This window comes from Kribbella sp. VKM Ac-2568 (assembly GCF_004345365.1).
Lineage (GTDB): Bacteria > Actinomycetota > Actinomycetes > Propionibacteriales > Kribbellaceae > Kribbella > Kribbella orskensis.
The window spans coordinates 1-57,671 of the sequence record NZ_SLVF01000003.1 but is presented as its reverse complement, the minus strand read 5'-3'; the positions used below and the strand labels follow the sequence as shown (position 1 = coordinate 57,671).

At 67.4% G+C, this 57,671-nt stretch carries 48 protein-coding genes and 3 pseudogenes (1 of these 51 running past the window's edge); 23 read left to right on the top strand and 28 right to left on the bottom strand.

Going from position 1 to position 57,671, the window contains the following annotated elements:
- The 5 genes from EV648_RS07670 to EV648_RS07650 form a co-directional block, all read left to right on the top strand.
- Positions 1–687: the 3' portion of a TetR/AcrR family transcriptional regulator gene (locus EV648_RS07670; protein WP_132286893.1), read on the top strand. The gene continues 126 nt to the left of window position 1, outside the view; only the last 687 of its 813 coding nucleotides appear in the window; its start codon lies off the left edge, out of view; it ends in the stop codon at positions 685–687.
- A complete protein-coding gene (nhaA, locus tag EV648_RS07665) occupies positions 680–2,614 on the top strand; it encodes a Na+/H+ antiporter NhaA (RefSeq protein ID WP_132286890.1) in 1,935 nt (644 codons plus the stop codon). The genes EV648_RS07670 and nhaA overlap by 8 nt, the downstream gene beginning before the upstream one ends.
- Positions 2,611–3,258 (top strand): DNA-3-methyladenine glycosylase, encoded by a 648-nt coding sequence (locus EV648_RS07660; protein ID WP_132286887.1) that lies wholly within the window; start codon positions 2,611–2,613, stop codon positions 3,256–3,258. The genes nhaA and EV648_RS07660 overlap by 4 nt, the downstream gene beginning before the upstream one ends.
- Before the next feature lie 93 nt (positions 3,259–3,351).
- Entirely contained in the window at positions 3,352–3,807 is a 456-nt protein-coding gene (locus EV648_RS07655; RefSeq protein ID WP_132286884.1) for a rhodanese-like domain-containing protein, read from the top strand.
- A 102-nt stretch (positions 3,808–3,909) separates the two neighbouring features.
- Positions 3,910–4,614 carry a dihydrofolate reductase family protein gene (locus tag EV648_RS07650; protein WP_199234486.1) on the top strand — a complete coding sequence of 235 codons (705 nt, stop codon included), beginning with the start codon at positions 3,910–3,912 and terminating at the stop codon, positions 4,612–4,614.
- Between the two features lie 410 nt (positions 4,615–5,024).
- On the opposite strand, the gene EV648_RS07645 is transcribed toward EV648_RS07650, so the two are convergent.
- Positions 5,025–5,531 (bottom strand): tetratricopeptide repeat protein, encoded by a 507-nt coding sequence (locus tag EV648_RS07645; protein ID WP_199234485.1) that lies wholly within the window; start codon positions 5,529–5,531, stop codon positions 5,025–5,027.
- Positions 5,532–5,633: 102 nt separating this feature from the next.
- Here EV648_RS07645 and EV648_RS07640 point away from each other — a divergent pair, with 102 nt between their 5' ends.
- Positions 5,634–6,026 (top strand): VOC family protein, encoded by a 393-nt coding sequence (locus EV648_RS07640; protein ID WP_132286881.1) that lies wholly within the window; start codon positions 5,634–5,636, stop codon positions 6,024–6,026.
- A 15-nt stretch (positions 6,027–6,041) separates the two neighbouring features.
- Here the strand turns inward: EV648_RS07640 and EV648_RS07635 are convergent, their stop codons facing one another.
- Genes EV648_RS07635 through EV648_RS07625 form a run of 3 tightly spaced genes read right to left on the bottom strand, consistent with a single transcriptional unit; the run spans position 6,042 to position 9,207 of the window.
- Positions 6,042–7,799: an MOSC and FAD-binding oxidoreductase domain-containing protein gene (locus EV648_RS07635; protein WP_241994957.1), complete on the bottom strand. Its 1,758-nt coding sequence runs from the start codon at positions 7,797–7,799 to the stop codon at positions 6,042–6,044.
- Positions 7,799–8,626: a pyridoxamine 5'-phosphate oxidase family protein gene (locus tag EV648_RS07630; RefSeq protein WP_241994956.1), complete on the bottom strand. Its 828-nt coding sequence runs from the start codon at positions 8,624–8,626 to the stop codon at positions 7,799–7,801. The genes EV648_RS07635 and EV648_RS07630 overlap by 1 nt, the downstream gene beginning before the upstream one ends.
- Positions 8,626–9,207 carry an ABATE domain-containing protein gene (locus tag EV648_RS07625; protein ID WP_199234484.1) on the bottom strand — a complete coding sequence of 194 codons (582 nt, stop codon included), beginning with the start codon at positions 9,205–9,207 and terminating at the stop codon, positions 8,626–8,628. Before EV648_RS07625 ends, EV648_RS07630 begins: the two co-directional genes overlap by 1 nt.
- 109 nt (positions 9,208–9,316) lie before the next feature.
- On the opposite strand from EV648_RS07625, the gene EV648_RS07620 reads away from it, so the two are divergent.
- The gene (locus tag EV648_RS07620) at positions 9,317–10,198 is read left to right on the top strand and encodes a DUF427 domain-containing protein (protein ID WP_132286878.1); all 882 of its coding nucleotides are present in this window, start codon (positions 9,317–9,319) and stop codon (positions 10,196–10,198) included.
- A 47-nt stretch (positions 10,199–10,245) separates the two neighbouring features.
- Here EV648_RS07620 and EV648_RS07615 read toward each other — a convergent pair whose 3' ends face one another.
- On the bottom strand, positions 10,246–10,605 hold the full coding sequence (locus tag EV648_RS07615; RefSeq protein WP_132286875.1) for a cupin domain-containing protein: 360 nt from the start codon (positions 10,603–10,605) through the stop codon (positions 10,246–10,248).
- Between the two features lie 89 nt (positions 10,606–10,694).
- Positions 10,695–11,372 carry a helix-turn-helix domain-containing protein gene (locus EV648_RS07610; protein ID WP_132286872.1) on the bottom strand — a complete coding sequence of 226 codons (678 nt, stop codon included), beginning with the start codon at positions 11,370–11,372 and terminating at the stop codon, positions 10,695–10,697.
- Between the two features lie 112 nt (positions 11,373–11,484).
- On the opposite strand from EV648_RS07610, the pseudogene EV648_RS45105 reads away from it, so the two are divergent.
- Positions 11,485–11,922, top strand: a pseudogene (locus tag EV648_RS45105) (class I SAM-dependent methyltransferase); the annotation flags it as partial.
- A 415-nt stretch (positions 11,923–12,337) separates the two neighbouring features.
- On the opposite strand, the gene EV648_RS07600 reads toward EV648_RS45105, so the two are convergent.
- From EV648_RS07600 to EV648_RS07565, 8 genes are all read right to left on the bottom strand, one after another.
- The gene (locus tag EV648_RS07600) at positions 12,338–12,730 is read right to left on the bottom strand and encodes a helix-turn-helix transcriptional regulator (RefSeq protein WP_132286868.1); all 393 of its coding nucleotides are present in this window, start codon (positions 12,728–12,730) and stop codon (positions 12,338–12,340) included.
- Between the two features lie 98 nt (positions 12,731–12,828).
- Entirely contained in the window at positions 12,829–14,283 is a 1,455-nt protein-coding gene (locus EV648_RS07595; protein WP_132286865.1) for a M20/M25/M40 family metallo-hydrolase, read from the bottom strand.
- Positions 14,284–14,286: 3 nt separating this feature from the next.
- The gene (locus tag EV648_RS07590; protein WP_132286862.1) at positions 14,287–15,522 is read right to left on the bottom strand and encodes a hypothetical protein; all 1,236 of its coding nucleotides are present in this window, start codon (positions 15,520–15,522) and stop codon (positions 14,287–14,289) included.
- A 1-nt stretch (position 15,523) separates the two neighbouring features.
- Positions 15,524–18,187, bottom strand: a complete 2,664-nt coding sequence (locus tag EV648_RS07585; RefSeq protein ID WP_132286859.1) for a hypothetical protein — start codon at positions 18,185–18,187, stop codon at positions 15,524–15,526.
- Positions 18,184–18,681: a hypothetical protein gene (locus EV648_RS07580; protein ID WP_132286856.1), complete on the bottom strand. Its 498-nt coding sequence runs from the start codon at positions 18,679–18,681 to the stop codon at positions 18,184–18,186. Before EV648_RS07580 ends, EV648_RS07585 begins: the two co-directional genes overlap by 4 nt.
- A 5-nt stretch (positions 18,682–18,686) precedes the next feature.
- Positions 18,687–20,660, bottom strand: coding sequence for an N-acetylmuramoyl-L-alanine amidase (locus EV648_RS44920; protein ID WP_132286853.1), 1,974 nt, complete (start codon positions 20,658–20,660; stop codon positions 18,687–18,689).
- Between the two features lie 35 nt (positions 20,661–20,695).
- On the bottom strand, positions 20,696–21,511 hold the full coding sequence (locus tag EV648_RS07570; RefSeq protein ID WP_132189224.1) for a hypothetical protein: 816 nt from the start codon (positions 21,509–21,511) through the stop codon (positions 20,696–20,698).
- Positions 21,512–21,703: 192 nt separating this feature from the next.
- Entirely contained in the window at positions 21,704–22,981 is a 1,278-nt protein-coding gene (locus tag EV648_RS07565; protein ID WP_132286850.1) for a hypothetical protein, read from the bottom strand.
- 221 nt (positions 22,982–23,202) lie between these two features.
- On the opposite strand from EV648_RS07565, the gene EV648_RS07560 reads away from it, so the two are divergent.
- On the top strand, positions 23,203–23,751 hold the full coding sequence (locus EV648_RS07560; protein ID WP_132286847.1) for a CHRD domain-containing protein: 549 nt from the start codon (positions 23,203–23,205) through the stop codon (positions 23,749–23,751).
- Between the two features lie 67 nt (positions 23,752–23,818).
- Here the strand turns inward: EV648_RS07560 and EV648_RS07555 are convergent, their stop codons facing one another.
- The 3 genes from EV648_RS07555 to EV648_RS07545 form a co-directional block, all read right to left on the bottom strand.
- Positions 23,819–24,775, bottom strand: coding sequence for a carbon-nitrogen hydrolase family protein (locus EV648_RS07555; protein ID WP_132288603.1), 957 nt, complete (start codon positions 24,773–24,775; stop codon positions 23,819–23,821).
- A 135-nt stretch (positions 24,776–24,910) separates the two neighbouring features.
- Positions 24,911–25,672, bottom strand: coding sequence for an alpha/beta fold hydrolase (locus EV648_RS07550; RefSeq protein WP_132288600.1), 762 nt, complete (start codon positions 25,670–25,672; stop codon positions 24,911–24,913).
- Positions 25,673–26,038: 366 nt separating this feature from the next.
- Complete coding sequence (locus EV648_RS07545) at positions 26,039–26,536, bottom strand: hypothetical protein (protein ID WP_132286844.1); 498 nt, start codon at positions 26,534–26,536, stop codon at positions 26,039–26,041.
- Positions 26,537–27,694: 1,158 nt separating this feature from the next.
- Here EV648_RS07545 and EV648_RS07535 point away from each other — a divergent pair.
- Positions 27,695–28,891, top strand: coding sequence for a DUF4142 domain-containing protein (locus tag EV648_RS07535; RefSeq protein WP_158293934.1), 1,197 nt, complete (start codon positions 27,695–27,697; stop codon positions 28,889–28,891).
- A 250-nt stretch (positions 28,892–29,141) separates the two neighbouring features.
- On the opposite strand, the gene EV648_RS07530 is transcribed toward EV648_RS07535, so the two are convergent.
- Positions 29,142–29,579, bottom strand: a complete 438-nt coding sequence (locus EV648_RS07530) for a cyclic nucleotide-binding domain-containing protein (RefSeq protein ID WP_132286835.1) — start codon at positions 29,577–29,579, stop codon at positions 29,142–29,144.
- Positions 29,580–30,069: 490 nt separating this feature from the next.
- Between EV648_RS07530 and EV648_RS07525 the strand changes: the two genes are divergently transcribed.
- Entirely contained in the window at positions 30,070–31,044 is a 975-nt protein-coding gene (locus tag EV648_RS07525; RefSeq protein WP_132286832.1) for a PLP-dependent cysteine synthase family protein, read from the top strand.
- A 37-nt stretch (positions 31,045–31,081) separates the two neighbouring features.
- On the opposite strand, the gene EV648_RS07520 is transcribed toward EV648_RS07525, so the two are convergent.
- The 3 genes from EV648_RS07520 to EV648_RS07510 all read right to left on the bottom strand — a co-directional run bounded on the left by EV648_RS07520 (position 31,082) and on the right by EV648_RS07510 (position 34,798).
- The gene (locus EV648_RS07520; protein WP_132286829.1) at positions 31,082–32,248 is read right to left on the bottom strand and encodes a PIG-L family deacetylase; all 1,167 of its coding nucleotides are present in this window, start codon (positions 32,246–32,248) and stop codon (positions 31,082–31,084) included.
- A 57-nt stretch (positions 32,249–32,305) separates the two neighbouring features.
- Positions 32,306–32,965 (bottom strand): DUF2652 domain-containing protein, encoded by a 660-nt coding sequence (locus tag EV648_RS07515; RefSeq protein WP_199234482.1) that lies wholly within the window; start codon positions 32,963–32,965, stop codon positions 32,306–32,308.
- A 147-nt stretch (positions 32,966–33,112) separates the two neighbouring features.
- On the bottom strand, positions 33,113–34,798 hold the full coding sequence (locus EV648_RS07510) for an MFS transporter (protein ID WP_158293933.1): 1,686 nt from the start codon (positions 34,796–34,798) through the stop codon (positions 33,113–33,115).
- A 241-nt stretch (positions 34,799–35,039) separates the two neighbouring features.
- Here EV648_RS07510 and EV648_RS07505 point away from each other — a divergent pair, with 241 nt between their 5' ends.
- Positions 35,040–36,317: an adenylate/guanylate cyclase domain-containing protein gene (locus EV648_RS07505; protein ID WP_132286820.1), complete on the top strand. Its 1,278-nt coding sequence runs from the start codon at positions 35,040–35,042 to the stop codon at positions 36,315–36,317.
- Between the two features lie 206 nt (positions 36,318–36,523).
- Here the strand turns inward: EV648_RS07505 and EV648_RS07500 are convergent, their stop codons facing one another.
- Positions 36,524–37,531 carry a hypothetical protein gene (locus EV648_RS07500; protein ID WP_132286817.1) on the bottom strand — a complete coding sequence of 336 codons (1,008 nt, stop codon included), beginning with the start codon at positions 37,529–37,531 and terminating at the stop codon, positions 36,524–36,526.
- 791 nt (positions 37,532–38,322) lie between these two features.
- Here EV648_RS07500 and EV648_RS07495 point away from each other — a divergent pair.
- The 3 genes from EV648_RS07495 (at position 38,323) to EV648_RS07485 (ending at position 41,137) form a co-directional block, all read left to right on the top strand.
- A complete protein-coding gene (locus tag EV648_RS07495) occupies positions 38,323–39,399 on the top strand; it encodes a right-handed parallel beta-helix repeat-containing protein (RefSeq protein WP_132286814.1) in 1,077 nt (358 codons plus the stop codon).
- A 263-nt stretch (positions 39,400–39,662) separates the two neighbouring features.
- Positions 39,663–40,097, top strand: coding sequence for a hypothetical protein (locus tag EV648_RS07490; protein WP_199234481.1), 435 nt, complete (start codon positions 39,663–39,665; stop codon positions 40,095–40,097).
- A 77-nt stretch (positions 40,098–40,174) separates the two neighbouring features.
- Complete coding sequence (locus EV648_RS07485) at positions 40,175–41,137, top strand: aldo/keto reductase (protein WP_241994955.1); 963 nt, start codon at positions 40,175–40,177, stop codon at positions 41,135–41,137.
- Positions 41,138–41,286: 149 nt separating this feature from the next.
- Here EV648_RS07485 and EV648_RS07480 read toward each other — a convergent pair whose 3' ends face one another.
- On the bottom strand, positions 41,287–42,261 hold the full coding sequence (locus tag EV648_RS07480; protein ID WP_199234480.1) for an NAD(P)-dependent alcohol dehydrogenase: 975 nt from the start codon (positions 42,259–42,261) through the stop codon (positions 41,287–41,289).
- 107 nt (positions 42,262–42,368) lie between these two features.
- Between EV648_RS07480 and EV648_RS07475 the strand changes: the two genes are divergently transcribed.
- Both EV648_RS07475 and EV648_RS07465 read left to right on the top strand, forming a co-directional pair.
- The gene (locus tag EV648_RS07475; RefSeq protein ID WP_132286811.1) at positions 42,369–42,716 is read left to right on the top strand and encodes a hypothetical protein; all 348 of its coding nucleotides are present in this window, start codon (positions 42,369–42,371) and stop codon (positions 42,714–42,716) included.
- 885 nt (positions 42,717–43,601) lie between these two features.
- Positions 43,602–43,948, top strand: a pseudogene (locus tag EV648_RS07465) (PH domain-containing protein).
- Between the two features lie 168 nt (positions 43,949–44,116).
- On the opposite strand, the gene EV648_RS42495 reads toward EV648_RS07465, so the two are convergent.
- Both EV648_RS42495 and EV648_RS07460 read right to left on the bottom strand, forming a co-directional pair.
- Positions 44,117–44,257, bottom strand: a complete 141-nt coding sequence (locus EV648_RS42495) for a hypothetical protein (protein WP_158293932.1) — start codon at positions 44,255–44,257, stop codon at positions 44,117–44,119.
- Between the two features lie 43 nt (positions 44,258–44,300).
- Positions 44,301–45,110 carry an IclR family transcriptional regulator gene (locus tag EV648_RS07460; protein ID WP_132286808.1) on the bottom strand — a complete coding sequence of 270 codons (810 nt, stop codon included), beginning with the start codon at positions 45,108–45,110 and terminating at the stop codon, positions 44,301–44,303.
- Positions 45,111–45,260: 150 nt separating this feature from the next.
- Between EV648_RS07460 and EV648_RS07455 the strand changes: the two genes are divergently transcribed.
- From EV648_RS07455 to EV648_RS45095, 6 genes and pseudogenes are all read left to right on the top strand, one after another.
- Positions 45,261–46,037, top strand: a complete 777-nt coding sequence (locus EV648_RS07455) for an MIP/aquaporin family protein (protein ID WP_132286805.1) — start codon at positions 45,261–45,263, stop codon at positions 46,035–46,037.
- Between the two features lie 46 nt (positions 46,038–46,083).
- Positions 46,084–47,082 (top strand): dihydroxyacetone kinase subunit DhaK, encoded by a 999-nt coding sequence (gene dhaK / locus EV648_RS07450; RefSeq protein ID WP_132286803.1) that lies wholly within the window; start codon positions 46,084–46,086, stop codon positions 47,080–47,082.
- Positions 47,079–47,753 (top strand): dihydroxyacetone kinase subunit DhaL, encoded by a 675-nt coding sequence (dhaL, locus tag EV648_RS07445; RefSeq protein ID WP_370452699.1) that lies wholly within the window; start codon positions 47,079–47,081, stop codon positions 47,751–47,753. Before dhaK ends, dhaL begins: the two co-directional genes overlap by 4 nt.
- Positions 47,750–48,136, top strand: a pseudogene (gene dhaM / locus EV648_RS45100) (dihydroxyacetone kinase phosphoryl donor subunit DhaM); the annotation flags it as partial. The gene dhaL and the pseudogene dhaM, both read left to right, overlap by 4 nt.
- Before the next feature lie 9 nt (positions 48,137–48,145).
- Positions 48,146–50,224 carry a phosphoenolpyruvate--protein phosphotransferase gene (gene ptsP, locus EV648_RS07440; RefSeq protein WP_370452707.1) on the top strand — a complete coding sequence of 693 codons (2,079 nt, stop codon included), beginning with the start codon at positions 48,146–48,148 and terminating at the stop codon, positions 50,222–50,224.
- 231 nt (positions 50,225–50,455) lie between these two features.
- Positions 50,456–50,728 carry a hypothetical protein gene (locus EV648_RS45095; protein ID WP_370452706.1) on the top strand — a complete coding sequence of 91 codons (273 nt, stop codon included), beginning with the start codon at positions 50,456–50,458 and terminating at the stop codon, positions 50,726–50,728.
- A 178-nt stretch (positions 50,729–50,906) separates the two neighbouring features.
- Here the strand turns inward: EV648_RS45095 and EV648_RS07430 are convergent, their stop codons facing one another.
- The 3 genes from EV648_RS07430 to EV648_RS07420 form a co-directional block, all read right to left on the bottom strand.
- Positions 50,907–52,922, bottom strand: a complete 2,016-nt coding sequence (locus EV648_RS07430) for a hypothetical protein (protein ID WP_132286800.1) — start codon at positions 52,920–52,922, stop codon at positions 50,907–50,909.
- Positions 52,923–53,819: 897 nt separating this feature from the next.
- On the bottom strand, positions 53,820–54,839 hold the full coding sequence (locus EV648_RS07425; RefSeq protein WP_132286797.1) for a hypothetical protein: 1,020 nt from the start codon (positions 54,837–54,839) through the stop codon (positions 53,820–53,822).
- A 1,737-nt stretch (positions 54,840–56,576) separates the two neighbouring features.
- Positions 56,577–57,299, bottom strand: coding sequence for a hypothetical protein (locus EV648_RS07420; RefSeq protein ID WP_132286794.1), 723 nt, complete (start codon positions 57,297–57,299; stop codon positions 56,577–56,579).
- Positions 57,300–57,671: the final 372 nt, after the last annotated feature.

Sequence of the window (57,671 nt, the reverse complement as noted above, 5' to 3'; positions counted from 1 at the left end):
CGCAAGGCCGCCGGGGTGAGCGGCTCGCAGATGGCGCACTATTTCCATGACAAGCGACGGCTGGTGATCGACGTCGTGGGTCACCAGGCCGACGTCGTGGTCCGGCTGCACCGGCAGCCGGAGATGGGCAGGCTCGACAGCTTCGCCGACCTGCGGCACTGGGCCGACCTGCACGTCCAGCGGCAGATCGAGCGCGGGTGCACCGGCGGGTGCGACTTCGGTTCGCTCGCCGGGGAACTGGTGGAATCGGACGGGGATACGCGACAGCAGTTGGCGAGTGGTTTCGACCGGTGGGAAGGCGTACTGCGAGAAGGCCTGCAGGCGATGTACGACCGAGGTGACCTCCGCCCGGAGGCCGACCCAGAGAAGCTGGCGACGACCTTGCTCGCCACCCTGCAAGGAGGCCTGTTGCTGACCCAGACCAAACGCGACCCAGCACCCCTGGCAACCGCCCTCGACTCCACCCTCACCTACATCGAGTCCTTCGCCACCGACCCAGCCTCAGTCCGCACCAACCGAACGTCCGCCGGGGGGCCCGCCGCCGACCCGAGGTCGGCCCGGCCGGCCCCCGCAGACGCGGCGTCCGCCCTCCCGACCTCACCTGACTCCACCTCCGCCGAAGCAGCCTCGGACGACCCTGCCGCGGCGGCCCCTGAGTCCGGCGGGCGGTGGGGACGGAATGGCTGACTTCTCTGGGTTGACTGGGCGGACTAGTTGGACCCGGACGCGGGAGTTCGCGGCTCCGTTGCGGGCGTTCCTGCAGACCGAGTCGGGAAGCTCGGGGGTGCTCGCGGCCGCGATCGTGCTGGCGCTGCTCTGGGCGAACGTCGCGCCGGGGTCGTACGAGTCGTTCTGGCACACCGATCTCTCGATCAGTCTCGGGCATCGCGAGCTGAGCCTTGACCTGCAGGAGTGGATCAACAGCGGGCTGATGACGCTGTTCTTCCTGGTGGTCGGCCTGGAGGCGCGGCGGGAGTTCGACCTCGGCGACCTGCGGGAGCGGCGCCGGTTCGTCCTGCCAGTGGTGGCGGGCGTCTCCGGCATGATCGCGCCGGTGCTGATCTACCTGGCCTTCAACCACGGCGGCGAGGGCGCGCACGGCTGGGGTGTCGCGATGTCCACGGACACCGCGCTGGCGCTCGGCCTGCTCGCGCTCGTCGGCCGTGGAGTGCCGGATCGGGTCCGGGTCTTCCTGCTGACCGTGTTCGTCGTCGACGACCTGATCGCGCTGCTGGTGATCGCGATCGTCTACAGCGAGAACATCGAACTCATGCCGCTGCTGGTCGCGCTGCTGGCCTTCGGTGGTCTCCTCGTCGCGGCGCTGCTGCGGGTCAAGCAGGCCGGATTTTACGTCGTCTTCGGCATCATCACCTGGGCCGCGCTGCTGACCAGCGGCGTCGATCCGGTGGTCGCCGGGCTGGCGATCGGCCTGACCGCCTCGGCGTACTCGCCCGGGCGCGACGAGCTCGAGCAGGCGACCGGGTTGTTCCGGCTCTTCCGCGAGCAGCCGACCCCCGAGCTGGCCCGGTCGGCGACGGTCGGCCTGACCTCGACGCTCTCGCCGAACGCAAGACTGCAGCACTTCTACCATCCGTGGACGAGCTACCTGATCGTCCCGCTGTTCGGCCTGGCGAACGCGGGCATCACCATCGACATGGGATTCCTGGCAACGGCCTACACCTCGCCGATCACCCTCGGCATCCTGGTCGGCTACGTGGTGGGCAAGCCGATCGCGGTGACGGCCGCGTCCTGGCTGCTGACCCGCTTCAGCGGTGGCCGGCTCAGCCCGGGCGTCGGCTGGGCCGCGGTCGTCGGCAGCGGCACGATCGCCGGCATCGGGTTCACCGTCTCGTTGCTGATAGCAACTTTGGCCTTCGAGGGTGCTGCCTTGATCGAGGCGAAGCTGGGCCTGCTGTCGGCCGTGGTCGTGGCGTCGTTCGTGACCTGGATCGTGTTCCGCGCCGCCGCACTGCTCTCGCCGGCCCGCAAAGCTGTCGCCATGCTCGGTGATGCCGAGCAACTCGTCGATCTCAGCGATCCGGTCGATCCCGAGCTCGACCACATCCGCGGCCCTGAGTCCGCCTCGGTGACCCTGGTCGAGTACGGCGACTTCGAGTGCCCGTACTGCGGTATGGCGGAGCCCGTGGTGCGGGACCTGCTGCACGACGACGACCTCCGTTACGTGTGGCGCCATCTCCCGCTGGTCGACGTCCACCCCCGCGCGCAGATCGCTGCGGAGGTGGCCGAGGCCGCGGGGACGCAAGGCAAGTTCTGGGAGATGCACGATGTGCTGCTCGCGAACCAGGAGAACCTCCAGCCGGCCGACCTGATGGGCTATGCGGAAGAGTTGGGCCTGGACCGCGACCGACTCCATGAGGACGTGAAGCGGCACGTTGCGGCCGGCCGGGTCGCGCGGGACATCGAGACGGCGGACCTCAGCGGCGTCTCCGGGACGCCCACCTTCTTCATCAACGGGCAACGCCACTACGGCGCATACGACGTCGACACCCTGACCACGGCGATCAAGGTGGCACGCGCCCGCGCCGCCATCAAGACCGAGGACCTCGGCCCTCTCGTCCGTCGCCGCCGCTCCCGAGCCGGAGATCCGACATGACAATCCAGGTGACGGCTGCGTACGAACAGTTGGCCAAGCGTGAGCCGGTGCTTGCCCGACTGATCGAGGAGTACGGCGAGGTCGACCCGTTCGGGTGGTCCGACGAGCGGATGGAGGCGAGCAACTTCGCCGCGATGGTGCTGCACATCGTCGGTCAGCAGATCTCCACGAAGGTCGCCTTCGTCCTCTTCGACCGAGTCCTCGCCGCTGCCGGCGGCAAGGTGGTCCCGGAATCGCTGCTGGCGTTGACTCCGGACCAGCTCCGCGAGTGCGGGTTGTCCCGCGCGAAGGCGTCATACCTGCTGGATCTCGCGCAGCGTCAGGCCGACGGCAGGATCGACCTGGAGAACATGACCGGGCTCGACGACGCCGAGGCGATCGCGGCGTTGACGGCGGTCCGGGGGATCGGCTTGTGGTCGGCGCAGATGTTTCTGCTCGCCCAGTTGCACCGGACGGACATCCTGCCCGCGGGTGACGTCGGGATTCGCCGCGCGGTGGAGAAGGCCTGGGGTCTGGCGCAGTTGCCCGGTGTCAAGGAAGTCGAGGCGCTCGCGGTTCCGTGGGCGCCGTACCGGAGTTATGCGGCGGCCGTCCTCTGGCGATCGCTTTCGCCGAGTGCCGAGGCCCAGCCAGCATTGGCATGATTTTGTTGTAGTAGGTCATTTCTGCCACTGGTGGTGTCGGGGTGCGCTCCGTGAGGCTGGGATCTCCGACCTGACCGTGAAGGAGATCCGAGTATGTCGACAGTTCTGAACACCCTGGCTGCCGCCCAGGACCAGGCGATCGCGCACTTCGCCGGACGTCTGGCGTTCGAGACCGACCCGTCCGACGTCGCTGCCGACATCGGGGCCGGTGTCGTCGGCTGGGTGCTGGTGGACAGCCGCAGCCAGGAGAGCTGGGACCAGGGCCACGTAGCCGGAGCGATCCACCTGCCGACCAACGAGGTCGCCGCCCGCGCCGCGTCCGTAGTACCGGCTGGTACTGCGGTGGTGACGTATTGCTGGGGTCCTGGGTGCAATGGCGGGACCAGGGCGGCGCTCGAGTTCGCGAAGCTGGGTTATCCCGTCAAGGAGATGATCGGCGGGTTCGAGTACTGGACCCGCGAAGGTCTGCCCGTCGAGACGTCCGAAGGCATCACCCGACGGCCGTCAGACCCGCTCACCGCGCCCACCGGCATCGCCTGCGCCTGCTGACTCAAGCGCTACACGCCAGTGCCCTGCGTCGCAGGGCACTGGCGTGTCGAGAAACCCGAACCGACTCCGACGTACACGGTGTCGAGAGACGGGGATTGAGTCATGCCTGACAAGACAGCAGGACGCCGGCTGGTCGCGTGGACGAGCCTTTCGCTGGACGGGTACACCAGCGGACCACAAGGACCGGAGCACGACACCTGGCTGTACGAGCACGCGATGCAGGAACAGACCCTCGCGTACTTCGAGTCGATCTGGCGCGGCGCTGACACGGCGCTGCTCGGGCGGACGAATTACGAGGGATTCTTCTCGGTCTGGCCGGGGATCACCCGCGATCCAGCGACGGACGACCGGACCCGGGCGCTCGGTCAGTGGCTCGATTCCGTGGAGAAGGTGGTGTTCTCGCGGACGCTGGCGGACACGAAGTGGGAGAACTCCCGGGTCTCGGACGATCTGGAAGGGACCGTGCGGGAGTTGAAGGCGGCGCCCGGCCGCGACATCCTCGCGATCAACAGCGCCAGCATCATCCAGGCGCTGCTCCGCGCGGGGCTCGTCGACGACCTCCGGGTTGCTGTTGTGCCGACGATCCTGGGCGGCGGGCTCCGCCTCTTACCGACGACCTGCCCGAGTCGAAGTGGCGTCTCGCCGAGACGACCACCCTCGAGCACGGAGCAGTCGGCCTCCACTACCGAGCCTGACGCCGCCGCCGGCGCAGGCTGGGTGATCCAGCGGACCGCCACCACTCAGCAACCTCGCCGATTGCTCACGAGCCCGCCGTCGCCAGGCGGCGCGCCAGAGGGCCGGGCGTAGTTGGTGAGTGCTGGCGGTGCGGGCCACCCACCAGCCGTCAGCCCGTCGGGGTGTCTGCTCGGCCGAGCGCTTGTGGTGAGTCCGACCACCATCCGGGGACCTCGGACAAGAAACAGGGACCCGGACAGGGAACGGGGACCCCGGACAGGGAACCGGGGCCTCGGACAGGGCACGGGGACCCCGGACAGGAAATGGGACCCCGGACTGGGAACGGGGACCCCGGACAGGGAACGGGGACTTCGGACAGGGAATAACGTGTCCGAGTTCCCGGCTTGGTGTCCCCACCCCCACAACCACCGCTGCCGCCACCACAACCGCCGCTGCTGCCACAACCACCGCCGTCGGCACCACTCGGCCGGGGGCGCCACCAGCGTCCTGGCCGGCTGCAGCGATGGCCCGGATTGCTGGTCTCAGGGTTCGCGGGTCGCGAGGTATTCGGCGTTGCCGCGGATCGCTGCCTCATAGCGCTTGATCTCGGCGGTGTCGATGCGGTCGGCAACGAGTAGCAGCAGCGTGGCGAGTGCCTTGTCCCCGCGGCCGGACGCCTGCAGGGTCAGCGCCTTGAACACGCGCAGCGAGTCCGACTCCGGGAACTCCTTGCACGCCTGCTTGAACACCTCGAGCGACTCGTCGAACCGGTCGAGGTTGCGCAGCGTGCTCCCGTACTGCAGCAGGCACTTCCGCTTGGTCTCACCACTGAGCCCCGGGAGTGCCTGCTCGTAGTACCCGATGGCCTTCTCCTCCTGGCCGGCGGTGTCGTACGAACCGCCCACCTCGTACAGCACGTACGGGTTGCCGGGATGCTCGGCCAGCAGGTTCTCGAAGAAGTCGATCGTCGGCTGCATGTTCGACCGGTCCCGCCGGGCGAACGCCTCCTCGATGGTCGCGGCCAGGTCCGGCGTCAGTTCGTCACTCACGCTTCCATCATGCCTCGCGGCCGCCGGGGCAGAATGTCGAGGTCGCCAGGCCCGTTCCGACGTGGCTTGCGCAAGCGATAGCCGGCGGAAGAGGAGACAGTGATGACTGAGCAGGGTGGGTGGCCGCGAGGCGTAACCGCGATCACGTTGTTCGTGGAGGATCTGGCGGGCTGCAAACAGTTCTACCGGGAGACGTTCGGGCTGCCGGTGGCGTACGAGGACGACGCTTCGGCGGTCTTCAAGTTCGGCGACCTGATGGTGAACCTGCTGGACGTCGCCTCGGCGCCCGAGTTGATCGCGCCCGCCCCGGTCGGTGGCGCCGACGCAGGCCGAAGGTTCCAGCTCACCGTCGAGGTGGAGGACGTCGACGCCCTGCACGCCGAACTCACCAGCCGCGGCGTCGAGTTCGTGAACGGCCCGATGGACCGGCCGTGGGGCATCCGCACCGCGGCCTTCGCCGACCCGGCCGGCCACGTCTGGGAGATCGCGAAGTAAAACGCCAGTTGGAGCTCAGAGATCGAGCACCAGGTCGCCGGTGGGGCGTGCGCAACAGGGCAGCACCTCGCCGACGGCCGGAGGTTCCAGCGGTTGCGGCCGATAGCTGACCTCGCCGGAGATCAACGGGGTCACGCAGGTGTGACAGACGCCCGTCCGGCAGGACCACCGCGTCGGTACGTCGCACGCGTCCGCGAGTTCCAAAAGCGACGAGTGCTGATCCGACCACGGCACCGACAGACCGCTACGCGAGAAGGTGATGAGAGGCCCGGTCCCCGGCTCGCCTACGGGCGGATGAGGCTGTACCTCGCGAGCATCCGTCAGACCCGGGTTGATCGAGGGGAGCGCCCCGAACAACTCCGTTCGGACCTCGCTGACTCCGAGGTCGGTGAGCAGCACACGCATCTCCTCCATGAATCCGGCTGGTCCACAGACATACGCCGACGCGCCCCGCGGGATCCCCAACCGGGCGAGTTGTTCCCTGCCCGGCCGATGGCCGCCTGCCGTGAAGAAGACCTGCGGATGGACGTCCGTCAGCGATCCGATCAGCCCAGCAGCCTCTGTCGCGAACGCCTGCTGCTCCGGGCTTCGCGCGATGTGGATCCACCAGACAGACCGTCGACTCCGCTCGTCCGCGAGTCGGTGGAGCATCGCCATGACCGGCGTGATGCCGATCCCCGCCGAGACCAGTACTACCGGCCCGGGCTCTTCAGTCAGCACGAACTCCCCGCGCGGTGCGGCCGCTTCGACCGTCATCCCCGCAGTCAGGTGCTCGTGGATGTAGGTGCTCACCACACCCTCGCGCTTGACGCTGATCCGGTACGTCGATGAGCCGGGCGCCGAGGAGAGCGAGTAGCTCCGGATGCCCTGGTCACCGAAACGGATCACCAAGAACTGCCCGGGACGCGCGGCCGGCAGCGGCTCCCCGTCTGCGGACTCGAGGTAGATCGAGCGGACCGTGTCGCTCTCGCGGGTCACCGCGCTCACCGTGAGCGGACGGAATCCCGGCCAGTCGGCGACCACGCCAGCCGCCTGGCCGTCGACCTCGGCCGCCCCGGAGGACGGGCCGGGCTGCGGCTCGGAGTACGGGCTGGCGTTCCGGCCGTCGGCGGTCGGCGTACCGGTCTCGAGCGCTTCCACCAGTTCGCGGAAGGATTGTTGCCAGCCGGGGCTGAGGGCGGGGATGTTGAGGCTGGCGCGGAGCTTGGCCTCGTCGCGGTCGGGGAGATAGAGGAGAGCATCGATGTCCGCGACCGACAGCTCTTCCGGGCCGACCCGCGTGCGGACGATCTCGTCGCCCGCCTGTACGCGGCCCTCTTTGATGACACGCAGGTAGAAGCCTGGGCGGCGATGCGCCACCAGCAGCGAGGGCAGCTCGGGCTCGCCCATCCGCATCCCGACCCGGTAGCAGGTGACGCGCGGCTGGGTGACCTCGAACTCGGCCTCACCGATCCGGTACCGATCGCCGACGCAGACCTCGTCGTCCGGCAGCCCGTCGACCGTGAAGTTCTCGCCGAACTGGCCGTAGCTGAAGTCGTCGCGGCCGAAATGCCGCTGCCAGTAGTCGTACGAATCGAGCTCGTAGACGAGGACCGCCCGCATCTCGCCGCCGTGCCCGTTCAGGTCGCCCTGGCCGTCGCCGTCGATGTTGAGACGGCGGACCATCCGCGGCCCGTCGACCGGTGCCTTCCAGATCCCGGTGTGCACGGTCCGGCCGTGCCAGTCGACGTCCTTCGGCATTCCGACGTTGAGTGAGCGAAGTGTCGCCATCATCAGCCCCAACTGTTCAACACGGCGCGGGTCGGGTGGAAGCGGACCGCCCGGCCGGTCTCACCCGGGGCGTCCCATTGGAGGGTCGCGGTGCCGGAGAGATGCAGCGCGGTACCGGTCCCGAAGTCGAGGAAGAGCAGCGAGGTGGTCGGATCAACAGCGATATTGCCCAGGCTGTTGAACATGTTGTTGCCCGGGAAGTCCGGCCACCACAGGTCCGCGCCGTCGATCCGCACGAACCCCGGCTCGCCACCCTTGTGCGACGTGTCGGCGCCACGCGTGGGGTGCGAGGTGCCGAGGAAGAAGGTGTCCGCCGACTCGATCAGTGCGGTCTCCATTTCGCCAAGCGTCCCGTCGGTCACCACTGGGAGGCCGGAAGCGGGCTGCGTGATCGTGTGCGGGTGGATGTATTGAGGGCAGTTCCCGTATGCCTGTTCCGCGGCGATCTCGAGCTCGTCGCTCGCGGACCTGACGAGCTCGCCGTTGATCCGCACCCGCCGGCGGATCGCCAGTTCGATGACGAGCACTCCGACCTGCTGGTGAGCGGGAAGTCCGTACAACGGATCGCCCGTGCCCGGCGCCGTGTGCACGGTCAACGTCGTGCCCGCGGCGTCGAGGAAGCCCGGTTGGCCGGTCAGCGCCGTCGTCCACATCCGGCCGTCCGCGTCCCGCGCGGTGATCGCCACGAACTCGCGCTGGGCCAGGAACTTCTTCGCGCCACCTTCGAGCAGCGCGGGCCGCAACATCCCTTCCAGCCTGGCCGCGTCGTGCGAGACGCCGGCCTTGCGCTGCACGCTCAGCTCGCCCTCGTGGAACCCGATGGCGCTCATCACCGCCTCGTCTTCTCGTAGTGCCGGGCAACCCTGGTCCTGTTCCCACAGACGCTCCCGATACACCACTGCCGGCGCGAGCGCTCAGCCAGGAAGAGCATGGAGCAGTTGGGATTCGCGCACCTGCGCAACGTGCTCAGCCGCTCGGCGTCACCCATCAGCTCGATCACCTCGCGGGCGATCGCCGCCAGCGCCGCGTTCCCGCCGTACTCCGTGTGCCAGCGCGTCTCGACCTCGCCTTCCGGTAGCAGGCGCAGGCTCGAAGGCGCCGCCGCCGAAGCGGCGTTGATGTCGTCGATCGAGCTCCGCGCTGGGCTCCGCTGTTCGAGCCGCGCGTCCAGGACGTCGCGGATCGCGGCGCGCAGCCTGCGGACGGCCGTTTCCTCGGGCATCGGCCCGGCCGGCAGCCTGGGTGCCTGCAGCTGCCACCACGCCGCCTGCTGGTCGGGCGACTCGAGCAGGTCGACAGGCGGGTCGACCGCCAGCATCAGCGTGTCGACCAGATCGATCGCCACCAGCCGCTCCCCGCCCATCGCGAAGCCGGCCGCCAGCAGGTCATCGACACTCGGACTCATGGTCATGAGGTCACTTTAGGCATTAGGAGACGGCGAACACAACGCCTTGCCAAAGATTGACTAATGATTTTACTGTCCTTTTATCCGTTAGAGCTTCTGGTGAAGGAGAACGATCATGGGTCTGTCCTGGCAACAAGGTCCGCTGAGCGGCGGCGCGGTGGGAAGGTTCCTCACACCCGAGCCGCTGCCCGAGCGGCTGCTGTACGCCGAGCGCCTGCGGCGCCGGATGCGGGTGAAGTTCGCCGGCGAGTGGATCGCCGACAGCGAGGATGTGCTGCTCCTGCACGAGCCCGGCCGCTACCCGGTGGCCTACTTCCCACGGAAGGACATCCGGCTGGACGCGCTGTCCGGCGGCGACCGGCAGACCCGGCACCGTGACCTCGGTGCCACCGCGTGGTTCACGGTGGGCCTCGACGACCGCCAAGCGGAACGCGCCGCCTGGGAGCACGTCGACCTCCCCGCGCACGCCGGTGAACTGGCAGGACGGGTCGCCTTCGCCTGGCGGGCGATGGACGGCTTCTACGAAGAGGACGAGCGCATCCTCGGACATGCCGCGGACGCCTATCACCGGATCGACATCCGGCAGACCTCGCGCCACCTCGTAGTACGGGCCGGTGGGCAGGTGGTGGCGGACACGACGCGGCCGGTGGTGCTCTACGAGTCGGGCTTCGCGCCGCGGTGGTATGTGCCGCGAGCTGACATCGCCGGCGACGCGCTGACTGCCGTCAGCGGTCAGACGTTCTGCCCGTACAAGGGACTCGCCGACTACTACGACGTCGGTACTGCGGGTCGCGCGGCCTGGTCGTACCGCGACGCCTACACGGAGGTCGACCGAGTGTCTGACCTGGTGTCCTTCGAGCCAGACAAGGTCGAGGTCTCCCTCGACGGCGTGGTCCTGAAGCTCGAACCAGGTCAGCAGGTCCGCCCGCACGGCATCGACCGCGGCCTCGACATCGACGAAGTGGCGGCAGTCCGGCCGGTGCCTGACCTACCGTGACCTTCGGTGACAGACAGTGATGGGGAAAGCCTTCGGTGGGCCGGCGGCTACTCCAGCCACTCGGTTTCGAAGCGGGAGTTGGCGTGGATGTGGACGGCTTCGTAGCCTCCGGGGCCGGTGGCGAACTTGTGGGCTACGCCGGCCGGGACGACCAGGATCTGGCCGGCGGTGCCCAGGACGCGTTCGTCGCCGATGGTGAAGTTGGCCGAGCCCTTCCGGATGATGAAGGTCTCCGCGTACGGGTGGCGGTGCAGCCGAGGGCCGACGCCCTCCTTCGAGGTCGACTCGAGAATGATCGAGATCCCGGCCGCTCCCGGTAGTTCCTCGTAGTTCTCGGTCCAGTCCTCTCCGTCCTCCCGCCCGTCCTGGCGACGGATGACGAGTTCACTGACGTCTACCTGACTCATCTCGCTGTCCTCCCTCTAGCCGGCGCGCCGCAGTACGAAATCGAAGCTACCCCGCGAGAGAGTCGTCGCAGGGAAAAGAGCCACCAGGCCTAGCCGATCCGTTCTCGTACGGCGGGAGCGAACGGGCTCCACAGGAACCAGGTGGGAAGGGCGCGCAGCAGGCTTGGGGGACCGGCGAGGGCGACGGTGCCATCGGCGGTGGCCTGGGTCAGGGTGATGATGCCTGAGAAGACCCGCATGAGGTCGACGGGTTCAGTGGTCACGACGACGTCCGAGGTGAACCCGGGATGCTCCGTGCAGACGGATGCTTCCTGCCGGTCGAGGATGATCCAGATCCGGGTCGGATCGTCACCGCGGTAGTCGAACTCGATGTTGACCCGCTTCACGGGCAGTTCGTCACGGTTGACCCGGCGCGACATCCACCAGGTCAGCGTGATCGGATCGACCTCGCTCGGCTGCGGTTCGGTGAACATCCATCGCACCGCCCACTCGCCGATGGCCATGATCACGCCTTCGAGGTCGCGGCCGGCCGGGGTCAGTTGGTACTCGTGGCCGCGCGCGACCGGGACTCGCTGCAGCACACCCTTGCGCTCCAGGTGGTGGAGGCGCTGCTTGAGCAGCGTCCGCGAGATGCCGGGGAGCCCGCGATCGATGTCGTTGAACCGCCGGCTGCCGAGCACCAGCTCGCGCACGATCAGCGGCATCCACCGGTCCGCCAGTACCGCGCTCGCCAGTGCGACCGGACAGTACTGCCCGTAGTCTCGCATGGCTCATTGTGCGGCCAGGTCCAGGAGTTGTACCAGCTGAGTCCAGAACCTGTACTAGGAAGCACCTCGGCCCGGTGATGCATTGGAACCCTCATCAGACGGAGGGGACACCATGACCATCAGCTTCGACCCGATCGTGTTCAAGCGGACCACCCGCGCACAGTGGGAGGAGGCCGCGGAGGCCTGGCACCGATGGGGGCCGACGATCGAGGACTGGCTCGGTGAAGCGACCGCTGCCATGCTCCGCGCCGCCGGTATCGGCGACGGTGACCGCGTTCTCGATGTCGCTGCCGGAGCAGGTGGGCAGACGCTCGCCGCCGCGCGACTGGTCGGGCCGGCCGGCCGCGTGCTGGCCACCGACATCTCGCCGGCCATCCTCGAGTACGCCGCTCGCGTCGCGTCCGAGGCAGGCCTTTCGACGGTGCAGACGTTGGAGGCCGACGGCGAGGACCTGTTCGAGCTCGAAGAAGGCAGCTTCGACGCTGCGATCTCCCGGGTCGGCCTGATCTACTTCCCGGATCGGCAGGCCGCGCTGACCGGCATCCATCGAGCACTCCGCCCCGGCGGCAGGTTCTCGGCGGTCGTGTACTCCACTCCCGACCGCAACGGGTTCTTCTCGATCCCGGTAGGCATCATCCGCCGCCGGGCGGAACTCCCCGCACCGGCGCCCGGTCAGCCAGGGCCCTTCAGCCTCGGCAGCCCAGGCGTCGCCGAGAAGGCTTTCTCCGCAGCGGGCTTCCACGACATCACCGTGACCACGGTCCCCTCGCCGGTCCGCCTCCCGACCGCCGCCGACTGTGTCCGCTTCGAACGCGAATCCTTCGGCGCCCTCCGCCAAATGCTTTCCCGCCTCGACGACTCAGACCGCGCAGCAGCCTGGCACGAGATCACCACCGAACTAACTCAGTTCGAACCCCCACAGGCTTCACCGGCCCCTGCGAAATGCTGGTCATCACCGGCACCCGCTAATCGAGAGAGTCGCGCCGCCCCGGAATTGTCGGCCGGCCTGGTTCGCCGCCGCCGAAGAACTGGGCCACCATCTCGGCCCGGCTGCAAACGTCGAGCTTCGCGAAGATGCGGCGCATGTGCGTCGACACGGTCCAGGGGCTGATGTCGAGCGAGGTGGCGATGGCGCGGTTGGTGGCGCCGTCCGCGACCAGCTGGGCGATCTGCAGCTCCCGCGGGCTGAGCGAATGTCGGGGTACCTGCGGGGAGACGACGAGTACGCACCGGACGTTGTCGTGCTCCAGCATCACGGAGACACCGTTCTCGGTCGTTCTCGCGGTGATGGCGCGAAGCTCGACCTGATCGAGCATCGCTCGCAGTGCCGCGACGATGTGCTGTCTCAGGACCGCCATGTGCGCGGGCTCCGTGGTACGGGCTCGAGGCGGTCCTGGTGGCGGGTCGGCTTTGGGGCCGTCTCGCCGGGCTGACATCGGCACAGCTGTCGCACTCATCACTCATCCCCCTCGATGCGCGCCGAGAGAGCGCCGGAGCGAATCCGTCGGCTCTCCTCATGGTGATCTCTTTGGAGCCCCGCGGAAACAGGACCGGCGCGAATTTGCCGGGCAAATGTGAAAAGAAATGCCGCGGAAGTGTCCACAGCGGCCGCCCAGCCGCGCAGATCCATCGCCTCGTCCGGTCCGTGCGCGTTGCCGTCGGGGGTCCCAAACCCCAACAGCAGTGGGCGAATCCCGAAGGCGCGAGCCATCATGCCCACTGCGGGCACGGTCCCGCCGGACCGCACATACGTCGGTGCTCGCCCAAAACCAACCACACACGCTTCATCGGCAGCTCGTCGGATAGCTGCATCCGGCATCGTTGCCACTCCCGGGGTGGTTGCGGCGACACGGAGTCGCAAAGTGGTCCCGGGGGGAGCGAGCCCGTCGAGCAACCGACGCGCGCGGCGCAGTACGGCGGCCGGGTCCGCTCGTGGCGGCAGCCGGAGGTCGATCCGCGCCGCACTCCGGGCCGGTACTGCGCCACCCCGCGCCTCGGTGGTGAGCCGGGTGACGTCGAGCGCGCCGCGCAGGGTGATCCGCTCATCCAGCCCGGCCCCGATCATGGCCCGACCCCCTGCAGCCCTCGCGACGGCCGCGTCCGTGCGCACCTCGACGTACTGCGCCGCGCGGGCGCCGTTGTACTGCGCGAGGTGGGCGCCGAGGTCCTGCGCCGGGTTGGTGTCGAGTTGGGGGAGTAGGTCGTCGCGCAGTACCAGCAGGGCCTCGGCCAGGACCAGGCTGGGGTCGACGACGGCGCCACCGAGCCGGCCCGGGTGCACGTCCGGTCCACCGGTATCGACCTCAAGCCGGCCGACCAGGTGACCGCGCTGGCTGACGGTCACGGTGGGCGCGCCGTCGGCGGCCCGCTCGGTGTCCGACACGACCACAGCCCGCGGCCTCACTCGCCGAGCGAGCCTGCGCAGTACTGCTTCAAACCCGGGGCTTCCCACCTCTTCGGCTCCCTCCGCGATCACGAGCACCCGCATCGGCGGGACCCCGGCCTGCCGCCAGGCGTCCAGCGCACAGAGGTGCGCGAACAGCTGTCCCTTGTCGTCGCCGGCACCCCGGGCATAAAGCACGCCATCCCGAACCACCGGCGTGAACGGGTCGGACGACCACCCCGACCCGGCGGGCTGCACGTCGTAGTGGCCGTAGATCACCAGAAGCGGCGCGCCCGGCGGTGCAGCCCAATGACCCAGTACTACGTCCCGCCCGCGGCTGGTCGGCACGACCTCCACCCTCGCGCCGTGGGCACGCTGCCACGACGCGACCCACCGAGCCGCGCGGGCGACGTCAGCCGCCCGCGCCGGGTCTCCACTCACCGATGGGATCGCGAGCCAGGCCCGCAGTTCGGCCAGCCGGTCGGAGCGCCACCGCCGGGCGGTGCCGAGCACCGCGGGCGGCAACACCTCTCACCGGCGCGGCCGAGCGGGGACGCCGCCCTGCCCGCCGCGGTACGTGCCCAGGCCGTTCCGGCGCGGGTAGATCGGCCCGCCGGCTCGTGCGGCCGGTGGCATCTGCGCGGGCGACCGCTCGCTGTACCGCGCGGCGACGCCTGCTTGACCCATCTGTTCCCACGGCATGACGCGGTCGGTGCCAGTGCGCTTGGCGAGGCTCATCGCCTGTGCCGATGTCAGCCACTCCTCGGCCGGTTCCGCGATCTCCATCAGCAGCGCCTCGAACTGGCCGCGGCCGGTCTCCATCACGTGGTTGCCGGACAGCCAGCGCAGTACCTCGCGCCCGTTGACCGCCATCCGCTGGCGTGGACTGCTCTGCAGCCGTACGTCGAAGTACCGGATCAGGACCTCGTCGACCACGTCCCACGCGTTGGCCGCGCCGAACAGGTCCTTGACGTCCTCCGACCCGAGGATCCCGAAGCACTCCTCCAGGAGTTGCATGACCTCGACCCGCAGCACGTTCAGGTGACCGTACGAGGTGAACTTCAGGTTGTTCCGCAGGTCGAGCCCGGCCCGGCGGACCACCGCGATCGATCCGAAGCTCGGGTCCAGCGCCCGCTCCCGGATCACGTCGCTGATCCGCTTGTCCCGCCAGAACAGCGTTACCTGGTTGACGAAATGCGAGAACAGCATGTGGAAGTCGGTGTTCGGCCGGCTCTGCCCGGCGCCGAGGCCGCGGCCGTAGCCGAGCACCCGGCGGTAGGCGGCGACCCGGTCGTTCCGGGTGTACCGCAGTACGTCACGGCGGTCGAACTGGTAGAGCTTGTACGCGCCCTCGCCGCCGGACAGCCGGATCGCGCCGCCCTCGAACAGTTCCTTGAGCTTCTGCACGACCTTGAACACGCCGATCCGCTCGTGCTGGTAGATGTAGTAGAGATCCCCGACGGCGACAACGCGCTCGGAGTTGACGTTCTCGTCGTACTCCACGACGCCCTGCGGGATCTTGACGTCACCGAACTTCTGCGCAGCCTCCGGCCCCACACCGACCAATTCGGCCAGCCCCCGGTCCGGCGGCATCGGCCCACTCGCATCCGCCTCCCGCGCCGCGGTGACCAGATCCTCCAGCTGCCGATTGATCTCCTCGGCCAGCGCCGGATTCGAGACCAGGCTCCCCGACAGCCGCTCGGAAACCTGACTCCGCAACGCCTGCATCCGATCCAGCAGATCCTGATAATCCCGCTCGGAAAGCATGTCACTGCTCCTTCTCGTCCGCACGCAAGACGGCGACGACGAGACGCCGGACCTCCGCGGAATCCTGGATCTGCTTGACCCGCGCCTCCAGCCTGCCGCTCTGTTCGTCGACCAACTCCCGCAGCCGTCCCAGCGCGGCCAGCTCTGCCTCGGACCTGGGGGAGACGACCGGCTCCTCGACGACGATCTCTTCGACTTCTTCGACCTCGTCGCCCTGATCGGGCTCGGTCGGCTCGACCGGGAACGACTCTTCGTCGACCTGGTACGCCTCTTCGTGCGGCCCCGGCTCGTACTGCCCCTGCTCGAACTGCTCCCGCTCGAACTGCTCCCGCTCGAACTGCGCCTGCTCGTACGGCGTCGGCTCCCCGACAGGTGTTCCTGGAGTCGTGACGGCTCGTCCGCGGCGCAGTTCCTCCCTGCGGGCGACCAAGTCAGCCTGAGCCGACCTCGCCCGTTCAGCCGCGTCCCATGCGGCGGCCGCGCGAGCCTCCGCCGCCCTGACGGCTTCGTCTGCTTCGGCCTCGGCGCGGGCGGCGCGGATCTCGGCTTGTTTCCTCTCGGCGTGTCGCCCGTCGGCAGCGATCACAGCGTCGACGAGGCCGGTCAGTCTGTCGCCTTCCAACACCGACAGCAGGCCCTGAACCGTGTCGGCGCGTGATCGCTGCAGGTCGTCGCGGACCTCGCCAGCCCTGGCACGCACGTCGTCGTCGGTGAGGATCCCGCGCAATCGCCTGACGCCCGAACGGGCGACCTTCAGAGCATGGCAGCCGCACTCGCACCCCGCGCAGTCCTCGCCGCAGTCGGCGAGGCACTCGTCCTCGATCTCGGGATCCACGGGGTCGAACGGGGACTGCGGAACGAACCGCTGGTTCGGCGGGATCTCCTCCCAGTCGTCCGGACCACCCTCGTCGTCGACCTCGCCCGCCGGCTTCAGGTGCGGCCACGTTGTCACGGTCGGGCCCTGAACCAAGCGCCCCAGCTCGCCGTCGACGATCGCCAGCGGTACCTCGCTCGCAGCCATCAGCACGCCGCGGGTACCCAGGAGCAAGTCCTTGAGCGGATCCGGCAGCGCGGCCACCTGGAAGATGCCCGAGATGTGATCGTCGTCCGCGCTCGCGCTGCCTTGCAGCGGCAGCACCAGCGATCCGAAGTTCGCTGGGTTGCCCCCTTGGGCAATGAAGGCCGGGATGTAGTTCGGGCGCAGATGCAGCCCTCGTACCTCGACCCGCACGAAGTCCTCATCGCCGGCGACCTCGCCAACGGCATGCGAGGCGGCGTCGTACGGCACGACAGACAGATCCAGCAGCACCGCGCCGGCGAAGCGGCCGATGCGGAGCGCCTTGGCGGTAAGGCGTTCCACCAGCCCGCAGAGCGTGGACACCGCGATCTTGACCCGGCCCGCGTACAGGCCAGGAGGAAGCGGCGTGCAGCAACCCAGTGGGATGCACGTGACCTTGCCGCGCGAGCCGCAGTGGCAGCCGCTGGCGCACGAAGGACCGCCGCACGGGACTAGTCGGCGTACGAGCTTGTCGCGCAAGGTGAGCAGCAGCGCGGCTGCCGTCGGGGTGAACGACGAGACGAGTCCGTCGCGGCCCGTGTCGCGGATGATGTTCGGGCCGTCCTCGGTGAAGAAGACCCGCAGCCACTGCACGAGGTCGTCGAGCGTGAGCCCGGTACCCCGGTCGAGTACGACGGTCTGCCGCTCGGCAGAGGAGACGAGTACGGAGTCGAGCACTGCCTCGAACTCGTCGACCTGTTCCGAAGCCGCCGCGAGCAGCCGGCTGATCTGCACGAGATCCGTGCCCAGGAAGCCGTTTCCGGCGCCGAGGGTGAAGTCCAGCCGCCGGGTGTCCCACGAGCGCTGCAGGTCGGTGATGAGTTCGACCAGCGTCCAGAAGCTCGTCCGCTGTTTCTCTTCGTCCACAGTGTTCACGTGGTCGTCGTCCAGGCCGAAACGGTCGCGAAGGGCGCCGAGTTGGCCGGGCACGCTGTCCGGATCGATCTCAGCTGTAGCGGTCGGCACCTGGCCCAACAGCCCGTTGGTGCTCCCGAACGAAACCGCCGGTTGCAGGATGTTAGCGAGCGTCGGACGGCTGGCAGGCGGCGACGGGGCTGACGTGGTCGTCGAAGGTGTTGCCTGGTAGCCGGTCAGTACGGAGAAGGCGGAGTCGACCAGCGGGACCCGCGGGCCGCCCTCGCGACCCAGTTCCAGGACGATCCGGCGGACCGAGTCGCGGACGAGGCCGCGGTACGCTTCGCAGTCCTGCGGGTCGGCGTCCGTTCGCAGTGGCTGCAGGCTGTCCAGCATCCGGGTGATCTGCTCGTGGGCGGCTTTGGCCCGCAGATACAGGGATGCCTGGCCGCCGGTGACGCCGCCGAGGTCGGCCTGTACTGCGACGCCGCGCGGTACGTACTTGGCGATGACGTGGTCCTCGAAGGTCGACAGTTCGAAGGACGCCGACAGGGCGGCCGTGAACGCCTTGGGGTCCTGGACGCGGGGCCGCCAGCCCAGCACGTCCCGGATCGCCGCGCTGACCGCCGGCCCCTGGTCGCCTGTGATCCCGGTCGAGGTCGACGCGCGGGACACCCCGTCCGTCGTCATCAGCGGGAAGGCCTGGTCGACCTCGACGACCGGGAGCCCTGGCTGCTTCTTGTCTTTCGTCACGACGACCTCCTGGAGGTGTTCGTCCTGGTCGTTTCGGTGGGCGGTGAGGTCACGAGTTCATGCAGCGCGGCACCGACCGCTTCGCCGGCTGCGACGAGTGGTTCCTCGCAGCGTTCGAGGCTCTGCTCGACGCCGGACCACCACGAGGGCCAGGCGCCGCTCCGCCGTCGGGTGGAGCCGCGCAGTTGGTAGACGGGGTCGTGCGCGCGGAGGTCTCGCCAGTAGATGAGTCCGGCCTCGCGGACGAGCCGCTCGAGGTCGCACAGTTCCCGCAGTACGCCCTCCGTGGTGGCCGGCGGGCTGCCGACGAACACGTCGAGTGCCTCCGCGAGCCGGCCCTGGATCTCTACGGCCAACTGCGCGACGTGCTCGGCGGAGGCGAGATCGCTCTCCTCCGGCTGGTCGTCGTTGGTGCTGAGGACGAGCTCGGCCACCGCGAGCCAGAGTTCCTGTACGGCCCGATGCAACCCCGCGCGGCTGTCGTCGACGGTCATGGCCGTCACCTCCTGGCCAGTTGGACGTAGAAGTTGCGCATCAGCCGCTCGGGCTCCGCCCGCCCCTGGTCGAGCGCGGAGCGCACCGCGCCGATGAGGAACCGCTCCGGTACGACGCCCGGGTCGACGCCCTTCGCGAGCCGGCGCCCCGCCTCCTCGATCATCGACTGGTGCCGTGGCTCGAAGAAGATCACGTCGCGCAGCGCCTTGCCGCCCAGGCCGTTGAAGCGCGTGTAGCAGACGGCCTCGACTACCGCGGGGATCGTGCGGTCGGCCGTGGCGAGCAGCTTCGGCGGCAGCGCCCCTTCGCGTGGCGACGGATACAGCTGCGACCACGCCCGCCGGTACTCCGCGGCGCGTTCCGGGAACCCCATCCGGCGCAACAGCTCGCACGACAGGAAGGTGCGCAGGTACGGCGTGGGGTGCACGCTGCGCGGCGAGTACCCCAGGCTCTGCGCCGAAGTACGGCCGATCACGTCCATCAGTGAGGCGACGAATGCTTCACCACCCAGAAGGCAGCCGACCATGTCGCCGAAGATCTCGCGGTTCCAGCGGACCCATACCGAGGCCACCGGTTCCGGGATGCCGGCCTCGCGCAGCCGGCTCGCGATCGACGAGGGGACTGCCTGCTCGAGCTGCAACTCGTTCTGCAGGTTGTGGCTGACCTCGTGCAGGATCGCGCCCATCGTCCAGGGGTTGACCAGCCGGTGGTAGGGGAGTTGGACGAGCGGGAACGGGTTGACCTGCCGACCGAGCCGGCGCAGCGGGATGCCGCGCCGGAACGTCGCCGGTGAGAAGCCGGTCCGCATGTAGCAGAACGGTGGCGGCGACGGGATGCTGCGCTCGTTGCCCAGATGCATGAACACGTGCTGGTAGCAGTCGAGCGTGATCCGATCGCAGGCGTCGAGCCACTCGCCGAACGCGCCCTGCCGCTGCCCGAACAGTTCGAAGTAGAAGTCCCACACGCGTTCGGTGGCGCGGACCAGATCGTGTGCCTGGGTCTTGAGCTCCATCGCGATGCCCACCCGGGATTCGGAGGGCCGCGTCTGGGCGGCATCCGAGGCGCGGTCGAGCCGCTCGACGACGGTCTTCAGCGGTCCGCGCAGCGTCGCCAGCAGCGCGTTCACCGCCTGCACATGACCCTCGCTCGGCCGCGCCGGCTGGGAGCCGAACTCGTCCCGCCGGAAGTCGCGCAGCGCGTTCAGATGCCGGCGCACGTTGAGTGCCTGGCCGGAGAGGTAGACCGGGAGCACGTCCTGATCGGCGCGCGGCTTGCCCGGCCGCACGACCGGTGTGGCGGCACCCGCGCCATTCATCGACTCGCCCTCGTACCACGGCATCGACGGGAGCCAGGACGGCCAGGACAGCCAGGACGACGACGGCGCCGGAGCCGGGGCGGGCGCCGGAGCCGGAGTCGGTACAGGAGTGGGAGTCGGCGCCGGGGCCGGCGTACCGCTGAGCGCACTGATCCGTGCCCGGAACGCGGGCATGTCGAAGTTGGGGTCGATCTTCCGGCCGGGCGGGTCGGCGACGTCCTTGTGGCCGAGGACGGCCGACACACTGAGCCCGAAGTGGTCGATGAGGACCCTGCAGAGCTGGGCGAAGGCGGCCAGCTGTACTTCGGGCCAGGTCGCGTCGGTGCCGGTCGCCTCCGCCTCGATACCGATCGAGTGGCTGTTGCCCCACGACGGGTTCTGCACCGCCCCGGCGTGGTTGCAGCGACCGGCGGCGATGACGTAGACCTTCCCGGAGCGGGAGAGCCCGAAGTGCGAGAGTGGTCCGGCGAGGTCCGGCCGCCCGTTGATCAGGATGTCGAGCGAGGGCATGTCCGCCGTGCGGTTCAGCGTCGCCGTGTGGTGGCAGACCACCGCGCGGACGTCGCTCATCTCGCCGCGTCCCCGGGTCTCCCAGCCGGGTACCTCGATCACCTCGAGGTTGGTCTTGCGGGCGACGCCCGCGAGGTCCGTCAGGTACGGCATCGTCCCTCCCTCCGAGATCCCGGATCAGCTGGTCGTCAGCGCCGCACAGAACGCCGAGCGGCCCGAGAGGGGGCTGGCCGACGCCGTCGGCGAGGTGAGGTGGCACCAGGGGACGGCCTGCGACCGCGCCGGCGGTACCGGCGGTTGAACGTGTTCACCGCACGTACGGCGCGGTCCCGCTCGGGCGGCGTACGCAGCATCCGGCCCGCGATCCGGGTCATCGTCGAGACTGCCGAGCTCGCCGAGATCGGCCGGCCCGAGGCGGCCTGGTCCGCCAGGCTCTGCGCCGTCCGCTGCAGGATCACCGGCATCGCCGTGACGTACTTGCGCGTCGCCGGGTTGCGCCGCAGCCGGCGACCCAGCGCCGAAGTACCGCGGATGAGCGCCGGGGCGTTGCGGGCCAGGACTCCCGCGGCCCGGGGGATGAGCTTGGACGCGATCGGAACCAGCGCGCCGAGGAATGCCTCGGCCTCGGCCTCGCTCTGGGTCTGCGCCGCCTTCGTCGAGAGGTAGGCCATCAACTCGGCCTCGGGGTAGATCCGCCGTACGGGATTGACGAACGCCTCGTCCTCGTACTCCTCCTCCGACTCTTCCTCGGTCTCCGCCTCGACCTCGAACTCGAACTCCACCTCGTACTCGCCGTCGCCGCCACCGAGCAGGCCGCCGAGCGCCTTGCCGATGCCGCCGATCGCGCCGAGGAAGTCCTCGTCCTCGTCCTCCGCCTCGAACTCGCTCTCGTCCTCGGCTTCGAATTCGTCCTCGAACTCGAACTCCTCCTCGGTCTCGAACTCGTCCTCCAGTTCGAACTCGCCCTGGATCGCGGGGTAGTTGCGGTTCAGTACGGACGCCATGGTCGTCCCTCCACTCGGTTCGGACGTCGATCTGCTGGTGGGCGCTGGTCTCTGCGGCCGCCGGCGGCGGATTGGTTGGTGCCTAGCTGGCCTGCGGGGCGACAGCGCTCGGGGTGAGCGTCGGGTTGCCTGCGGGGTGCGGGCAACATCTGGGGTGGCGCCTGGGTGGGTCGCGCTCTGGGTGGGCGTCGGCTATCTGCGGCGGCCGGCGGCGCTCGGCCGTCCGGCCGGGACCGCGCCACGGGGAACCCGGACGTCGCTGACCACTCGAACCACGCGAGCCGGCCGACCGGCCTTGGGCGGAACCCGCAGCGGGGTGGTGATGCGCACGAACCCGGGCTTCGGCCGAGGCACCCGGCCGCTGCCGACAGTGCGGCTGCGGACGGGCTGACGCCGTACGGTCGCCCGGCGCGCGCCGTACCGGCTGCCGGTGGTCCCCGGGCGGCGCATTCCCGTACGGCGCCCGTAGCCGCGGCGACCCGGACCGTGGTACCGCCGCCGGCTACGGGCGAGACCCCGCGCGTGCCGGCGCAGTACGGCCTGTCGCGCGCTGCCTGGCGTCAGCGCCTGCGTCGCTGCGGCGCCCATCACCTGTCCGAGCTCGACCGGCCCAACCGGCTCACCAGCGGCGATCCGCTTCGCGACCGTCCGAGCCGCGCCGTCTGCGATGCCAGGGACCAGCCTTACAGCCGGGCGCGTACTGCGGTTGCCGTGCAGCATCCGGGTGAGCGTGGCGGCGCCGCGCAGGAGATGCGGCAGCAGTCGCTCGAGTTCGCGCCGGTCGCCGGGATTGATCGCGGCGTACGCCGCCGCGCCGCCGAGCGCCTCGGCTTCGGACTCGGACTCCGTGGCCGCGGCCTGGCCCGCCAGGTACTCGGCGAAGGTCTGCGAGGCGACCAGCGGCGTCCGCGCCATCTCCTCGAACTCGACCTCGAGTTCCTCCTCGAACTCGCCCTCGAGCTGGGACGTGACCGCTCGGGCGACAGCGCCCGCGGCAGGGCCTCCGATGGCGGTCGCGACGAGCGGGCCGGCCGTCTTGGCCAGCCTCTTGAGGAACGGTGCGGCCTTGCGGAAGGCGCCCTTCAGCCTCTTGAAGAACTCCTCGGCCTCGGCTTCCGCCTCTTCCTCGTACTCGTACTCGTCTTCGTACTCGCTATCACCGCCTCCGCCGCCGAGCAGGCCGCCGGCGATCTTCGCGATGGGTCCGAGCAGTCCGAGGAACGCCTCGTCCTCGTACTCGTCCTCGCCTTCGTCCTCCCACTCGTACTCTTCCTCACCGAGCATGCCGCCGATCGCGTTGACGACTCCGCCCAGGCCGGGGAAGAACTCCTCGGACTCGTCCTCGTACTCCTCCTCGTACTCGGACTCCTCTTCCCACTCGTCCTCCCACTCGGACTCGTCCTCCGTTTCGAATTCGGACTCGTACTCGGTCTCGAACTCGTCCTCGAGGTCCGCGGTCTGACGCGCCATGGTGGCCCTCCTCGATCGGCCGGGACAGCTTCCGCCTCCATGGCACTCCGATCGCCGCTGTGAGGTCAGTCGCCTCTGGAGGTGACACACGTCAGTGGTCGACCGCCCGAGCGACCCACCCCGGGGTAGCGCATCCGCAGTACTCGCGCGAGCTCTTGCCATTCGCCTCGGAGTGTGACGACGATCACACATTGACGTCTCTCTCAGGGAGGAAACCGACGATGGCAAGACGAGCACGTGTGGTGGCTGTAGCCATCGGAATCGGAATGGCGGTGACAGCGACGGGCAGTGTGGCGACTGCCGGCAGTGATTCCTCGGGTACTTCGCCGAACATGCTGCGGGAGCAGTTGACCGGGTACGAGGAGGATCCGCTCCCGATCTCGACCAACGGCACGGGTCGCTTCCAGGCCAAGATCGACGACCGCCTGCAGCAGATCACCTACCAGCTCAGCTACACCAGCTTGGAGGGCACGGTCCAGCAGGCTCACATCCACTTCGGTGGGAAAGCCCAGAGCGGCGGGATCAGCGTGTTCCTCTGCACCAACCTGGGCAACGGCCCGGTCGGCACGCAGTTGTGCCCCGCGGCCCCGGCAACCGTGACCGGCACGATCAAGGCCGCCGACGTCATCGGCCCAGCCAACCAGAGCCTGACCGCCGGCCAGTACAACGACTTCGTCAAGGCGATCCGCAACGGCACGACCTACGTCAACGTGCACAGCTCATCGTTCCCCGGAGGTGAGATCAGAGCCCAACTGGGCCACCACCACTGACCTTCCGGCTTGGCAACTGGGGATGAGCGCGACGCTCATCCCCAGTTTGCCAAGCCCTGTGTCGTTGTCAGTTACCGGGGAGTTCGTTGCGCAACTGGGTGACAACGGGCCGCGGCGCCGTGTCGACGGCGAGCCGGAACACATCGGGCCGGTGGTAATGACCAACCGGGTCGAACAGCCGCCGCGACGACCGGACCTTGCTGAGATCCAGATCGGCGAACAGCACCGTCTCCCCGTGCCTCGCAGGCCCAGCAAGGATCTCGCCATTGGGCCCGACGATCACCGTGTTACCGGGCTCCACCCACTCAGGATCATCCGGGTTGATCCGCCACACCCGCTCCCGATCCGGGAAGTCCGCCGGGATCTGGTCAACGCGAAGACACGGATTGGCCCCGATCACGTAGCAGCGCCCCTCGCGCGCAATGTGGCGCATAGTCGCGATCCAGCCGTCACCCGTGGCCAACGTCGGCGCCACCCACACGTCAACCCCCAGCGAATAAAGGAAGAACCGAGCCAACGGCATGTAGTTCTCCCAGCAGATCAACCCGCCGATCCGCCCGAACGGTGTCGCGTAGGTGTCAAGCGTCGACCCGTCTCCCATCCCCCAAACGGTCCGCTCCGACCCGGTAGGCATCAACTTCCGATGCTTCCCAAGAAGCTTGCCCTCAGCATCGAAGTACAACAATGTGTTGTAAATAGTGCTTCCGGTGGCTTCCCGCTCATTGACCCCGATCACCAAGTACACGCCAGCTTCCCGAGCCGCAGCCCCCAACCGCTCAGTCGCCTCACTGGGCACCACCACAGCGTGCTCAGCCAGCATCGCAAACCACTGCTCGTCCCCATCCCAAATAGGAACAGCATCAATCCACACAGGAGTCCCCGGCACAAACACCTCCGGAAACACCACCAAATCAGCCCCCCGCACCTCCGCCCCCGCCAACACCTCCTCCACCTTGGCGAGCGTGCCCTCCCGATCCATCAGCACATAAGCCGCCTGAACAGCCGCAACCCGCAACGTCCCCATCACACCCCCACCTCCCGATGTTGACGATACGCCGCACACTCGCACCGGCAACCTGTCAAAGGCCGTCCTCCTCCAGGGCACCGAGCCGTGGTGGTTCGATGCCCTGGCTGGACGTTGAGGTCCTCGACCTGTCTGCTAGCGAATGCTCTTCGCGGCCTGCTCGATGACTCGGACGACGGTCTTGGGGTCCGTCATCAGGCCGACGTGTCCTTCGTCGAACTCGGTGATGGTGGAGCCGGCTCTTTCGGCCATGAACCGTTGGACGCTGGGCGGGATGATCTTGTCCTCGGTGCCGAGGAGGTACCAGGACGGGATCGTCCGCCAGGCGGGAGTTCCGGACGGCTCGTTGAGTGCCCCGACCGTGGCCGGTCGCTGGGAAGCAGTCAGGATTGCCTTGTCATCGGAACTCAGCCCGTTCGCGAAGGATGCGAAGACGGTCGACCTCTTGAGGTAGATGTCGGTGTCCGCGGTGGGCGGAAGGGTGGCGGGAACGAAGTCGAAGATGGTCGTCGGGTCGGCTGAGAGCGCGGAGTCCGGCCCCGCGAGCGCTGTCGCGGACTCGCCTGTGTCGGGCGCGAAGGCGTCGACATAGACGAGCGCCTTGACGTTCGGATTTCCCGTGGCCGCGTTGCTGATCACGGCCCCGCCGTAGGAGTGTCCAACGAGGACGATCGGTCCCGTCAGTGTCTCCAGAATGGCCTTCACGTACGCAGCGTCGCCCGACAGCGACCGCAGCGGATTGGCTACCGCCCGAACCGTATACCCCTCGTCCTGGAGCTTCTCAATAACGTCATTCCAGCTGGAAGCGTCCGCCCAGGCCCCATGCACGAGCACGACAGTCGGCTTCCCCGACCGACTCCCCTGAGCCGCACTCTCCGCCGAGCTGAGGCTCACCATCACAAGGGCAACTGCAGCAAGAAGAACCGCCACCCCAGCGGGCCGTCTCCTCGCATGAACTGCGAAACTCCGAGAACTGCTCATGATCTGTCCTGTCCGTCGAATCGGCGACCCCAACACCCAGCACCCCCCAAGCCAACCCATGCCGAGGACCTACGCCCACGCCACAACCGAAGTCAGAGCCGAAGCCGGCCCCTGACGGCCGCCTCTCGTAATAGACCGAGCACCACCCCACTCTTGTGACACCCCGCCGCCCACGCTCGGCCGCGCAGCGGCACCAAGCCGTCACCGAGTACGTCGTCGGGGCCTACGCAGTTGTGAGACCGCGGCATCTTCCACGCCGCCGGTTGCATGGCACATAAGGCGTCAATTGCCCGCAGAGTCGGTGTCATCCCCAGGACCGGCGAGCTTGAACGAAGCGTGTCTCAGACTCTCGCGTAGCTCTGCCGACAAGGCATCCGATCCGATCATCTTGTCGAGGATGTCGCGCAGAAGTTCCAGACTGAATATCGACCGATCAGCCATCTCCACGACCCATGAGGCCGCGAGCCGCTTCCAGTACAGGCGTCCCGAAGCCCAAGCCGAACTGACGGTCAACTCGACGACGGCGCCCGGCCCTGCAAACCCTCTACCTTCGAGTTGAACCCAAACGCGAGACAACTCGCGGACATACTCGGAGAGGCCACGCTCCATGAAAGGCCACAGCGGGACGTAACCCGAATCCCGCAACGTCGCTCGACCTTCGCTCTCCACTCCAACGCCGACCTGCCCGCCAGGCATCACCCCAATCCAGGCCCCGTCGCCGCGATAGACAAGCGGCAACCACGTGCCCGCTTCACCCTCACAGCCGGTACCGGTCTTCAACACGATGTCCCTTCAGCAAATCCTCGACCGCATGAGACGCAACGACCACCGCTGACTTCGCCACGGTCGTGCACGGATCCCGCAGGACCATGCGCACCAGACCGGCAAGTAGCAGCAGGCCGACCCCACCATGCGAGGTCAGCCGAACACGAGGACTCTGGGATGCCATCCAGCACCGAGCCGAGCACGAGCGCCTGCGGCGACGTGCCTCGCCGATGACGTGTCGGCTGAACTCCGCGTCGTTCGTGCAGGTCAGGCGGTGCGGCGGAACTCAGTTCGGCTGGCGAGAGGTACGCCGCAGGATCCAAGTCGCGATCGGCAGCACGATGATCGTCCCGATCAAAGCGCTCAGAACCCCACCCCAGTCAAAGATGTCGGTGTCCCCAATCCCGAACCCAACGGTGAAAATCAGATACCCGACCACGGCCCCAAGCAACCCGAGCCCAACCGACACAAGCCAAGACATCGGCCCACTCATATGCCGAAAGGCATCCCGCGGAACAAGCATGCGCGCCAGAACCCCACAGCACAGACCCAACAGGAGCGCTCCGATCATTACGACCCCTCCCCTCAACCAGCAGTCTCCTCCGCCTCCGCACCCGAGTCGAGCCTTCCCCAAGATGATCCAACTCGACCCGCCGGCTGCCCGTAGCGGGCACTGCTCCGCCACCCACGCCTCGGGTCGTGCCGGCGCTTCCACAGCGCCGGCGAGTTGTTGCCCACCGGTACTCCAGCCTTAGATCGTGATGCCCGCGGTTCCCGGGCTGCTTGCCACAGGTGACGACCGGTGTGGGTGACCGAGGTCGAGTCCCTGCCCACAGTCGACAGGCCTTCGGCGCCGCCAAGTAGCTGGCCGTAGGAGTGTTATGGGTGCCTGCAACCGGTGAAACCTCGCCACGCCTAAGCAGGTCGAACACGGGGTGGACCCGGGGAGTCCACCCCTTTAGTGTCATCGGTAACGACGAATGACGCTGGAGGTGTCGGCGGCCACCGGTCGAATCGGGCCTCGAGCCGGGCGGATTGCGGCAGATAACGTGTCGTGATCCCGCCAATTGCGCTGCGCCGAACCAAGCGCCGATGTCTGAGCGCAGGGAGGTAAGCGTGCCTCGGCGGCAGGACGAAGGCTCGGCTCCGCCCCCACAAGTGGTGGTTGCCCGCATGTCGGCGTTTCTGCTTCTTGTCGTGGCAGGATTGCTGGGAACGGCGCAGGCGGCGATCGCGATTACGACGCAAACAGATATCAGCTACCTCAACGATGCCCACCAGATCAATCTGACGATCGTTCAGGCCGCTGAGGACGCTCAGGCCCATGGCCGGAGTTCATGCGTGCGGCGCGTGGGCGCGCTGCTGGAACGCGACCATCGCAAGCTGGCCGCGCAGGAGCTCGAGGCCGCTAGCCAACTCGGCTACGGGCTAGTCCCACTACCTTCGCTGGCGCAGCGTCAGAAGCTCGACGCCGTCACGGCCAAAATCGGGACATCTGGGTACGACGCCGCCTGGCTGGCGTTGCAGCGGGAGGAGCACGGGCAGTACCTGACCCTTATCAAAGGCGAGCTGGCGAAAGGCAGCGAGCCTGCCGTCAAGTCAGTGGCTCAAGGCGCCCAGAGCGTGATCCAGATGCATCTGCACATGGTGGAAGGTACCTGTCGCGTCGGGACCGACCACCCCCTAGTGCCCACTGGCGACGGCGGCCAGATGGCCGACGCCCAGCGGCTACGCTCGCAGACAGCATGGGTCCTGCTCGGCCTCGGCGTGCTCCTCCTCGCCAGCAAGCCACCCCGGGCGCGGCGACGCCTCCTCGGTCTTTCAGCGTTGGCAATAGGGATCGCCCTGATCTTCGGAGGGCCGCCCGGTGATACCGGACATGTTCCCGAAGGCAGCCCTTCGGCGCCGGAACGGGAAGCCGCCATTCCGCCGATCCGGCTAACTCTGCCCGGCTTCGTGGATGCCCCTGTGGTGCCGGTCGCGACCGGTCGCGACGGCTTGCTGCAGGTGCCGAAGTCGCCGACCAACGTGGGCTGGTGGGCGGCGGGCGCGGCGCCGGGCTCGGCGGGTGGCACCGTGCTGCTCGTCGGCCACGTGGACACCGCCCGCCACGGGCGCGGGGTGTTCGCCGCGCTGTGGGACGTGCCGGTCGGCGCCAAAGTTACGGTGACAGCCGGGGATGGAAGCGTCCGCCGGTACCGAATTGTGGCTCGCCGGATCTACCGGCGGGAACAACTGCCCACCGACCTTTTCCGCGGCGCCTCAAAGCCCCGGATGGCGCTGGTGACGTGCATCGGCTCGTACAACCACTCAGCGCGCCGCTACACCCATAACCTGGTGCTCTACGGCGTCCCGCTGGTTCGAAGCTGACCCTCAAGAGCCGACACCTCCGCGCCATCTGTCTGGGCGGAGTCGTCTTCGAGCGTCGCTATGGCCTCATTTTCGAACGTCGCCGACAGGCAAACTGATTTGCGCGTAGGCCCTCTCACCCGGACGGGCCATCGTCGCCGCCATGACTGCTAACAGCAGTCGACCTTATGGATCCGCCGCGACGACGACTGTTCAACCGTGCACACACGACGCGCAAGCCTGCGGCGATCAACCGAGGGCCGGCGGCAGGCTACTCCACGGCACGGCTGCGAAAACGCTCCAGCTCTGACACCGGTAGGCGTGTCCCGGCGGCTTTGAGCAGCGAGACGACATCCTGCGTGCGCCGGTCCAGCCGTTCCGCGAGCACGAAAGCCATATCGGCCACGATTGCCGTTGCGAGGCGTTCGTGGCGGGCGAGACGACCTTGGACATCGTCCGCACGCCACTTGATCATTCGCACCGGAGAGTTCGCTCTGGCTGTAGCAGTGCGAGAGGCGGATGGCACGAACACCGAGAGCTCGCCGAGAACCGACCCGGGGCCGAGCGTCGCGAGGACCCGGCCCTGTTTGAGGACCTCGACACTTCCTTCGAGAATGGCTGCGACGCCGTCTGCTGGGTCGCCTTCTTCAAAGAGCGTCGAGCCGGCTGCCGCGTCGCTCATCGTGGTCTCTCGGATGAGTTGGTCCATGTCCTCGTCAACGACGAGTCGAAACGGGCACACGTCTCGAATCGCTGCTGGTCGCTCCGCATTCAAGCGCGTTCTCCCTGAGTGTCGATGGGATCGGCGAGAACGATCCCAGGACGCGAGGGCAGGGTCGTTAGGCACCACCTTAGCTCTGATCCTTCATGAGATGGACGTTGCGTCTACTGACCGGCTTCGTGCTCTTGGGCGTCGGTTGAGGGTGATTCGGATTCGTGTGGATCGCTGCGTGGACATCACCGGGGCCGAGCCGGTCCGCGAACGCGCCCAACGTGTGCAGCCTGACGTGCGCCACGGCCTGGTCGCCACCGCGTCCCACCTGCACTCGGACCGTGCTGTTACCGTTCAAGTCGCGAGTTCGCTCCTGGCTCGCGGATCCGTCGCGTCGAGAACGTCAGAATCCCTGCCAGGAGGGTGAGCATCCGCGGATGCTCGCCCTCGAGTGGCCTCAGTCCCGTGAAGGATCAGGGTTGGGATCATGGGTCGACAGGAGGCGGTGATGGGTCGAAGTCAATCGAGGTTCATCGAGCGCGCGTCATGGCTGTTGCGGCTCCCACTCGAAACTCCAACCATCCCGTTCGAGGATGTGCGGAGCGGATGCACTCTCTGGTTGAAGCTCGACTACCTGCTGCCCAGCGGATGCACCAAGGATCGGATGGCGACGAACATCGTCGCGTATGCGATCGCATCGGGCGAAGTGTCTCCCTCCACCGTCGTGGTTGAGGCGTCGAGCGGGTCGACCTCGATCGCGTTGAGCATGGTCTGCGCCACCGTCGGTGTGCCGTTTCGGGCGTACATGCCCAAAACAGTCAGCGGAGAGCGGGTCTTGATGATCCGCCGGCTCGGTGGCGACGTGGTTCTCACGCCTGCTGGGCAGGGCATGGATGGAGCGATCGCTGCATTGCTCCACGACTCAGGCACAGAGGCGGACCTGTACGCCGCCCGGCAGTTCGAGAATCCGCGCAACGTGTTCGCGCATCAGCACTCGACCGGGCCCGAGCTCATCCAACAGGTCGGCGTTCGGCTTGACGGCTTTGTCGCCGGTGTAGGCACTGGCGGCACGTTGATGGGCGTGGCGCACGCGCTGCGGGATCACGGATACGACACGATCATCGCTCGAGCGATGCCGACTGCGACGTTCACTGCGGAGGGCGACCCAGAGGTCGTCGGGGGAATACCGGGCATCGTCGAGGGCATGAGCCGGCTCATCGACCCTGACGCCGTTGGACTCGAGGACCCGGTGCTCGTCCCGGAGCCGGAGGCAATGGCTACGGCGCGCGAGTTCGGTCGTCGCGGCTTGGGCATTGGCCCGTCGAGCGGGCTCAACATCGCCGCAGCGCGGCGGCTTGCCGCCCGCCTTGGCCCCGGGCACCACGTGGGCACAATTCTGCCAGACCGTATGGAGCGGTACTTCTCAACTGCCTTGTTCGACGACGTGACAGCGGAGCTTTAGCGCGCTCGCGGACACGACGTCGTGGGGGTGCTCTGGCCTACTCGTCGAGGAGCGAAGTGTGGAGCTCCCGCTCCGGCAAGACCTGGATGAAGTACTCAACGCCGAACATCTCTCGGAGGATCGGATCGGCGAACATGCTCGGATCGATCGGATACTGAGAGCGATGTGCGGCCGCGGCGCGGATCTTGTGGCCGACGAAGTCGGAGACGTCGATGCACGTGCTCACTCTGGCGTCGATCTGATCGCCTGACGGAAGCGATCTGGTCACGACAAGCTGGGCCTGCTCCGCAGATCCGTCGATGGGGACGGGGTCAGATGCTAAGAATGTCAGGCTTGTGACGTCATCCAGGGCAACCACATGCGCGTTGCGGGGCCGGCCTGTGGCGATGCCCTCTTCTCCGATGAACTCCCCCGGGCCCGACCGGTCGACCACTCGCACACGACCGTCCTCGCCCTCTCGCCGGATCTCCACCTGACCGGACAGAAGGAAGTACATCATCGTCGCGGCCTCGCCCTGTTCGATGAGGTAGGAGCCGGATGGAAACCATTCGACATTGACGAAATCGCCCGCATATCCGAGCGCGGTCGCCTCTCGCGAGAAGACCCACAGTGCGCGCACGAAGTCCTTCGTGCCTTTGAAGCGGGTTGCCAGCTCGACGACCCATTCAGCCAGGCGGTTGCGCAGTAGCATCCTGCTTCGCGGCGGATGGCAATGGAAGAGTCGGATCGATGTGGCGGATCGCCTTTCGTAGCAGGCCGCGGTGACCGCTGCTCCTACTGCTATGTGGTCTGGATGACCGGAGAATCCGTCAGGACCGAACGTGATCACCACATCGGGATCGATCTCGCTGAGCAGCTCCGACGCGAGTTCGACCAGGATCTGACTGTCGATTTCGGAGAGCCCGCCATCTGGATACTCGAGACATCTCGTCTCGGTGAGCCCGAGCTCCTTTCCTGCCGCATCGAGTTCCTTCTCCCGAACTGCTCTCAAGGTCGCCCGGGTCGCCACGCTCGCGTCCCTGATCTGGCCGGCTCCGCCCTTGGTAAGCGAGACCACGCGGACCTCGGCGCCGGCACTCGCGTACTTGGCGAAAGTGCCGCCGGCGCAAAGGGTCTCGTCATCGGGATGGGCGAAGATTCCCAACACACGCGGAGGCTGCCGGCTGGAAGCGTTCACTGAGGTGTTGTGCGCCACGATTACCATCGAATCTTCTCGTAGGTTTGACCTGCACCTGTGGATCGGCCACCCACTCGGCAGACGTCAGAAAGCGGAGGCGGTACGACGTCGGCGGCGTAGGCCCAGCATGTGCGGCAGGCCGGAGCCGGCGACGGCGAAGGTCCTCCCGACGCGTCCGAGCAAGGATGGTTTCGGCAGGGGAGGGAGTGCACCCGGGACGCCCGCCAAGTTCACGAAGTACGCCCGAACCGGGCCGATCCCTTCGAGGTCCTGAGACACCTCGTGCGCGGGACCAGGCATCGGGGTGTTTGCGGTGTGGTAGAGCTCATCGGACAGGAGCAGGTACTCGGGAACCTTGACAGGGTTCTTCAGCAGCCGATGGACGAGGATGACGTCGATCCCGACGAGCTTGCGCCGCTGCCTGATGGTCTGGGTGGCGACCTCGCCGATGTGCGCGACGAACTTGAGCTTCAGGTTGTTCGCCTGGGTGCAACTGTTGCACGGGCACAGGTTGGTCGCGACATAGTGCCGCTCGAGGTGGAACGCCCGGTGCATGGCCATTGCGGCCTGGAGAGTCAGGGCGACCGTTGCGTCACTGTCCAACGTGTCGGCCTGACGAGCGAGAAAGGCTGCGTCGCCTTCGATTTCGATCAGGTCGAAGTCGGGCACGGCATCGATCACCTTCTCCAGAAGCCGCGCGGTGTTGACCTCGGCATGAGCAAGGCTCATTCGATGGGATCGCATGTACTCGGTGTAGCCGCCGATGTCGGCGATAAGGAGAAGCGAACGCCCAGACGTCATACAAGACCGTACCAACACCCCGGACTATCGAGGTGTAGTCGAACCGCATAGGGAAGCTCCTGGACCGGCCCGCGGGAATCTGAGCTCCGGCTATTGAGGCGGTTGTTCAGGGTCGTCACGGGGCGTGAAGCGGTCGAGCATCGAGTCAACCACCACCCCCGCCTCGCGGGCGCTCGGCGTGTAGCCGAGCACGACTGGGAGGAAGCGGTCGGAGCGCAGCGCCTTCAGTCGGAGCTCGCTGGTGGCTCGCACGGTGGCGGTCCGGCGGATCCGCCGGAGCAGGGCGATCTCTCCGAACCCCAGCCCCGGACCGAGCGTTGCCACGACCTTTCCGTCCCCGATCACATCGGCCTCGCCCGACTCGATCACGAAGTAGTTGTCCCCGACGTCGCCCTGATGGAAGACGACGTGACCAGCGGGCACGTCCACCGGTTCCAGGCCGCGAGCGAGCTGCTCGATGGCGGGCAAGGGCAGGACGTTCAACATGGCCACCCTGTGCAACAAGTCGATGTCGTCATCTCGCACGCCGATGGACCGGTCCATTCCTCGCAGCCGCTGCCATGACGCCACGGCAAGGACCGGACATAGCAGACCGACAGTCACGAGCGCAGGACGTACGCCGGCCCCGTCGACCACGAGCGAGGCGACGAGCGCTCCGACCCCGATGGACAGGGCGACCAAGCTCTCCAGCACCCCGAAGACCCGCGCCAGCACTTCGTCCGGAGCTAGTCTGGCCAGGAGCGTGAAACCTCCGAGATCGATCAGCGAGTTCCCGACGCCGACACAGGCCAGCAGGCCCAACGCCGCGACCTGTTGTGGGAAGACGCCGATCAGCGTGACCGGCATACCCCAGAGGGCCACCCCAACGGCGAACCACGCGCCGAGGCGACGAGTGCCGACCAGCAACGACGCGCCCAGTGAACCTAGGACTGCACCCGCCCCGATGGCAGCGGTGAGGATGCCCACGCCCGGTTCGCCGGTCCGCAGCAGTTCGATGGCGACCACCACGTTGAGTACGGTCAGCGCCCCTCGGGTGAATGACTGCGCCGCTGCAAGGCCCATGATGAGTGCAAGGTCGCGGCTCCGGCTGACGACTCGAATGCCTTCGACGGCTGACCTCATCCAGTTGGTCTCTCTCGGGGCAGATGGCCGCGGAGGTGCGTCGTAGTTCAGCCGCAACAGCAAGGCTGCAGCCCACAACGAGGCGCCCGCAGCAACAGCGAACACAACGGTCACGCCGGTGAACTGCAGCAGCAACGCCGCCAGTAGCGGACCTATGAACGTCGCGGCGGCGTCCAGCAGCCCACGGACCACATTGGCGCTGGCGAGCTCGTATCCGCTGTGGCAGAGCGACGGGAGTAATGCGGAGTGCGCGGGTCGGTAGAGCGTGGCAGCGATGGTCGACAACACCGCCAACACATACACGATCTGCAGCGGTCCGCCCACGCCCACGACGACCGCAGCCGCACCCGTGACGACACCACGCAGTACGGAGACCAGGATCAGTACGCGCTCCCTGCGGCCCTTGTCGGCCAGCGGCGACAACAGGGGGGTCAGCATCGCGGACGGGGCCATTCGAAGGAGCCCCACCAGCCCGACGGCTGTCGCACCACCGTCCCGGTAAGCCACGATCCCGAGCCCCACGGTGAACGCCCACTCCGCCGTCCAGGCTCCGAGGAAGCTGAGCTGGGCGCGCCGCAGGTTGGGGTTTCGGGCGTTGCTGGTGAACGCGCCCGCGGCATTGCCCAGCCTGCCCCGGAGTCCCTTACCCGCCATCCGGCGACGATACCGTTCTGTGCCTAGCATCGCGCGACGCATTCGTCGCATCGGGACACCCCGCAGCGAAGCCCAGCGCACCGTCAACTCAGGAGCATTCACCCAGGTCAATGACCCCGCGTGGGAGAAGGCGAGCGAACGCCATGCCGGGGCTGAAAGGGCGGGGCGCCGCGGTTCGCGTCGGCGCCGAAGAGCCTGTTCGGAGGATGGCGCCTGGGGATTGCGCGCATACGATCCTCAGGTGACCGGGTCCTGGCTCCAGGCTGGCGTCCACGGGCGTGGCCCGGGGCGGGCTATCGTCCGCGGGTTGGAGCGGCTGGCCGATATCGGCGCTCGGCCGGAGGACACCCACGACGAGCGGCTCCGACAGGGCACGCTCATCTTCTCGTCGCTGCTGATCACGGCGATCTCCACGATCTGGGTGACCACGTACCTCGCGTACGGCGACCCGGTCTCGGCGGCGATCCCAGGCTTCTACCAGGTGATCACCGTCATCGGGCTGGCCGTCCTGGCCCGGACGCGGCGTTTCTCCACGTTCCGCAACACGCAGCTGCTGGCGTTCCTGGTGCTGCCGGCTTTGCTGCACGTCTCGCTCGGCGGCTTCGTGGCCTCGAGCGCGATGATCCTCTGGGCGATGTTCACACCGCTGGCGGCGCTCGCGTTGCTCGGTATCCGGCGCTCCGTGCCGTGGCTGGCGGCGTTCTTCGTCGAGTTGGCCGCGCTCGCACTGGTCGATTCCCGACTCGCACAATCCCCGTCGGCGCTGCCACCCGGCTTTGTGGTCACGTTCTTGGTACTGAACATCGCGGGCGTCATGGTGAGCGCGTACGTGATGCTCAGCTACTTCGTGGAGCAGCGGGAACGAGCCCATCGGGACCTCCGGGCCGAGCGGGAGCGTTCGGAGCGGCTCCTGCTCAACGTGCTACCGGAGCCGATCGCCGAGCGCCTCAAGACAGAGCCAGGGGTGATCGCGGAACACTACGACGCGGTGAGCGTGCTCTTCGCCGACATCGTCGGCTTCACGGCGCGATCGGCGGTGATGGCGGCGGTGGACGTCGTGAAGCTGCTGGACCAGGTGTTTTCCGCGTTCGACCGGATCGCCGACGCCGAGGGGGTCGAGAAGATCAAGACGATCGGCGATGCGTACATGCTGGTCGGCGGCCTACCGAAGCCGCGGCCGGACCACCTCGCAGCGGTCGCCCGTACCGCACTCGCGCTGCGCGACGAGGTTGCTCGGATCGCAGCCCAGCCCGGGCAGGACTGGCTCGCGGTCCGGATAGGAATCGACTCGGGACCGGTGGTGGCCGGCGTGATCGGCCGGCGCAAGTTCATCTACGACCTCTGGGGCGACACCGTGAACACTGCGAGCCGGATGGAGTCCCACGGCCTCCCCGGCGAGATCCAGGTCACGGGACGGGTGGCCGCCGCCCTCGGCCCGGAGTTCGCCGCACGTCCACGCGGCACCATCGAGGTCAAGGGAAAGGGCCCGATGCAGACCTTCCTCCTTGACCGGCCCTAGCGCCGGCCGACGGCACAGCATTGCTGGAGCGGAGGTGGCAGCTAAAGCTGTGCACTGGCATCCGCTCAGCAGCGGACGCGCGGTTTAGGAACCCGCCGCATCCTTCCGACATGCGCCCCTCCAGCTATACCCAGCCATCACCAGTTCGGCCGGTTTCGACTCCAGGTGACTCGGCCAGCCTCATCTTCGTTCCATGCGCAGGCCATTCACCGGAGGGCGGCGAGGCTCTGGGTCAGTTCCTGCTCGGTCGGCACGCGGTTGTAGGAGGCAACGATTGTGCTGTCAGCGCCAACGAAGGCAAAACTCGCCAGCGCGAAGAGGCCGTTCACAGTCGGGGTGTCTTCGTGGGCGAGGGGGAGTGTGAGGCCGGGGACAGCCAGTGGGTACCCGGGCTTTCCCAGGCTCCCCTCCTGGACTGCGAGCACCCGCGGCTTCGTGCCGTTGTCACTCAGGGTTTGCAGTTTTAGCAGCGCTTCCCGGTGGCCGGGGAACGCATCACCGCTCTCGTCAAAGGCCAGGTCAGACGGGAAGAACGCGAGTACGAACGGTTGGCCGACAAGATCCTTCAGTCCGATCCGACCGCCTTTGACCAACTCCAGTGTGAAGTCGGGTGCTTGCTTGGACTTCCCGGACGCCGGGTGCTCGGCCGCGACGACTGTCGACCGCGCGCCAGGCGGTGGTTCGGTCGAAAACGTCGTCGCCGTGATCGCGGGGTCGAGCACCAGTTTCTCTGCCACCATGAGTGGATGCTGCAGCATGATACCGGTGGCCTGATCGAACCAGACCTCACTCGTGGCGGGGGCACCCGGCTCGGGACTCGGCTCCACACACCGATATCCGGCCGCGGTCCGGCCGATGATGGTCTTCGTGGTCTTGAGATCGGTACATCCTGAGGACTGTGCTGTTGACCAGATGAAGCCGGCCCAGGACATCACACGCTGAACCTCGTCCGGGTGCTCACCCGGAGCCTCGTAGACGGTGTACGGCGGCTCGTTCGACTGAGAGAACACCAAAACGCGATTGCCATCCCAGGTTGTGAGGTACTCCTCGCCGACAACCGTGGCCTCCGGATCCCCGTAGATCGAAATCTTGAGCCGAACCTTGGTGCCGCCGTCGGTGATCAGGTGGTAACGCGTCACCTGTGGTCCGCCCTCGTCGGTGTCGAACTTCTGCAGGTACTGGACCTCGATCGGCTGCGGCCCGTGAACCGTCACACTGGCTGTCGCCCCACTCGTCGGGAATCGAGTAGCCGGCGCGCCGGCTCCGGGATCGGACCCGCAGCCGACTAGGAGCATCACCGAGACCGCTGTCCACCACACGCAGACCTGACGACTTGCCATCTGACTGTCCCCACACCGCGGCGACCGGCCGTCCCCACACCCTCGATGACCGAGGCCCACCGTGTCCCCAGACCGGTCAACTTAACCGTGGCAGCCGAGCCTCAGATGGTCAAGGGAATCGCAGCTGGCCGTTGATGACGAACACCAAACGACTGACGCGCCTAAATGAAGCGCTTCTTAGGCTCCGGGTCGATGGCGAGGATCCGGTTGACGTGCCGGGACGCGTCGAGCGGGGTGACTGCCTGCCGGTGCAGCGCCAGCACAGAGTCACTCACATCCATTGCGCATCGACCGCATCGGGCTGGAATCCCTTCAGGGCTTGACTTTGCGCCCTCCCTGCGTAGTGTCGCCGGTGGGGCGGGTAGCTGTTGCGCGGTGTTGGGGGTCGGACTGTTCGGCTGCACACTGCAGCCTTTCTACGCGTAGGCCGTGCCCGCCCTTCCGCCCGACCTCGATGGCCGGGTGATGGCGGGGGTCGCCACCTGTTCGCAAAGCGGCTATCCGTCTGCGGTCACCGGGCTCGGGCCTGGTCGGCCACCATGCCCATCGAGGCACAGGGAGGGACCATGCGCTTTCAGCCGTGGTCGAATGCTTCAGCAGGAACAGGTCGCAGCTCGCGCGGTAGCGTCCGAGCGGGTCGAGCAGGTCGGCGCCTGGTCGTCACGTTGGTCGCCATCCTCGGGCTGATCGTCGCGAGCGCGGGGACGGCGTCAGCCACCGGGAAGCACCACTCGCGCACCTGGGTGGTGAAACCGGGCCACTCGATCCAGAAGGTGGTCGACAAGGCCCGCTCAGGCGACACCATCAAGTTGAAGAAGGGCGTGTACTACGACGCGGTCTGCGTCGTCGGCAAGGGACTCACGATCATCGGTGCCGGCCAGGGCCGTACGGTCGTCAAACCACCCAAGAAGTTCACGAAGACCGCCTGCTGGGAGACACCGGACGAGGTCTCGGGCTTCGCCTTCGCGGGTCCGGACCGCAAGTCCAGGGTCAGCAACCTCACCACGGACGGCCACCCGGGCATCGGCGTGCTGGCGTTCGAAGCCAAGCGCGGGTTCGAGGTGTCGCATCACACCGGGCTGAGGCACGGTGAGTACGGCGCGGCAGCCTTCGAGTCCACGGGCATCGTCTTCACCCACAACACCGAGCTCGGCAACGGCGGCGAGGCGGGCCTGTATGTCGGCGACACCGACAACGCGAAGGCGTACGTGGCGCACAACCTGATGAAGGGCTGGGCGTTCGGCATGTTCATGCGCGACTCACGGCATGGCCTGGTGACCCACAACGTGATGCGGGCCAACTGCATCGGTGCCCTGGTTCTCGACACCGGGCCGAACGGCACCACTCCGGAGGGGGTCAACCGTCCGGGCGGCGCATGGTCCCTGGTCGGCAACCTGCTCACCGACAACGACCGGTTCTGCCCGGCCGAGCCGCCCGAGGTACCGGCTCTGTCCGGCAACGGCGTCGTCGTGCTCGGTGCCGACCACGTGCTGGTGAAGGGCAACAAGATCATCGGCAACGACGCGTCCAAGCCCGGTGACATCCCGTCAGCGGGCGTCGCGGTCCTCAACGGTGCGCTGGCCGGCTCGGACGCCCCGGAGAACGTCGCGGTCGTGCGCAACTTCTTCAAGAAAAACGACCTGGACATCCTCTGGGACGGGTCTGGCAAGAACATCGTGTTCCGTGACAATGCCTGCAAGACCAGCAACCCGGCCTCGATCTGCATGCACTCGCACCACTGATCGGGCGCACGCCTGAGTAGAGGCGACACTGGTCCCACGCCCATCCGGACGTGGGACCAGTACGCCACCGCCTCAGATCATCGCGATGCCGACGTACTTCGTGCGTCGTCTCCTGAAACTCGGTCCCGGCACGAAGGTTCGACCTTGACACAGTGGTCGTCGAGGGCTGGCCGGAGGACGGTCGACCAAAAGGAGGCCTTCGGTTCTCCAGCGTAGGTGTGTCAGCGGCAGGTGGGACGGTTCGGGTATGGCGATCACCGCTGATGAGCTTCGTCCGTAGTTCCGATCCGCCCTGGGGCGCCGACACCTGCTACCCGGACAGCCGGGAGGAATGGACTCCCCAGAACCCAGCGCGCGACCAGTGCGGCATGACGGCGCTGGTCGCGCAGGACATCCTGGGCGGTGCCCTGATCGTCGGCGAGGTCCACGTGGGCGACGTCCAGGTCGATCACCACTACTGGCACCGGCTACCGGACGGTTCGGAAGTGGACCTCACCGCGAACCAGTTTCGGCCGGATGAGGAGGTCGTGGGCGGCTGGGCAGGGTGGTCGCTCGACCACCGGACGCTCCGCACCGTCACCGCGAGCAGTACGAACTGCTGCACGGGCGAGTCCTCGAAGCGCTGGTCGCCGACGCGCGGGCCTGAACCGTCGCACGACTCTGCCGCGATCCGTTCGCTCGGGCGTGCCGAAATGTGAACCCGGCCCCGAGGATCGGCTCTGTCGGCGCCGTCTGCTTGGCTTCCTTCTCCGTCAACGCATCAGGAGGACCACTCGTGACTCGACCCCCAGCGCCGACCCAGCTCGTCGGTCTCACACCGCGGCGTCGGTGGGGTGACCGCCTCGCAGTGCCGGTCGGGCTGGGGGGCAACACGTTCGGCCGCACCACCGACGCCGCCGCATCCCATCGAGTTCTCGACGCGTTCACCGAAGCCGGAGGCGTGCTGGTCGACACCGCCGACACCTACTCCGACGGAGCATCGGAGGCCATCGTTGGAGCCTGGATGCGGGACCGAAAGAACCGCGACCAGGTGGTCGTATCGACGAAGGGCGGCAACCACCCGAGTTTCGAGGGACTGTCCGCGACCACCGTGGCCGCCGCGGTCGAAGCGTCGCTGCGTCGACTTGGCACCGACTACATCGACCTGTACTTCGCGCACTACCAGGACGACCGGACGCCGATCGAGGAGAGCGCGGCAGCGTTCGACGCTCTGGTCCAGGCCGGCAAGATCCGGGCCGTCGGACTCTCGAACTTCACCGCAGATGCCGTCCGTGAGTGGATCGACGCGGCTGGCAGCAGCGGCTTCGCCGCACCGGTTGTGCTCCAACCGCACTACAGCCTGGTTCATCGGCAGCCGTTCGAGGGGGAGTTCGCCTCGCTTGCGAGCGAGGCCGGTCTTGCGGTGCTTCCATACCGGGCCCTCGGTGGCGGATTCCTGTCGGGGAAGTACCGCACCGAGGCTGACACCGAGGACCGGGCCAGGGGAGCCGGCGTGCGACCTCTGCTCACGCCCGAGGGACTTCGCCTGCTCGACACCATCGACGCGATCGCCCACGACCATCGCGTCCGGTCCGCCACCATCGCTCTGGCCTGGCTGATGCACCAACCGACCGTCACGGCACCGTTGGCCTCGGCCACCTCCCTTGCGCAGCTCGACGAGCTCCTGGCAGCGCCGAGCGTGACGCTGGACCAAGCGGAGATTACCCGCCTCAACACCGCAGCCGATGACCTCGCATAGACCGCGGCGAGCTGGCCAGCTCGCCGCAGAGCTGCGAGTTGGATTCACCGGTGAGAACACACGGATCTAGCCGCTGACAGTGAATCGCGATCATGCCGATGAGCGGGGGTGCGGGCAAGGCGTCGGGGCACGGACGCGTTCGAATTGCGTCAGGAGAGGTCGACAACCACTTTGCCGAGGGCGCGTCCCTCGCCGACGTGAGCAAGCGCTGCGGGAACCTCCTCGAGCGTGAAGGTGCGGTGGATATGGATCCCTATTTCCCCGGTGACGCAGAGGGCGGCCAGCGGCTCGAAATGGGCCGGACCCTCCTTGACGGCGAGGATCCCGATTGCGCGACTGGTGAGCCGCCCAACCAGCCAGCCGAGGGTGAGCACGCGTAGCAGCGTGGGTACCGACCCGCCTACGCATCGATAGGTGCCGCCGGGCGCCAGCGCACGCCGGTAGGCGAACACCGAACGATGCGCGACCAGGTCGAGGATCAGGTCGTACGGCTGCGCGGCTCGGGTGAAGTCGTCCCCGCGGTAGTCGATCACCTCGTCCGCGCCGACCGACCGCATGAAGTCCAGCTTGGCGGCGTTGTCGACACCGGTGACGTGGGCACCGAGCCGCTTGGCGAGCTGGATCGCGAACGAGCCCGACCCTCCGCCGGCGCCGTTGATCAGCACCCGGCGACCCGGCGCGGCCCTATCCGTGCCCTGCAGGGCGATAGCGCCCGCCTGCGGGATCGTCGACGCCTCAGCGAACGTGAGCTGGGCCGGCTTGTGGGCGAGCGCGGACTCCGGCGCGAGCGCGTACTCCGCGAAGCCACCCATCAGCCTGAGGTTGTCGCCGTACACCTCGTCTCCGGGTCGGAACCGGGTCACCCTTTCCCCGACGTCGTCGACCAGGCCGGCGATGTCCGATCCGAGCGTCCGGCGAGCCGGGACACGCAGCCCGCCGATCCGCGCGTACGCGGGCGAGCCGCGCAGGCACTCCCAGTCGCTGAGGTTGACCGAGGTCGCGGCGATCTTCACCCGCACCTGGCCGGCGGCGGGCGAGGGTACCGGGACGCCCTCGACCTGCAGCACATCGGGGGACCCGTACCGGTCGTAGACGACCGCCTTCACGCCCGCCCCGCGGCCCACCTGGTCATGGCGGCAACGTAGCAAGCGCGGACGCTCGACCGACACGGTCAGTTCCGCATACGGTGAAATACAGGTGATGCGACTGGTCTCGGAAGGAGGCCTCGGCCATGGCGGACGACGAGGTAACCAGCAACCTCCAGGGCATGAATGAACTCGACTTCAACGGATGGAACCGAGCCGACTGGCATGGCGTGTTCGCCCGCTGCCACACCGACGACGTGCTTGTGGAAGTCAAAGGGCAACCGCCCACCCGTGGTATCCAGGAGCACATTGCGGCTATGGAGGCGCTGGTCGAGTCCACCGGTGGCACGCCGATCCAGGTCGCCTCCCACCCGATCAGCTTCGGCTCCGGAGAGTGGACCTGCGTGGTCGGCGAGTTCGAAGGCGGGGGCCGGATGGTGACCATAGCGAAATGGCGCGACGGCGCCGTCGCCGAGGAGTACATCTGGCTTTAGCCTCCGGCTCGGTACGCGGAACTTCCGAACCAACCGGCACGTGCGAGAAGGCGGCACGAGATTGGCACGGCGTGGTCCGGCACGCCCGTCGTCCATCGACGGCTTCAGCTCGCGCACGCGTCGGGGGTGCCCTTCGGGGCGGCTGGTGGTTCGGCGTCGGCGACGGGGTTTGTCGTGACCCATTTCCATCGGACTGCCCGGCGGAGCGTGTTGAACTCGAGGTCTGCTGCACCGAGGTAGCGATCGAGCAGCTGGTTGGCCGTGGCCTTCGTCCGGGGGTGCGCCGCTCGTACAGCTGGTTGAGCAGGTTGACCTTTGCTTGCTTGGCCAGCTTCTCGGCGTCAGGGCCGACCGGGATCGTCTCTGTCAGGTCGTGTCGACGTTTGGCGACGAGGTCGATGCCTGCGTATACGCGCACTCTGAAGGCGCCGCTGGGTAGCTCGTCGATGCTCCCCAGGTCGCGCTTCTTGCGACCGTTCGACCGCGTTATGAGCCACTTCTTCACCGTAGGCCCCGTCGGACTCGAACCGACAACCCGCGGATCAAAAGGCTGCGCGTCGGCGTGTCATCTGCCCCCTCACGGTGTCACTAGTATCGCCAGCGACCCCGCTGGCCACCTTGTCCAGCGCCAGTTGACTCCAGTTCGCGTCACGAACCGTGTCACGCGGCGGTCGGCGGGCCCCGCAGCCGCCACGCTGGCACTGCTCCGTCCGCATCACTTTGTCCCGTGAATACTCTCGCTTCGAACGCAGTCGCTCAAGGATGTTGCTGAGTGCGCCGCTGGCAACAGACCAGCCGAGAGCGACTGGCAGGCAGGGAAGCAGGTCGACTCATGAAGCGCGCCGCGGCCGCGCGACGTGCAGGGTGTAGTTACTTGGTGCGGCGATCGACTTCGCGAACGGCTCCGTCTTCAAGCTCAATCCCGCCAAACCTGGCGAACTCGGTCCGATGGTGGCGCCACTGCTGATTCCCGGGGAGCAGCTCGTGTCCTGTTTCAAGGCGGTGCGGGACTTCGTGGTCTTCACCGACAAGCGCGTGATTGCGGGCAACGTGCAGGGGATCACTGGCAAGAAGCGGGACTTCACCTCACTGCCGATTGCAAGATTCAGGCGTTCTCGGTCGAAACGGCCGGCAGCTTCGACCGGGACGCCGAGCTGGACCTGTGGTTCAGCGGTCTGGGGAAGGTTCGCCTTGAGTTCAAGGGAACGTCCGACATTCGTCAGCTGGGTTAGATGATCGCAACGGTGCCGACGGCCCGAACACCACCTAGGCAACGACCCAGGCGGCCGAAACCACCACGAGCACCACCGCCGGACGCCTTCGTCGCCAAAAAGCAACGGCACACTTTGAACGAGCACGAGACCAAGCCAGACCGCGCCCAGCAGGATCGACGTCCGCTGCTACGGCTCGCCGGGACCGATCCGCGGGTTGAGCAGGTGGAAAAAGGCCACCGCCGCGACCAGCAGCCAGTCGCCGAGCGAGTGGATCCGCCCCGACCGGCCCCGACTGCCGGCGCGAGTGACACCGGCGGTGTCCTGCATGACTTCATCGTGCACCCCCGCGAGCCACGCGGACCGGGCCGCGTCAGGCCGGCCGCGGACGCCGGCGCCGGGTACCCATCTCCGAGGCCCGGGGCGCGTGGCCGACCGGCGGCCAGGACGTGGCACCGAGCTCCCGCGAGACCGACCGTGCGGCAGTCCGCAGGCTGGCGACGACGCTGGCCGCGACTGGCCAGTCGCTGGTCGGGGCGACAAGGCCCATCGCACCCACCGCGCCCCCGAGCCTGTCGCTGAGAACGGCCGCGAGGCCGCACTCCCCGAGCACGGCCTCCTCGACCTCCTCGGCGATGCCGGTCACGCGAACCTGGTCGAGCTGCTTGCGGAGCGCGCGGGCATCGGTCATCGTCTCGCCGGTCATGCTGCCGAGGACTCCTCCGTCGAGGAGCCCTTCCGCGGCCTCCTCGTCGAAGGCGAGGATCGCCTTGCCCAGCGCGGACGCATGGGCAGGAATCACGATGCCGACCTCAGGCATCTGGCGCGAACCGTCAGGTCGGGGCTCGTGGTGCACCACCACGACGTCCTCGGCCATGGCCACGGCGGTGCGCACGGCGAGACCAGAGCGGCGGGCGAGATCCTCGGCCCAGGGCGCGACGCGAGACCGCAGCTCGAGTGTGTCGAGGTAGACGTTGCCCAGGGTGAGCACGGCCGGGCCGAGGCGGTACTGACCCGAGTCGTGCTCCTGCACGATCATGCGGTGGACGAGAAGAGTGCGCACGATGCCGTGGACGGTGGACGGTGGAAGGTCGAGGCGCTGAGCGATCTCGCCGAGGCTGAGCCGGTGACCGCCCTGGAGCACGGTGAGGATGCGCAGCGCACGGTCGACGGACTGGATCAACTCGTCACTCTCCAAGCGGGCTCAGATCGGGTCGGCGCAAGGTATTGCGCGGTGTGAAACAGAAGCGTACCTTCGACCATCATTCGACATTATCGAATGGTATTCCAAAACATGCCGAGGCCCGCCGGGGCGCTCGGTGGAGGAGATGCCATGAGCGAACCGTCCACTCCCCAGAAGATCGCCTCCGAGGTCATCGGAACCGCGTTTCTCGTCTTCATCGGCGTCGGGTCGGTTCCTGCGACCCTCATCGTCAACGGCGACGCCCCGTTCACCATGGCCGACCTCGGGATGATCTCGCTCGCGTTCGGGACCATCGTCGTGGCGACCGTCTACGCGTTGGGTCACGTCAGCGGCAACCACATCAACCCCGCCGTCACGCTGGGCCTCGCCGTGACGAGGAAGTTCCCGTGGAGGCAGGTGCCCGCCTACCTCGGCGCGCAGGTCGTCGGCGCGACGATCGGAGCCGCGGCCATCATCGCTGTACTCGGTGACAAAGCGAGCGACGTGGGCCTCGGCGTCGCGTCGTACGCCGACACGGTCGGTGTGCCGCAGGCGTTCGCCGCGGAGTTCGTCGGGACGTTCATCCTCGTGTTCACCGTGCTCGGCGTGATCCACCGAAAGGCGCCGGCCGGGTTCGCGGGCGTGGCCATCGGCCTGGTGGTCTTCGCGGCCATCATCCCGGTCGCCCCGGCCACGGGCGCCTCCATCAACCCGGCTCGCACCTTCGGCCCGATGTTCGTCCTGCAACTGGCGGGAGGCACGGTGAAGTGGGAGCAACTGCCGGTCTACGTCGTCGCCGAACTCCTCGCCGGAGCGCTGGCAGCACTGCTCTACCAAGCCCTCGTCAAGGGTGTCGACGAGGTCGTCGAGTCCCCCGACAGCACGGCACCGGCGCCCCGGCTGGCCGAGCCCACCAGTCGCGCCTGACCTCCCACCTCCACCCGAAGCTCGACCAGCACGAGGAGCCAGTCCCGTGAAGAAACTCATCAATGACCCAGCCAACGTCCTGTCCGAGTCACTGCTCGGTGTCGACGCCGCCCATCCGGAACTGCGGGTCGACCACGAGCACAAGGTGATCTTCCGTGGCGATGCGCCGCGGCCGGGAAAGGTCGGCCTTGTCTCCGGAGGTGGTTCCGGGCACGAGCCCCTGCACGGAGGCTTCGTCGGTCACGGGATGCTCGACGCCGCCGCCTGCGGCGAGGTCTTCACCTCGCCGGTCCCCGACCAGATCACGGCCGCGACGAACGGTGTTGACGGTGGAGCCGGCGTGCTGCACATCGTGAAGAACTACACCGGCGACGTGATGAACTTCGAGATGGCCGCCGAGATGGCCGGCGCGACCGGTGGCGCCGAGGTCGTGGCCGTGGTGACCGATGACGACGTCGCGGTACAGGACAGCCTGTACACCGTGGGTCGCCGCGGCGTCGGCGTAACCGTCCTGGTCGAGAAGATCGCGGGTGCGGCCGCGGAGGCGGAGCGGAGCCTGTCCGACGTCGCCGCCGTTGCCCGGCGGGTGAACGCCGCCGGCCGGAGCATGGGCCTGGCTCTGACGTCCTGCACGGTGCCCGCGGCAGGGAAACCCACCTTCGATCTGCCGGACGACCAGATCGAGGTCGGCATCGGGATCCATGGAGAACCCGGCCGGACACGCGTGCCGCTCGCGCCCGCGGCCGAGATGGCCCGGATGCTCGTCGATCCGATCCTGGACGACCTCGAGTTCTCCGGCGACGGCGTCCTTGCCTTCGTCAACGGCATGGGTGGCACGCCGCTGATCGAGCTCTACCTGATGTACCACGAGGTCGACCGGCTGCTGGCGAAGGCAGGAGTTACGGTGACCCGGTCGCTCGTCGGGAGCTACATCACCAGCCTGGACATGGCCGGTTGCTCGGTCACACTTCTCAAGCTCGACGACGAGATGCTGCGGCTGTGGGACGCCCCGGTGCGGACTCCGGCCCTGCGGTGGGGCCTGTGAGCGCGCCGCCGGTACCAGAGGTGCGCGCGGTGGTCGACGCCGAGGCGATCCGATCCTGGCTGAGCCTGTTCGCGGCGGAGGTCGCCCGCAACCGGGACCTCCTCACCCGGCTCGACGCCGCGATCGGTGACGCCGACCACGGCGCCAACCTCGACCGGGGGACATCGGCCGCGGTATCTGCCCTCGCCGGTGACGCCGCACTCTCGCCGCGAACCCTACTGAAGACGATGGGGATGACGCTCGTGAGCTCGGTCGGAGGTGCCAGCGGCCCGTTGTACGGCTCTCTGTTCCTCCGGATGGCAGGCAGTGCGGGCGGCGCCGACTCGCTCGACGCGCCGGCGTTCGCCGCGGCTCTGCGCGCCGGCCTGGACGGTGTCGTGGCCCGCGGACGTGCACAGGCCGGGGACAAGACGATGTACGACGCACTCTCGCCCGCCTGCGACGCGTTGGACCACGCCGTCGCGGCGGGGAACGACCTGGGCCACGCGTTGTCGCTCGCGACCGCGGCGGCCGACGCCGGGCGCAACGCCACGATCCCGATGCTGGCGCGGAAGGGTCGGGCGTCCTACCTCGGCGAGCGCAGCGTGGGACACCAGGACCCGGGCGCAACGTCGGTCGCGCTGCTGATCTCCACCGCGGCACGGGCGCTGTCCGGGGACGTGTCGCAGTGACGGGCCTGGTGGTCGTGTCCCACAGCCGGGCCCTGGCCGAGGCTGCGGTGTCGCTCGCGGCAGAGATGCTGCACGGCTCCGAGGTCCGGATCGCGGTGGCCGCCGGCTTGGACGCGACGACGTTCGGGACCGACGCGACCGCGATCGTCAAGGCGATCGAGGCGGCCGATGACGGTGCGGGCGTCGTGGTGCTGATGGACCTCGGTAGCGCGGTTCTTTCCGCTGAGATGGCGCTGGACATGGTCGACCCCGATGTCCGGGAGCGTGCGGTCCTGTGCGCGGCCCCGCTCGTGGAGGGGCTCGTCGTGGCTGCCGTCGCCGCGGCGGGCGGCGCGACCCCCTCGGAGGTCGCGGCGGAGGCGGTCGGGTCGCTGGCCGCCAAGCAGGGACATGTGGCCGCGCCCCCGCCGGGCCTATCGATCGTGGCTGAGCTCTCGGCCGCCAACGGGCTATCCGCGGACACCAGCAACCAGACGCCGACATGCACGGCGATTGTGAAGATCGCCAACCGGCACGGCCTGCACGCGCGACCCGCCGCCCGGCTGGTCCAGGAGTCCCGTCTGTTCGACGCCCGGATCGAGCTACGCAATCTCGACACCGGGGCGGGCCCCGTTCCCGCCACCAGCCTGTCCCGGGTCGCCACCCTGGGTGCGCTCTGCGGCCATCGGGTGGAAGTGGCCGCAACGGGCAGCCAAGCGCAGGAGGCCCTGAATCACGTCCTCGCACTCGCCAATCGTCGTTTCGACGAGCAAGACCCGACCAGCGCAGCCGCACCTCAGAGATCCGCCGGACATCGCGCGCACGGGACACCGATGCCGGCCTCGCCCGGCATCGCCATCGGTCCGGCTGTCTCGATGCGGGCAGCCGACGTCGAGATCCCGGACGAGGTCCCTGGCGACAGTCCGACCGAGTGGCGACGCGTCCGGGCCGCGATCGCCGAGGTTCGACGCGAGATACAGCGGATCCGGGTCGCGGCCGCACGCGAGGGTGGCGAAGGCGAGGCGGCCATCTTCGATGCCCACCTCATGCTCATCGACGACACCGATCTCCTCGATGACGTTCGCGCCCGCATCGCGGCAGGCCAGGCGGCACCGCGCGCCTGGATCGACGCGATCGCGTCCGTCGAGGCGGAGTTCGCGGGCGTCTCGGACGAGTATCTGCGGGCCCGCGCCCTCGACGTTCACGCGGTCGGGCAGCAGGTAGCGCGTGCCCTAACCGGCGCGCCGGCGATCCGCATCGAGGGCGAGGGCGTGCTGATCGTCGATGACCTGGTCCCGGCCCAGGTGGCCGACCTGGACACCTCGCGAGTGACGGGCATCGTCATGGCCGCGGGGAGCCCGACAAGCCACAGCGCGATCCTGGCCCGGTCCCGCGCCATCCCCACCGTGGTCGCTGCCGGACCAGCTGTGCTGGACGTACCACCCGGTACGACCGTTGCCCTTGACGGTACGACGGGACGGGTCTTCGTCGACCCCAGCGAGGAGACGCTTCGTGAGCTCGACGCCGCCGACCAGCAGGCACGGGCGAAGACCGCGCTGGCGAGGGCGGGAGCCTTCTCGCCGGCCGTCACGCGCGACGGGGTCGAGGTCCTCGTCGGCGCCAACCTCGGATCCGTCCCGGACGCGCGCGCAGCCGCGGACAACGGTGCCGAACTCGCCGGTCTGGTCCGCACCGAGTTCCTGTACCTCGGCCGGCACCAACCACCCACGACCGAGGAACAGATCGAGGTGTACCGGTCGCTGGCCGACGCACTCGGCGGAGAACGCCTGACCCTGCGGACCCTCGACATCGGAGGCGACAAGCCGCTTCCGTACGCACCCCAGCCGCCCGAGGCCAATCCCTTCCTGGGTATGCGTGGCATCCGGCTGGCGCTGGCCCAGCGCGACCTCCTCGACGACCAGCTCCGTGCAATCGTCGCGGTAGCCTACGAGACGCCTGTCAGCGTGATGTTCCCGATGGTGAGCACCGTCGACGAGCTCGCGGACGCGCGGCATCGCCTCGACCTTGCGATCCAGCTCGCTGGCCGCGGCCGGCCGGCGGGACTGCAAGTCGGGATCATGGTCGAAGTCCCGGCCGCCGCCCTCAAAGCAGACGCCTTCGCGCCGCACGTCGACTTCTTCAGCGTCGGCACCAACGACCTCACCCAGTATACCGTGGCCGCCGAGCGGGGAAACCCGTCGGTCGCCTCGCTGGGCGACCCGCTCGACCCTGGCGTGCTGCACCTGATCCGCGCTGTCTGCCGGGCCGCCGAAGGCCGCTGCCTGGTCGCCGTCTGCGGCGAGCTGGCGGCCGACGAAGCGGCGACTCCACTACTGGTGGCACTCGGCGTCCGCGAACTCAGCGTGGCACCGTCCTCCGTCGCTGTCGTGAAGCAGGCCGTCCGTCAGATCGACCGTGCCGCAGACGCCGAGCTGGTACACCGTGCCCTGACTGCAGCAGGACCCCGAGACGTACGCGCGATCCTCGGCTGATCCGCACGGTGTCGGCGGGTGCACATCCGAAGCGCTGGGTTTCCCGGCAGCCTGGTCGTCTTCGCTGACCCTCCAATCGGGTCGGTGCGACCAAGTGAAAAGTAGCTGAGCGTAGTTGTGGTCACCCTGAGGCCCAAGCACGACGCGCTCCGCGGGGCCGGCTGCGATGAGGTGTTCGTTGACAAGGCGTCCGGGAAGCTGGCACGGCGGCCGGAAGTGGACCGTGCCTAGCTGTCGGCCAACCGCAATGGCGGCCAGTTGGTGATCACCAGGCTGGACCGGCTAGGCCGATCCCTTGAGCACCTGATCGAGTTGTCCAAGGACCTGCAAGGGCCTGATCTTAGGCGAATTCGCACCACGTTTGATCCCACGACCACCAGTGGAGCGCCGGATGTGGTTGTGGCCTCCGACCTGTTTGCGCAGGTCAGAGGCCACTTCTTCACTGTGGGCCCCGTCGGACTCGAACCGACAACCCGCGGATTAAAAGGCTGCGCGAGGCCGTAAACTCTGCCCTCTCCAGGCGTCACCAGCATCGCCGCGAACACCGCTGAGCGCCTTATCCAGCACTGGTTGACGCGAGTTCGCGTCACGAACCGTGTCACGCGGGTCTGCGGAGTGTCGCACCGCTAGCGCGTCCCATCCGAAAACCGTGTCGCGACCATGGCCGCGGGCCGAAGCACATCTAGTCGGGAACGGCTGGCGAGGAACCCGTACGAGGGAAGGTTCGTCGTCCGTCGACGCCGACCGCCAGGGGTGGCGAGCCGTACGGTAGAAACCCAATATCCGGCTGTTCGTCCCCTGGAGCACCGTCGGCATCGCGCAGATCGACGGGTAGCACCACTCCAGCGTGGAGGGCTGGGCTGTCGCTAGCGAGCCTCATGTCGTCGGCGCCAGCCGGACCGGCCTGGGCGGGATCGAAGTCGCGGAATCTTGGATCGCTGTCGATCCCGTTTTTCTCGTAGCCAGGCGGGTGAGTAAGTTCGGTGTCGGCGAAGATGAGGCTCTTGTCGAATGGTGGATCGCCGCGCAGTTCGGCCAGTGATGCGAAGTCTGTTGCCGGTCTGATGATTGTTGTCGGTCCGTCTTCGACGGCGTACTTCGGATGGTGTAGTAGGTGGCCATCGATGTATTGACCGGCGCGGTAGTACGCGTTGCCGTTCGTCTCGGCGGGCAGGTTTGGATCGGGCAGGAATCCGATTGGCTTGTCTGAGTTTGGGATGGTGTTCACCGCGACGAAGACGTTGTTGTAGCTGCGGAGGCTCGCTTCGCCCTGGTAGCCGCGAAAGAAGCCGAATGACGATGCGGAATCTCGGTCTTTCACGACGATCGTGTTCTGGAAGATGGCTAGCGGTCCATCGGGATGTTGGCTCTTGTATATCGTGCCGGTTGCGAGTATGTCCCCGTTGTTGAATTCCGGTTCGGGTGACGGCTCGCCGTCACCGTCGACCGTTCCGGGCGGCCGTGGGCGTGACTTGGTGAAGGGGTGTCTGAGATCGATGAGATTGCGGTACACGAGCGTATCGGTGCTGGCGGCATTCTTACTGCCGGAGCTGATGGCGGTCTGACATTGCTCGATCACGTTGCCGAAGATGTGATGCTCCGCAGCGTTCTCGGTATCGATGATGATGGCGTCGTCGTTCATGTTCTTCACCCAGTTCCGTGAGAACTCGACGCCGTTGCCGAAGAGGGCGTTGTCGTGACCATTGATGAACTCGCAGAAGGAAATCTTGGTTCCTTGAAGCTGCTTGTTTCCTGCCAGCAGGCTTCTCGTCGTGTTCTCACCGGGCGCGTGCCCCTTGCTGTGAGGATCGTCGGAAAGCAGCTTGAACTCGTCTTTCCGGTCACTGCGGAAATACCACGGCGGCAGCCCGCCGTCGATCAGGCAGTGGGTGATCACGGTCCCGACGCATTTCCCGCTGAGCCGGATACCCTGGGGTCCGGCAAGAATCTCCACATGGTCGAGACGGACGTCGTTACAGTCCTCGATGACGACACCGGCGTCGCCGTGCCGCACGGTGATGTCGCACACTTGCACTGCAGCGCACCCGACGATGCGCAGCACCCCCTGCGCCAAGGTCCAGATCGCCAGCGGCACGTTGCGTGGGTCGGTCTCGCCGTCATAGTCCGGGAAGCAGGCCACGTTGTTGTGGGTGGGTGAAAGTCGGACGTGGATGAACCCATCGTCATCCTGAAAGATGCCAGGGCCCATATAGACCCAAGGGCGGCGGGTAGTCGCATCATCGGCCGGCTGCGGGCCGTCGACGGCCTGGTCGACAGGCATACGGCCACACTTCTCGTTCTCGGACTGCAGGTCCTCGAGGAACTGGTGTGTGATGAGGCGGGTGTGTGGGACGCGGTCGAGGAAGGAGCCATGGGCGGTGTTGTTGTTGTCGTGGTCGTAGGAATCCTTGGAGACATACTCGTCGGAATCTGTGCCGACGACGGGATCCCACAGGTCGTTGGGGGCGTCCCGGAAGTCCTTCAGGGTCCCGTCGATGATGGCGTGCTCGCCCGGATACGAGCAGATCACCTTGCCGGTAAGGTTGTGGACGAAGAGCGGCCCAACATAGATGCCGCCGCGGAGGTAGAGGACATCCTCGCCATTGGCCAGTTGCGTTAGACCGGTCTCGAGTGACCACGGACTCGCCGCCGTGCCCTCGTTCTCAACGAGTCCGTCGGGACTCACGACAATCGACATGCGAAACTCCCAGAGCTCTAGGCGACCTAGCGCATTCGGCGTCTCTGATTCCAAAACCTCTGACCGACCCAGCGTCAATGCCAGGCGACCCGCGGATAAACGCGCATTACGCGCAGTCGCGGTGAGGGCCGTTCACCTTGCCTGCGGTGTCGCGAAGCATGGGGAGGCCGCAGGATCTGCATTTGGTCCCGCCGCAAGGCCGACCACGACCTCATCTTTACTAGCTTTCCGCTATCTGCAGTGGTTCGCCGCGCTCACTCACTTAACGCCTCCTCTGTGCGCGGTCACCCCACCAATGACGATCCGCTGCCGTCGTAACTCGGTCAAGGACTTACCCGTCGTGAACACGTACCGCGATTGTCGGCGTCGCGGTCACTTTGTGCCAGCGCCCGAACCAGACGCCGCACCGGACGAGCAGGAGCGCTGGGTGTGGGGTCGAGGCGCATTACGCGCGTCCCGACTGATGCGGAGTCCAGCAGTTCGACCGCGACAACCGCGGAGTCGGGCTTCATGACAGCCGTGTGTTTAGGACCTTCTCTGGTCAGGAGGGCGCGCCCGGAAGTATTCGAACCGGCGACCAACGAATTAGGAGATCGTCTGTTTGTTTGTCGGCCCGACTGCACCAGTTTCAACGTGGTGGTGGCCGCGCGGACCACTCTGGGCCCGTCAAAGCGGTCGGAGGTCGGTGCCGGGGATCCAGGTGACGCGGCCGTCCTTGTCGCGGACGCGGCCGAGCCACTCGCCGTTGTCGCGGACCTTGACATCCAGCTCGCCGTTCTCCCACTAGGCTCGCTGGACCGGCTGGGCCGGGTCCACCTCCGACAGCAAGCCTCCACACCCACCGCTGAACCGGTCAACCCGATACGAGTTACGACCCCAACCTTTCTGGATGAGGCACTAGCATCTGGTCCGCTGGACCCCGGAGCGCGGAGAGTTCGGGAAGAGCACCAGACGAATACTGTCGTCATACGGCACGACAAGTGTGCTGGCATCGGCAGTCCACGCGCCCGGGACGAGGAACAGACGGTCATCGGATGCCAGGAGCAGGCGTAGCCCGTTGTACTCGTAGCGATGCTTCACGCCTTGTCCGAGATCGTTGCACGTCACGCCGGCGGGAATGACGGGTAGGGCGTCGCGGGTGAACAGCGCGACCTGTGGCCGCCGGTGCAGGTTCGCGGCGTCGAACTCGGCCCGGCCGGTGCCGTAGGCGGCGGCAAAGGTGTTGGCCGTCCAAAACAGGCCGGTCGCCAGTACTCCGACAGCGATGACGATGGCGATCCCCTCCATGCGGGCAGCGAACGATCCCGTCCACCAGGATGGCTCCCGGTTACCCGCAGCCTGCACGGCGACTCGGCGGGCCATCCATCCGCCATAGACCAGCAGCGGTGCTCCGACGGCCAGGGACAGCGGCGTGACTCCCGGCGTCTCCGTCTCGGCCACTACGGGACGGAGCATGCCGATCAGCGCCCGGGCAATGAGCAGCACGCCGCCGGTCGCGCAGATCGCGGCGAGTGTGCGAACAAAGAGATGGTGTGGCGACTCGAGGAGCCAGCGGACCGCGAGGTGTAACCCAGTCACACCGAGCAGCGCCAGCAGGAGAAGGGCAGCGACTGGGTAGACTGTCTCGGCGCCGTACAATAGCAGCGATTGATTCGACAGCCCGGTCAAGTCAAGGTCGACGCCGAAATAACGGAAACGTTGCAGCGTCGCGACGTATCCGTACCACAGCAGGAGCGCGGTGATCAAGGTTACCGGCGGCGCGATCGCGAGCAGGCCCTTTACCTTGTCGGACCAGTTGGTGATATTGGGCTCGGCAGACGGATGTCGCTCCGTCGGCGCGGCGCCGGGTGCCTGTTGCGGGGCCGACGTGGAGGCTGCCGACCGCTTCGTGGCGGATATTGAGCCGGAGCCCGCCATGGCCGATTCCGCGGATTGGCCGCTTGGAGTCTTTTGCGTGTGTGCGGTATCAGGAACCGCGGGCCCATGGGGCTTGTCAGGAGGTATGGGCGCCATCGTTACTCCGCCTCGCACGACAAGCCCTGGGGGCCGGTGATGAACCCCTCCTCGTCGACGTATGCGGTAAGTTGACACTGCACGATCCACTCGGCAGCGACAGGGCGGTTAGCCGAGGGCACGTGCGGGTTTTTTATCTCCGAGCAGGGTGTCACTAAAGCTTGCCTACAAAGCGTGAATAGCCTGAAGGAAACGATTGCGGTGTAGTCGCCTGACGCTGTCGGGGTGTCGATCCGCGGAGCTATGCCGCAGGTCTGCGTGTCAGTGAAGACGAATCTGGGCGTGCAACCATCCGCCGTGCCGATCGGCTCGCCCTGACCGGGGGTGCCACAATGGACCGGGACATATCCGAGTTGGTGTACCGAGATCGGGGTCGAGCTCGGGCTGGGGGTGGGCGACGGGCCCGACGGGTCAGAGACACTGATCCGCACCACCGTCGCGGTCAATCCGGGCGCGGCAAGGTACATGATCGCGCAACCGGATGGCCAGTCATTGTTCAGGGTGGGCCCCCCGATGCGTACCCTTGGCGTCGACGGGGGCCTGGTCGGGGACTGGGCCTTCGGCGAGGATGTGCCGGTTGTCGGGGGACCGGAAAGCGTGTGCGTGGTCGGACGAGAACCAGATGGGCTAGGGGGTGTGCCGGTGGGCGCCGTTGGTGGGATCGACGCGGTTGTCGGCTCGCTGCCGGGTTTATCTGACGATTGGGTGGACGGGGTCGTCGACGCGGAATCTCCGTTAGCCGCGTCGGAGTTCGCTGGGTCGGTGGTCGCGACTCGGACAAGGTAGATAGCGCCCAGAATTGCAAGGCCCACGACGACCGCGACGGCGGCCACGCGCCTTCGTTGCTTCGACGTCTGCCCCATTCGAGGATGTCCAGGTCCCTGTACCAGCGCTAAACCGCGCTCATCGGTGGATCGAATGCAGATGCGGAACGAAAGGGTCCGCCCACCGGCGCCCGCGGCGACTGCCCTCGTCCCCAGCTGCCAACGACCTGGCCAACACAACCGGTGGCACGGTCAGCTGCAATCTGGTCACTGTGACAGTCATGACGTCCCCCGCCGCTTTCAACACAATCAGCATGCGCCGATTGGCAGATCCGTGCAACGGCATTCGGAACGGACAGGAGTCGAGATACATGCGATAGCCCGGGCGTACTGACAAGTTCTGTACACGACGTCCTTTGGAACTCAGCAAGGGCTGAACGACAGTGTCGCCCATCCAATCCGACTGCTTGGGCACCTGCCTGCAACGCGGGTGTCGGCCGGGATCCCCACGGTGGGGGTTGGCGCAGCCAGGTTCCGGGGCCCGCGAGTCGTTGCAGGAGTTCGACTTCGACCGCGCTCGCGGTCTGAAGCGGACCTGCTGGGCGCCGGGCACCTGGGATTTCGTCTCGGCAAAAGGAAAACTGGTCTTCCTTGCACGACCCGGCTCTGGCAGGACCCGGCTCGCGCTAGGGCTGGCGTCTGAGGCATCCGACACGAGCCGCGGGACGTGGCCTCTGCGAGGCGCGGGCTACACGAGGCTAGGCGAGGTGTGGGAACTCGCGGCGGCCGTCGACGCCCACCCGCATGCGGTCCACCCCGTGCCGGTTGCAGCCTCGGTCGCGGGACGGGAGAAACCAGAACCCGCCTGCCTCGATGTCTATCCATGCGAGCTCGTCGTGACGGCGCTGTCGTGAGCGGGACTTCCGCTCTCGAGCCGTAGGTCGTCGCCAGGTTGTGGCGTACCGGTCTCGTCGAATGACTTGAACAACGGATCGGTCGACTGGCGGCTCTGTTCCTGCGGCGATTCGGCCAGAATGTAGTCGCTGAGCTCTTGGTGCGGCTTGGAGGCCGAGCCAGCGGTCGGAACCCTGAAATTCGGGGCCGGTCCTGAGCCGAACCGGTGGTAGGTGTTCCCGTCCGTCGGTCCGGCGAAGCCGCTCGGCGGAAGGAACGCAATCGCCTTGGCCTCATTCGGTTTCGAAAACACCGCGACGAAGATGTTGTTGTATGCCCTGCGCCGATCCGCGCCGACCAGTGATCTGTAGTGGCCGAAACCGGCGGCGGCAATGTCCTCCAGTGCGGTGCCGATGCCTCCCGCGTCGAGCACGATGCAGGTGTTATGGAACAGGTCGAACGGGCCTTCGGCCGTGCCCTCTTTGTGGAAGCGGCCCTGGCGCAGTGGACCATCGTTACCAGGCCGGGTCCCCAACGTTGGCAGCCGGCTATCGAACAGATTGCGGAAGATATAAATCTGTCCGACAGCGTTGCCTGAGAAGCTTAGTGCCGTCAGGCACTGGGTGATCACGTTCTGGTAGATCCGCGCGTTCCTGGTCCCGGGAACGCCCGCCACGATCAGGCCATCGTCGGTGAAGTTGTGCACCCAATTGTGGTGAAAGCGCATCTCATCGCCGAATGGACCGAGACGTCATGCCCGTTGACCATCTCGCAGTGGTGCACCGAGATCCGCAGAGCACGATCGTCTCTAGTACGACAGCCGTAGTTCGTGATGGTCATCCTGGGATGGCTTGTCGGCGCTGGTAGTGGCTGTGTCGGGCGCGGTGTTGGTGGCGGCGTCTCCAGGTGGACCAGCGCAGTCGGTGTCGCAGGTCGCATATCGATGCGGTGATGAAGGTGTTGAACAGGCGTTTGATCTCGTTGCAGGTCATCCCTGAAGGAGCGGGGCCGGTCAAGAGGTGCTTTTGACCGTTGTTCTGCTTGTTCGCTGGGGATCGGGGACGCGCCAAGGTAAGGC

Bases quoted from the DNA above. Each gene is read 5' to 3' on its own strand.
- nhaA (WP_132286890.1), top strand. From the start codon at position 680: ATGGCTGACTTCTCTGGGTTGACTGGGCGGACTAGTTGGACCCGGACG.
- EV648_RS07660 (WP_132286887.1), top strand. From the start codon at position 2,611: ATGACAATCCAGGTGACGGCTGCGTACGAACAGTTGGCCAAGCGTGAG.
- EV648_RS07655 (WP_132286884.1), top strand. From the start codon at position 3,352: ATGTCGACAGTTCTGAACACCCTGGCTGCCGCCCAGGACCAGGCGATC.
- EV648_RS07650 (WP_199234486.1), top strand. From the start codon at position 3,910: ATGCCTGACAAGACAGCAGGACGCCGGCTGGTCGCGTGGACGAGCCTT.
- EV648_RS07640 (WP_132286881.1), top strand. From the start codon at position 5,634: ATGACTGAGCAGGGTGGGTGGCCGCGAGGCGTAACCGCGATCACGTTG.
- EV648_RS07635 (WP_241994957.1), bottom strand. From the start codon at position 7,799: ATGATGGCGACACTTCGCTCACTCAACGTCGGAATGCCGAAGGACGTC.
- EV648_RS07630 (WP_241994956.1), bottom strand. From the start codon at position 8,626: ATGAGCGCCATCGGGTTCCACGAGGGCGAGCTGAGCGTGCAGCGCAAG.
- EV648_RS07625 (WP_199234484.1), bottom strand. From the start codon at position 9,207: ATGACCATGAGTCCGAGTGTCGATGACCTGCTGGCGGCCGGCTTCGCG.
- EV648_RS07620 (WP_132286878.1), top strand. From the start codon at position 9,317: ATGGGTCTGTCCTGGCAACAAGGTCCGCTGAGCGGCGGCGCGGTGGGA.
- EV648_RS07615 (WP_132286875.1), bottom strand. From the start codon at position 10,605: ATGAGTCAGGTAGACGTCAGTGAACTCGTCATCCGTCGCCAGGACGGG.
- EV648_RS07610 (WP_132286872.1), bottom strand. From the start codon at position 11,372: ATGCGAGACTACGGGCAGTACTGTCCGGTCGCACTGGCGAGCGCGGTA.
- EV648_RS07600 (WP_132286868.1), bottom strand. From the start codon at position 12,730: ATGGCGGTCCTGAGACAGCACATCGTCGCGGCACTGCGAGCGATGCTC.
- EV648_RS07590 (WP_132286862.1), bottom strand. From the start codon at position 15,522: ATGCTTTCCGAGCGGGATTATCAGGATCTGCTGGATCGGATGCAGGCG.
- EV648_RS07580 (WP_132286856.1), bottom strand. From the start codon at position 18,681: ATGACCGTCGACGACAGCCGCGCGGGGTTGCATCGGGCCGTACAGGAA.
- EV648_RS44920 (WP_132286853.1), bottom strand. From the start codon at position 20,660: ATGCCGTACCTGACGGACCTCGCGGGCGTCGCCCGCAAGACCAACCTC.
- EV648_RS07570 (WP_132189224.1), bottom strand. From the start codon at position 21,511: ATGGCGTCCGTACTGAACCGCAACTACCCCGCGATCCAGGGCGAGTTC.
- EV648_RS07565 (WP_132286850.1), bottom strand. From the start codon at position 22,981: ATGGCGCGTCAGACCGCGGACCTCGAGGACGAGTTCGAGACCGAGTAC.
- EV648_RS07560 (WP_132286847.1), top strand. From the start codon at position 23,203: ATGGCAAGACGAGCACGTGTGGTGGCTGTAGCCATCGGAATCGGAATG.
- EV648_RS07555 (WP_132288603.1), bottom strand. From the start codon at position 24,775: ATGGGGACGTTGCGGGTTGCGGCTGTTCAGGCGGCTTATGTGCTGATG.
- EV648_RS07550 (WP_132288600.1), bottom strand. From the start codon at position 25,672: ATGGTGAGCCTCAGCTCGGCGGAGAGTGCGGCTCAGGGGAGTCGGTCG.
- EV648_RS07535 (WP_158293934.1), top strand. From the start codon at position 27,695: ATGTCGGCGTTTCTGCTTCTTGTCGTGGCAGGATTGCTGGGAACGGCG.
- EV648_RS07530 (WP_132286835.1), bottom strand. From the start codon at position 29,579: ATGGACCAACTCATCCGAGAGACCACGATGAGCGACGCGGCAGCCGGC.
- EV648_RS07525 (WP_132286832.1), top strand. From the start codon at position 30,070: ATGGGTCGACAGGAGGCGGTGATGGGTCGAAGTCAATCGAGGTTCATC.
- EV648_RS07520 (WP_132286829.1), bottom strand. From the start codon at position 32,248: ATGGTAATCGTGGCGCACAACACCTCAGTGAACGCTTCCAGCCGGCAG.
- EV648_RS07515 (WP_199234482.1), bottom strand. From the start codon at position 32,965: ATGCGATCCCATCGAATGAGCCTTGCTCATGCCGAGGTCAACACCGCG.
- EV648_RS07510 (WP_158293933.1), bottom strand. From the start codon at position 34,798: ATGGCGGGTAAGGGACTCCGGGGCAGGCTGGGCAATGCCGCGGGCGCG.
- EV648_RS07490 (WP_199234481.1), top strand. From the start codon at position 39,663: ATGAGCTTCGTCCGTAGTTCCGATCCGCCCTGGGGCGCCGACACCTGC.
- EV648_RS07475 (WP_132286811.1), top strand. From the start codon at position 42,369: ATGGCGGACGACGAGGTAACCAGCAACCTCCAGGGCATGAATGAACTC.
- EV648_RS42495 (WP_158293932.1), bottom strand. From the start codon at position 44,257: ATGCAGGACACCGCCGGTGTCACTCGCGCCGGCAGTCGGGGCCGGTCG.
- EV648_RS07455 (WP_132286805.1), top strand. From the start codon at position 45,261: ATGAGCGAACCGTCCACTCCCCAGAAGATCGCCTCCGAGGTCATCGGA.
- EV648_RS07430 (WP_132286800.1), bottom strand. From the start codon at position 52,922: ATGTCGATTGTCGTGAGTCCCGACGGACTCGTTGAGAACGAGGGCACG.
- EV648_RS07425 (WP_132286797.1), bottom strand. From the start codon at position 54,839: ATGGCGGGCTCCGGCTCAATATCCGCCACGAAGCGGTCGGCAGCCTCC.